This window comes from Cupriavidus sp. WKF15 (assembly GCF_029278605.1).
GTDB lineage: Bacteria > Pseudomonadota > Gammaproteobacteria > Burkholderiales > Burkholderiaceae > Cupriavidus.
This window is the reverse complement of sequence record NZ_CP119572.1, coordinates 1,174,043-1,230,240: the sequence shown is the minus strand read 5'-3', so window position 1 is coordinate 1,230,240 and position 56,198 is coordinate 1,174,043. Positions and strand designations below refer to the sequence as shown.

The window sequence follows — 56,198 nt, the reverse complement described above, 5'->3', positions numbered from 1 at the left end:
AGCACGTACTGCCGGCGGATCTCGTCCAGGAATGCGTTCTTGGTCAGCATGGTCACCACGGCAAAGCTGCCCACCACCGATGCGGTGATCGGCAGGACCAGGTGCCACAGATAGTCCGTGACCTTGCCCATCAGCGAAAGCTGGTCCCAATTGTCGGAGGTCAGTCCGCGCAGCGGGAACCACTGCACGAACGTGCCGCCGCCGAACAGCACCAGCAGCAGCACGCCAAGCACGAAGCCCGGAATGGCGTAGCCCACCAGCACGATCATGCTGGTGACCACATCGAACCGGCTGCCGGCGCGGATGGCCTTGGAAATGCCCAGCGGCACCGATATCAGATAGGTCAGGAAAAAGGTCCACAGCCCGATGCTCACCGAAACCGGCAGCTTGGATTTCACCAGCTCCCACACGCTGCGGTGCTGGAAGTAGCTCTGGCCGAGGTCAAACCGCGCAAAGCGCTTGAGCATCAGGAAGTAACGCTCGATGGGCGGCTTGTCGAAGCCATACAGGGCCTGGATTTCCTTGATCTTCTCAGGATCCACGCCGCGCCGGCCGCGGTACTCGGCACCGCCGCCGCTGGCTTCGGCGCTGCCGCCGCCGCGCCCCTTGAGTTCCAGCATCATCTGCTCGACGGGCCCGCCCGGCACGAACTGGATGACAACGAAGGTCAACGTGATGACCCCGATCAGCGTCGGGATCATCAGCAGGATGCGCTTGAACAGGTAGGCAAGCATCGGCTGTCCCCTTTCCTCACCGAGCCGCGGAACGCGCGACAGTATCCGTGCGCCACCAGTTGCTCAGAATCCAGCCTTCGGCCGTGTAGTAGTAAGGCAGCCGATCCTTGGGGAAACTCAGTTCCTTGCGGTAAGCCACCCGATGCGACGCACTGTACCAGTTTGGCACGATGTAATAGCCATGCATCAGCACCCGGTCCAGGGCACGGCCGGCTGTGACGAGTTCTTCACGCGTATTGGCGTGCAGGACATTGTCCACGAGCTGGTCGACCTGCGGCGACTTCAGCCCGAACAGGTTGTCCGATCCCGGCGTGTCCGCCGCCTCGCTCGAGAACCGGTCGCGCAGTTCGTTGCCGGGGCTCTGCGAGTCGGGGAATCGGATCGACACCATGTCGAAGTCGAAGTCCTCTAGCCGCTTCTGGTACAGGGCGTAGTCGGTGGTGCGCTGGTTCACCTGGATGCCAAGCTTCTCGAGGTTGCGGACATAGGTCGTGATCACCCGGCTCATGGCGCCGCCATCATCGAGGAACTCGAACACCATCGGCTCGCCCTTGGCGTTGCGCAGGGCGTCATCCGTGTATGTCCAGCCGGCCTGCGCCAGCAGGCGGCGCGCTTCGCGCAGATTGTCCCGGAGCGAGCGCGGCGGATTGGTGGTTGGCTGCACGACATCGGGACCAAAGACCTCCGACGGCAGTTTTGCCTGCATCGGCTCCAGCAGCTTCAGTTCGCCCGGCCCGGGCCTGCCGTCAAAGGTGGCGCTGGCCGCCAGTTCGCTGTTGGAGAACCAGCTGTCCAGCCGCTTGTAGGCGCCGTAGAAGAGCTGGCGGTTGAGCCATTCGAAATCCAGCGCGAGGATCAGCGCCTGCCTGACCCGCACGTCCTTGAAGATCGGCTTGCGCATGTTCATGACGAAGCCCTGCATGCCCGCGCCGTTGCGGTGCGGGAACTCCGTCTTGATCAGTTCGCCCTTGCTGAAGCGGGTGCCCTGGTAGCTCTTGGCCCAGTTCTTGGCCCGGTACTCGACGATCGCGTCGAACTCGCCGGCCTTGAAGGCTTCGAGCTTGGCGGTTTCGTCCTTGTAAAGCCGGTACACCACGCGCTCGAAGTTGAAGGTGCCGCGCCGCACCGCCAGCTTCTTGCCCCAGTAGTTGGGGTCACGCTTGAAGATGATGCCGCGGCCAGCGTCATAACGATCGATGATGTACGGGCCGCTGGTGACTGGCTCCTCGAAGGTCAGCTTCTCGAACGGGACGGTCTGGGTCCACTTCTTCGAGAACACCGGCAGCGATCCGACGATCAGCGGCAATTCGCGGTTGCGCTGCTTGAAATCGAAGCGCACGCTGCGCTCGCCCGTGACCACCACGGACTTCACGTCCGTGCACATGCTGCGGTAGCCCGGGCTGGACGCCTTGCTCATCAGCATGTCGTAGGAATACTTCACGTCCGAGGCCAGCACCGGGTCCCCGTTGGAGAAGCGCGCCTCGGGACGGATATGGAAGACGACCGACAGCTCATCCGGCGCCACCGTGACATCGTCTGCCAGCAGGCCGTATGAACTGGCGGTCTCGTCGGCGCTGCTGATCAGCAGCGACTCGAACATCAGGGCATTCAGTCCCGGGGCGGCGGTGCCCTTCAGCGTAAACGGATTGAATTTGTCGAAACTCGTGCGGCGGTCGGGGTTGGCAAGCGTCAGCGTGCCGCCGACCGGAGCGTCCGGATTGACATAATCGAAATGCTTGAAATCGGCCGGGTACTTGAGGTCCCCGTGCAGGGCAAAGCCATGCTCCGCGTTCGCCGTTGCGGGAATTCCCGCGGCGAGCGCCAGCGCCAGCCCAACCCGCAGTACCGTGTCTCGACGGAAGCACTGCCATGCCGCCTGAAGCGGCCAACGTGCTTGAATAGGCATCCCGCTGGATTCCTCCAATATGACTCTGGGGTCCGGCGTTCTGCGGCCGGGCCAAGTTGTGAGACAATTTTACATGCGTCCGGGTAGGCTCCAGCCATCCGGACATTCCCTCTACACGGCGCAATAAAGCGGCCGTCGGACACCAGGGGCATGCCCGCGGCTGCGGGGCCGACCCAGGCAGCGTGCCCGATATAACACCTTGGAGAATTTATGGGATTTCTGGCAGGTAAGCGGATCCTCATCACCGGCTTGCTATCGAACCGTTCGATCGCCTATGGCATCGCATCGGCCTGCAAACGCGAAGGCGCCGAACTCGCCTTCACCTACGTCGGTGAACGGTTCAAGGACCGGATCAGCGACTTTGCCAAGGAATTCGGCACCGACCTGGTCTTCGAATGCGACGTCGGCAGCGATGAGCAGATCGCCGCCACCTTCGCCGGCCTGGGCCAGCGCTGGGAAAAGCTCGACGGCCTGGTGCACTCGATCGGCTTCGCCCCGCGTGAAGCCATTGCCGGCGACTTCCTGGAAGGCCTGTCGCGCGAAGGCTTCCGCATCGCCCATGACATCTCCGCCTATAGCTTCCCGGCACTGGCCAAGGCCGCGCTGCCGATGCTGTCGGACAAGGCCTCGCTGCTGACGCTGACCTATCTCGGCGCCGAGCGCGTGGTTCCCAACTACAACACCATGGGCCTGGCCAAGGCCGCGCTGGAAGCCAGCGTGCGCTACCTGGCGGCCTCGGTCGGTCCGCGCGGCATCCGTGCCAACGGCATTTCGGCGGGCCCGATCAAGACGCTGGCCGCGTCCGGCATCAAGGACTTCGGCAAGCTGCTCAACGCCTTCGAGGCTTCGGCCCCGCTGCGGCGCAACGTGACCATCGAGGAAGTCGGCAATGTCGCGGCGTTCCTGCTGTCGGACCTTGCCAGTGGCGTGACTGGCGAAATCACTTATGTCGATGCCGGCTTCAATATTGTCGGCGCCATGCCGCCCGACGCCTCGTAAGCAGCTGCCCGCGTATCAGCCCTGAAGGGGTGCCAGCGCTTGCTGGCACCCCTTTTTCGTGGTTTTTCGCTGGATTGCGGGGGAATGGGTAATGACGGGGGGGGTCGCGCTTGGCAAGCATGAAAACCCCAACCCCCATTCCCGCAACCCGGCGAAAGAACCTTTTTCGTTGGCGCAGCTCAGCAACACATACGCGTGCTTCACCGCCCCATGCGCTGGTCATAGCGGCTCGAGATACGTCCGAGCAGGCCCGGATCCCGCGAATCGCTGGAATCGAACTGCACCCGGACCGAACCGTCGGCCTGCCGTATCACGCTGGCGCGGATCATCGTATTGCCGTAATTGCCGGCAATGGATCCACTCGCGCGATCCTGCACGCTGACCGCCACGCCTTCATCCCGCATGGCGCCAGCCGCGGCATCGAAAGAACGATCGAAATTCGCCGGCACCATCGCCGGCGCGCCATAGTAGGTGCATCCGCCCTGCAGGGCCATCAGCATGGCGGCGAGCACCGCCAGGAGGATGCGCTTCATGGCGTCACCTTGGTCCAGCCCGATCCCGGATCGAACGAGGTCGTCGCCGCGGCCTTGGCCGCGGTATCGGTGCCCAGGTCACGCTCGAAGACTTCGCCCGCATGGCTGACCATGAAGGTCTTCACACCGGTCTGGCCATAGCGGACCGGCCAGGCGATCACGGCGAATCCGCCGAACAGCTTGCCGCGCACCTGATAATCGAAGGCCCCACCCGGGGCATTCGCCCCCTGCTTCGTGAGCAGCTTGTAGTGGTAGCCGTAGTAGCCTTCGGCCCCGGAGCTGCGCTTGCCGGCGGTCAGGAAAGCCTCGCCCAGCGGGCTCGGCCGTTCGCCCGGCTTGGTTGGCCAGTACAAGCCGTCCTGCTTGCCAGGTGAACTGGCCAGCTTCGCAGCGTATGCCAGCACACCGCTGCCGTCGTGATCGACCTGCGCATACTCGGCCTGCGCATCGTGGATGGCCAGCAAGGTCTGCATGACGGCCAGTTCGTTGCGCCCGATCTGGCGCGCGCGCATTTCCTCCAGGCCGGCGGCCGTGTCGAAGCGCCAGCCCTGCGCGGTCTTGACCAGCGGGACAGGCAGCGTCCATCCGTCCGTACCGACGGCAATGCGAGCGTGCTGGTCATCCACGGCCTGCACCGTGTGCGACGCGCCCCAGGCAGTCAGGAACCGGGTGCGGATGTCAGCACCGACAGGCGGGATCAGTTTTTTGAACCCTTCACCGAAGATCTTCTTCATGGCGGCGTCGTCGCTGCTCTCGACCGCGGACCCAAACGCGGCCATCGCTTCGTCGGCCGTAGGAAAGGTCTTCTGCGCGTGCGCGAACCCTGCGCCGCCAGCGACGAGGGCCAGCGCGACGGCAATCTGCCGGCACCGAGCCGCAAACGCCTTACCGGAAAAGACAAGTGGCTTGATCATGGCTGTTCCCCCCTTCAGCGCCTGCCACCACCGCCACGGGCGCCGCCCCCGCGGCCGCCACCACCGCTAAAGCCGCCGCCCCCACGCCCACCGCCGCCACTGAATCCCCCGCCTCCACGGTTGGCTGGCGATGACTGCAGGCTGCTGCGGCCCCGATCGAAGTCGCGCTGCGACGCACCGCCGCTACCGACGCCCTGGAACGCGCTATCGCGGCCTCCGCCTCCGCCCCGGTTCGCAGTCGTTGCGCGGTTTCCGGCACCGGCCGCGGAGCCACGTTCGCCTCCGCCCGAGAACCCGCCGCGATCTCCCGTGCCCGCCCGGTCCGAAACGCCGGCGCGATCACCACCACGATCGCCACCACGATTGCCGGCACCGCCGCGATCGCCCGCGCCTCCACGGTCACCGATGCCACCCCGGTCACCCGCACCACCGCGGTCGCCAACGCCGCCGCGATCGGCGACACTCTGCCGGCCTCCGGCACCCTCCCGCCCGCGGAAGTCATTGCGCCGATCGGCGCCAGGCACATTGCGGCCGAATTTCTCACGCGTGGCATTGTCCCGGTAGGCCACGCCCTTGCGGTGGCCGGCGTCGTGCTGCCACTTGCCGTTCTGTACCTTGGTGCGGTCGAAGTTGCGGTCGATATTGGTGGCTCGGTTGACGTTGATATTGACGTCTCCACCACCCCAGTTGCAGCCGCCGAAGATGGCCCCCGCCGCTGCCAGGCCAACCCCCCAGGCAAAGCCGGTGGCCAGCGCGGCGCCCGGATAGTACGCCGGATACGGCGGCCAGTACGTCGGCGGATAGGCCGGATACCCCCATGACCCGTACACCACGGTCGGGTTGTAGGACGGCACGTAGATGACTTCCGGATTGGCCGGCTCGATCTTGACGATGGTCTGCCCTGGCTGCCCCGATACCGTGCCCTGCTCGACGGTCACTTGCTGCTGTTCGTTCGATTTCAGGTTGCCATTCTGCTGCGCCTTGGCGCGCAAGCGCTGCACCGCGGCCAGCACGTCCGATTCCTGCGCCAGGAAGGCATCGCCGAGCTTCTGGGTCCAGTCGAGCTTGTCGTTCATCGGCTCCAGCGCCTGTGGGAATGCGACCAGCGACTTGACGCTGACATCCCACGGCTGGTCGGCCACCGCCTTGACGGCAGCATCGCCCTTGACCTTGGGGTTGGCCTTTACCCAGCGGGCCGCCTGCACGATTTCCAGCGGATAGGTGGACGCCATCAGCACCTGCGACAGCACGGAATCCGGGTACAGCGCAATGGGCGCAACCAGCGCCTCCAGCTCCTCGGGCTTGAACGTGGGCGCCTGTGGCTGCGCGGATGCCTGCGGCGGTGCAGGCGCGGGCGCCTGTTGTTGCGCGATGGCCGTGCCTGCGCCTGACATCAGGCTGGTCACGAGCACGCCGCAAACCGCTTGGACCAGGCTCCTTCCCCAAACATTCATGGCGACTCTCCCCGGCTGAAGTCAGCGGAATCAAGCAGGCATGTAACCGTGCCCGCGCAAACCGTCCGGGCAGCACGAGTGACGGTCACGATACGACGATAGTGCGTCATGGCCACATTTGCAATTTCCGCCTCGTCCAATCCAGCCAATTTGAGTTCCAGTCGCACGCCGCGTTTGCGTGCCGGCGCGCCACGGAGGGTAATGAAGCGCATCGAGGGACGAACAGATTCATCAGCACAATCGCAACGCCGCTCCGGCATCCGGCCAAGCCTCGGACGCCTGCCTAATATGGGGTGAACAGCGGCTCTTCTCTGCTTCGGCGGTCCTGCCGGAATGCATCTTCGAGCACGCTGGAGACGCCCCCCGGCCGCGCCCTACGCGCGCCCTACGCGTTTTCCCCGACTGTCCCGAGATGCAAACAAGTTGTCCCGGATAGTCAAACCGCGACTTGCCAATACACGATACTTCGCCAGTCGCGACCGGAGCCATTCGAGCCCCCGGGCAACCAGCGGCGACGCTCTGCGGCCACTGGCGCAAGTGATCGAGTCTTACAGAAGAGAGACATTCATGCTTGGACAACATTCCACCCACCCCACCATGCTGACCGGCAAGCAGGCCGCAACCGCCTCGCGCCTATATCCGTGGCTGGTGTTCGCGCTGAGCTTCGGCCTGCTGCTGTCGGACTACATGTCGCGCCAGGTGCTCAACGCAGTCTTTCCGTTGCTGAAGGCCGAATGGGCGCTCACCGACACCGAGCTGGGGGCACTGGGCGGCATCGTCGCACTGATGGTCGGCCTGCTCACTTTTCCGCTGTCGATCCTTGCCGACCGCTGGGGCCGCGTCAGGAGCCTGACGCTGATGGCCGCGCTCTGGAGCCTGGCCACGCTGGGCTGTGCGCTGGCCAACAATTTCGGCGAAATGTTCATCGCCCGGCTGTGCGTCGGCATCGGCGAAGCAGCCTACGGCAGCGTCGGCATCGCCGTGGTGCTGTCGGTATTTCCGCGCCACCTGCGCGCCAGCCTCAGCTCCGCCTTCATCGCCGGCGGCGCGTTCGGCTCGGTGCTGGGCATGGCTGCCGGCGGCGCGCTGTCGGCTCAGTTCGGCTGGCGCTGGGCCTTTGCCGGCATGGCAATCTTCGGCCTGGTGCTGGTGGTCATCTATCGTGCCCTCATTACCGAACCGCGCCTGAAGGCTCAACGCCTTGCGCTCGGTGAGGACGCGCCCACCGAGACCCGCCGCGAGGGCCTGGCCCTGCGCCCGCTGCTGTCCGCCCTGTTCTCGGCACGATCGATCCTCTGCGCTTACGTTGGCAGCGCACTGCAACTGCTCGTCATGGGCGCACTGCTGGCGTGGATGCCCAGCTACCTGTCGCGCTATTACGGCATGGCGACCGATCGTGCCGGCGTGACCGCTGCTGCCTTTGTCCTGGCAGCCGGCGTCGGCATGGTAGCGTGCGGCGCGCTGACCGACTGGGTTGCCCGCCGTTGCCCCGCCCGCAAATGGCTGATGGCGATTGCCTATAGCCTTGCCTGTTGCGCCCTGCTGGCCGTGGCGTTCCGGCTGCCGGCCGGCGCCGCCCAGCTTGCGCTGATTGGCGCCGGCATGCTGCTGGTCGGCGGCACGGCTGGCCCCGCCAGCGCCGTGGTGGCAAACCTGACCCATCCGGCCATCCACGCCACGGCGTTCGCCACGCTCACGCTGGCCAACAACCTGCTGGGCCTGGCGCCGGGCCCCTTCGTCACCGGCGTGCTCGCCGACCGCATCGGCCTGCTCGGCGCGCTCCAGTGGATTCCGCTGACCGGCCTGCTCGCCGCAGCGTGCTTCATCGCCGGCCGCCGCTACTACGCCGCTGACCTGCAGCGCCTGGAACACCAGCGCGACGCCGGGTAAGCCAACGACTGACCTACTGGATTTTCTGGAGATCCGATGAGCCTTACCCCCGACACCACTGTCCTGCTGGTTCCCGGTCTGCGCGACCACGTGGCGGAGCACTGGCAGACACTGCTCGAGGCGCAACTGCCGAACGCCCGCTCCGTGGCGCCGCTGGAACACGACAAGCTGAGCCGCGACGCCCGCGTGGCCGCCCTGGACGCCGCACTTGCGGCGATCCACGGCCCCGTGGTGCTGGTTGCACACAGCGCCGGCGTGATGATCACCGTGCATTGGGCCGCAAAGCACCACCGCAAGATCCGCGGCGCGCTGCTGGTGACGCCGGCCGATCTCGAAACGCCGATGCCGGCCGGCTATCCGCAAAAGGAAGCGCTGGCCGAGCACGGCTGGCTGCCCGTGCCGCGCAAGCCCTTGCCCTTCCCCAGCATCCTGGCCGCGAGCCGCAATGACCCGCTGGCGACGTACGAACGCGCCGCGCAGCTGGCGAGCAACTGGGGCAGCGAGCTTGTCGATCTCGGCGAGGTCGGCCACCTCAACCCGGCAGCCGGCTACGGACCGTGGCCGCGTGCCACGGAGCTGATCGACCAGCTGCTCCGCATGGGCTGACGTCTACGACAAGAAGCCGGTAGCGGACCGCACGGTCCCGCACCGGCCAGCCCCCGCAGTACCTCGCAGTACCCCCGAGCACCCACCCCTGCAGCACCCCCGTAGCACCCCCGTAGCACCCCCGTAGCACCCCCGCAGCACCCATTTCGACGGGAATACCCGCATTACAACCAAAGGAAGAAACGGAGATTTGCCCCATGAAATTCAGGAGCACGGCCCTGGCCGCATTGCTTGCCTGTTCGGGAAGCGCATTCGCGCAATCCAACGTCACGCTGTACGGCGTGGCTGACATCAACCTCGAATACGTCAATCACGTCGGCGCCATTCCGCAGGCTGCCAACCAGTTCAACCCGGGGCCGGCCCACAGCGTCTACCGCATGGATTCGGGCGGCATCTCCGGATCCCGCTGGGGTCTGCGCGGCACTGAGGATCTCGGCAACGGGCTGAAGGCACTGTTCGTGCTCGAAAACGGCTTCAGCCTGGATTCCGGCACGCTGCAGCAGAGCAGCCGCCTGTTCGGCCGCCAGGCGTACATCGGCGCGCAGAGCGCCACCTTCGGCCAGATCACGCTGGGTCGCCAGTACACCTCGATCTTTGAAGCCCTCGCCAACTTCGTGCCGGGTGCCTATGCCACGCAGTACGAGCCGGCTGCCCTTCTGACCGGCGCGAACTTCCGTGAAGACAACACGGTCAAGTACACCGGCCAGTTTGGCCCGGTAACGGCACTGGCCCACTGGTCGTTCGGCACCGGCCTGGCCCTGCCTGCCTTCATTGGCGTGGCCACGCCGATCGGCGGCAATGGCGAAGTCCCGGGCCAGTTCCGGCGCGACACCGCCTACGGCGCAGCCCTGGCCTACTCGGCAGGCCCGTTCGGCGTGACCGCCGGTTACGATCAATGGAATCCGACCATTGGCACCGGCAACGGTACGGCCAAAAAGGCTGTGATCGCCGCCAGCTATACCTACGGTCCGGCCAAGGTCATGGGCGGTTATCGCTGGGGCCAGAACAAGAATGCGGCGGACGTGCTGGTCCAGCGCGACGACTTCTACTGGATTGGCGCCGCCTACCAGGTGACGCCGGCCGTCGCACTGTCCCTTGAGTACGACTACGACAACCTCAAGAACCAGTTCGGCAACACCGGCCTCGCCAATCCCTGGCAGGTCGCGTTTATCGCCAACTACGCATTCTCCAAGCGTACCGATGTGTACCTGAGCACGGCTTACTCCAAGCATGCCGGCCTGGCAATGGATTCGGTATCCAACTTCTACGCCACCAGCCTGGCCACGGGCAATAGCTACGCCCTGGCCAATGGGCAGACCTCGATGGTCGGTGTGGCACTGGGTGTCCGCCACAAGTTCTGAGCGAACTTCTGTACGTATGCTCGTTGCGGCTGTGTCGGGAGACGATCCTGGCACAGCCGTTTTTTTTTGGCTCCGCCGGATTGCGGGAATGGGGAAGGGTTGGGCTTTTCGTGCTTGGCGGGCGCCGCTGCTTCGCCGGCACCGCACCCCTCACGCGAAGAAATGCTCAAACGCCCATCTATAATGTGCGCCACCATACCGGCCAGTCGACCTGCGACGCCCCCGGGGCCAGCCGAGATCCATGCCTCTTTACCCTCTCGTCCTCTGCCTGACCATTGCCGTGGTAGGTGCCGTAGGCATGATCCTCACCGCCCTGCCGCGGCGCGATGATCCCACGGTCCGGGCATTCCTGACGCTGGCGGCCGGCGTGGCCATCTGGAGTGGCGGGCGCTTGCTCGAAGTCAGTTCGCCCGAGCTCGACTGGCGCATCCTCTGGGCCAAGATCCAGTACTTCGGCATCGTTGCCGTGCCCATCGGCTGGCTGGTGGCCATGGTGCACCTGAGCCGTCCGCGCTACGTGGTGCCATGGTCGATCCTTTCCCTGCCATGGCTGGCGGCAGTCCTGACGCTCGCACTGGTCTTTACCAACGAATACCACCACTGGATCTGGACGCGCATCACGCTGTCGCCGCCTGGCGTGGCGCCGGGCGCGGTGTTCGAGCATGGTATTGGCTACGGCCTGGCCGCCGCATGGACCTACGGGCTGCTGGCACTCAGCCTGTACTTCCTGCTGACGGCCGAAGTGCCGAACGACGCGCTGTCGCGACGCGGCCGCAACATCCTCGCCGGGGCCCTGCTGCTGCCGCTGTCGGCGCACGTGGCCTACCTTCTGCGTTGGACCGGCCCGCTGGGCGGCGACCTGACGCCCGCCACGTTCTCGCTCATGGCCGTGCTGGTGTGGTTCTGCGCGCTGCGCACGCATCTTGGCGATATCGGCCATTACGCGCGGCTGCGCGTGTTCGACGCCCTCGGCGAAGGCTGCGTGATCCTGAGCCCCGAAGGCATCGTGGTCGATTTCAATCCGGCGTCCGCGCGGCTCCTGCCGGAGATCGCCCGGAACCGGCCAGCGCCCGCGGCGCTGGCGGGCGTGCTGCACGAAACGGTTGGCGGCGCGGGGCCGGTCGTGCCGCCCGGCATGCCGTTCGAACTGCGCGCGGAAGCGGTCCGGCGCATGGACGGCAAGCGCATCGGCACCCTCGTCTTCCTGCGTGATATCAGCCGCTACCGCGAGCGCGAACTCGCACTGACCCAGCGTCTCGGGCAGACCCAGGCCCAGCTTTCGCGCATCCAGGCGGACCTGGACGTCGACGCGCTGACGGGCATTCCGAACCGCCGCTACTTCCAGCGCGAGGCCCACGCCGCCGCGGTGCGCGCGCTGTCGCGGGGCAGCCCGTTGGGCCTGATGATTCTCGATATCGACCGCTTCAAGCAATTCAACGATCTTTACGGCCACCCGATGGGCGACCAATGCCTGCGCCAGGTCGCGGGCGCCCTGGTGGCCGAACTGGGCCCGGGCCAGTTCTGCGCGCGCCTCGGCGGCGAAGAATTTGCGGTGGTGTTGCCCGATTCGAGCCTGCGCGAGACGCGTGCCGTAGCGCAACGGCTGGTGGCGGCAGTGCGCCGCCTTGGCATCCCGCACACCGGCACGCCAACCCAGCCGATCGTCACGATCAGCCTGGGCTCGGTCTGCGCGGTTCCCGAGATGCCAGGCATCGACAATCTCCTGAACCGCGCCGACAGCGCCATGTACCAGGCCAAGCGCTCCGGCCGCGACCGCTTCGTGCAGGAGGAGCAGGCCCCCGGCATACCGAGTTCCTGAGACGCCTGCGAGCGGCCGTGTCAGTTCCCGCCGCCGTGCAGGAACTCCCGCACCACGCGCGCGCTTTCACGCGGCGCCGTCAACAGGAAGAGATGGCCGTCGTTATCGAACACATGCAGCGTGGCGTTCGGAATGCACTTTGCCAGGATCCTCGCATTCACCAGCGGCACGATCGGATCATCGCTGCCATGCAGCACCAGCGTGCGCTGTTTCAGCGCCCCGAGCCACGGCAGGCTGCTCCAGCCCCATGCGGCCATCAGCTGATAGAGGTAGCCGCGCCCGCGCGGCGGATGCATGTGGCGGCCATGCTCATCGATCAGCGACGGGTCGTCGCGAAAGGCGCCGCCGTACAGATCGGCTCCCACACGCTTCAGGTACTGCGGATCGGAATAGCGCCGCACGCCGATCATCTTCGACAGCACGGAAGGCCTGCCCGGCACCATCAGGACGCCGGGCGACGTGGCGGCGAGCACCAGCCGGCGGCAGCGCCGCGGATACAGCCGCGCGAACTCCTGCGCGAGCGCCCCGCCCCACGACACCCCGAGCGTATCGACGGGGCCCGAATAGCCGAGGCGCGACAGCAGCTTGTCGGTCATCACGCACAGGTTGGAGAAGCGATAGGGAAGCAGCGGCGCGGGCGAGCCGCCTGCGCCGGGAATGTCGAAGATGATGACTTCCACGTCCTCCAGTGCGTCGACAAACGGTTCGACGAGTTCGAGGTTGGCACCAATGCCATTGAAGATGAGCAGCGGCGGATGCGTGCCGCTGCCGGGCCGGATGCCGACCCTGAGTGACTGCCCGTCCAGGTCTACCGTTCGGGTCTGCATGATCTTTCCAGCTTCGATGCTGGCGTTGTTGGTTGTCATCGAGTGTCCCGGAGAGATTGGCGGCGAAGCATGGCCGGGGGCGGCCATGCTTCCTGGCGCTTACTGCCTGGGGCGCAGGATGCCTTTCACCTCTTCCACGTTTTCCGCCAGGCGCTTGCCCACCGTGGCGATGCTGTCGGCCTGGGCCTTGTACACAGTATCGGTCAGGCCGCGCAGGCCGGACACGGCCTTCTGCAGCGAGCGCGGCAGCACTTCCGAGACCTTGGTCACGGCCTCGCCGTCTGCGGCCTGGCCGCGGCGCGCGAGCGATTGCAGATCGGCTGCGGTGTCCGTCAGGAACTCGGCCTGCTGGCGCACCAGCGATTGCAGGCCAGCCAGCAGGGTGGCGTTGACGCTGGCGATCGCCTCGATGTCCTTGCGGCGCGATTCGAGGATCGCCGCCGGGTCCAGGCGGTTCTGCTTGACGAAGTCGAACAGCTTCTTGTGCACGGCGGTTGCGCCGGCGGCAGTGGTGGTTTCCATCTTTACTACTCCTTACAGGTTGCGTTGCAAAAATCGACAGGCCGGGATCAGGCCTCGGTCACATAGCGTCCGGGGGCATCGCCAAGCGGTGCGTGGCGCTCGCTGCCCAGGCCGGACGGCGCGGCACGCATCGCGCCGGAGCGCGTCTTGAGCCACTCGCCCCAGTGCTCCCACCAGGACGCCTGCTTGGCCGTGGCGCCTTCGAGCCACGCCTCGGGATCCGTCGCTTGCGCGTCGTTCAGGAAGTACTTCGCCTTGGCATTTCCCGGCGGGTTGATCAGGCTCTGTACATGGCCGCTGGAGCTGAGCACGAACTCGGTCTGCCCGCCAAAGGCGCGCACGGAGCGGAACACGCCCTTCCACGGCGTGATGTGGTCGGTCATGCCGGCCACCACGTACTTGTCGCAGTCCACCGCCGCCAGGTCGATCGGCTCGCCCAGGACGCGCAGCGCGCCCGGCGTCGCCAGCTGGTTCAGCGTCAGCATGTCCAGCAGCTGGCCATGCAGGCCGGCCGGCAGGCGCGTGGTGTCGTTGTTCCAGAAGAGGATGTCGAACGCCGGCGGCGCCTTGCCGAGCAGGTAGTTGTTGACCCAGTAGTTCCACACCAGGTCGTTCGGCCGCAACCAGGCAAATACACGCCCCAGTTCCTCGCCATCGAGCACGCCGCGCGCCTGGCTGCCCTGCCGCGCGGCATCGATGGCCTCCGGCGTGGCGAACAGGCCCAGCTGCGATTGCGAATCGAGGCCGAACACGGACACCATCAGCGTGGCTGCATGCACCAGCTTTTCGCCGCGCGCCGCGCAGTAGCCCATCAGCGCCGACATCGTCATCGCGCCGGAGCACGCGCCATGCAGGTTCACATCGGCGCTGCCGGTAATCTCGCGGATTGCGCGGATGGCTTCGACCAGCGACCCCACATAGGTGTCGAGGTTCCAGTCGCGGTGCGCCGCGGTCGGGTTGCGCCAGCTCACCATGAAGACCTGCAGCTCGTTGCGCAGCAAGTGTTCGACCAGGCTCTTGCCCGGCGCAAGGTCGAACACATAGAACTTGTTGACCTGCGGCGGCACGATGAGCTGGGGCCGGGCATGCACCTTCGCGGTGGTCGGCGTGTACTGGATCAGCTCCAGCACATCGTTGCGGAACACCACCGCGCCAGACGTCGCGGCAAGGTCCTTGCCGACGCGGAACGCGCTCTTGTCCACCTGCGTCGGCATGCCCTGGTTGGTCAGCGCATCGGTCAGCAGGTTGACCAGGCCACTGACCAGGTTCAGGCCGCCGGTTTCGAACGTCTTGCGCAGCGCGGCGGGATTGCCCAGCAGCGTGTTGGTCGGCGCCACCGCATCCATCAGCAGGTCGGTGAAATACTGCGCGCGCTCCTTGCTGCGCCCGTCCATCACCGAGCGGGTGACGAAGCCGGTCAGCGCGTCGCGCCAGGCCTGGTATCCCTGCAGGGCCATGCGGTAGACCGGGTTGTCCTGCCAGGCGGGATCGCCGAAGCGGCGGTCGCGCGTGGCGGGTGCGGGTGCCGATCCGTCCACGACGGCCATCAGGTCTTGCGCGAGCCGGGTCTGCTGCTCCAGCAGCAGCGTCGGTTCCTGCACGCACTGCGCGCCGATCTGCTGCGCGGTGCTGACGAGGTCTTCGGGGCGCATGCCCACGAAGGGGTTCGGCCCCGTCACGGCCGGCGCAAGATCCATGTTCGCCGCCGCACCGGCCGCCCTTGCTGCTGTCTTCCTTGCCTTCTTTGCCGGCGCTTTTGTACTCACGGCTGTTGTCATGCTGCCACTCCTCGTCCTGCCTTGTTCGTGCTTGTTACGTGTCTTGCTTATGCCTCAGGCGACCAGCAGCGCGAGCGCCTCGGCCACCAGCGCGGGCTTGCCCTCGCCTTCGATTTCCACCGTGTTCTCCGTCCTGAGCAGCACGCGGCCATCGCCCTTGCGGTCCGCCGCGAGCAGGTTCACGCGGTTGCGCACGCGCGCCCCGGCCTTCACCGGCGTCAGGAAACGCGTCTTCTCCAGCCCGTAGTTCACCGCCGCGCTCGCGTCGTGCGGCACCACGCCCATCTCGGTCAGCTGGCTCGCCACCAGCGAGAGCGTCAGGTAGCCGTGGGCGATGGTGCCGCCGAACGGGCTTTCCCGCTTCGCGCGATCCACGTCCACGTGAATCCACTGGTGGTCGCCCGTGCATTGCGCGAACGCGTCGATGCGCGCCTGGTCCACGTCCACCCACTCGGACACGCCGAGCTCCTTGCCGACGAACGCGTCGAGCGTGGCCATGCTGTAGCCTTCGATTGCCATCTTCTTCCCTTCCTTGACTTGTATTCCGGCCTGCCGCCTCAGAAGCAGGCTTCGTCCAGCGCCAGGAAGCCGTCCTGGCCCGTCGTGCTGGTGACGGCTGCTTCCAGCGCGGAAGCACGCGGCAGGATGTGGTTGGCGAAGTACTCCGCGGTCGCGATCTTGGCGCCGTAGAACGCCTCGTCCTCGGCACGCTTCTGCGTTGCCACGATCAGCGCGCGCGCCATCTGCCAGCCCGTCAGCACGATGCCGGTCAGCTTCAGGTACGCCACGCTCGTGCCGAACACGGCATTCGGGTCCTTGCGGGTGTTCTCCAGCACGTGATCCACCGCATTGCCCAGGGCCAGGCGCGCAACGCCAAGGCGCATCAGCATGGCGCTGCATGCCGCGTTCCGGCAGCCGTCGGCATATTCCTTCAGTGCCTCCAGCGTCTTGTCGATCTCGGCGAGAATGCCTCGCGCCGCCGCCCCGCCATCGCGCACGGTCTTGCGGCCGATGAGGTCATTGGCCTGGATCGCCGTGGTGCCTTCGTAGATCGGCAGGATGCGCGCGTCGCGGTAGTGCTGCGCCGCGCCGGTCTCTTCGATGAAGCCCATGCCGCCATGCACCTGCACGCCGAGGCTGGTCACCTCCAGCGACATCTCGGTGCTCCAGCCCTTGATGACGGGCACCAGGTATTCGTAGGCCGCGCCAAAGCGGGCACGCGTCTCGGCGTCCGGCGACTGGTGCGCGAGGTCGGAGTAGCCCGCGGCCACCAGGGCCAGCGCGCGTGCGCCTTCGGTGAGCGCGCGCATCTCGGTCAGCATGCGGCGCACGTCGGGATGCCGGATGATCGCCACGGCGTCCTTGGCGGAGCCATCGACCGGGCGGCTCTGCACGCGCTCCTTCGCATAGGCCACGGCCTGCTGGTACGCGCGGTCGGAGATGGCGATGCCTTGCACGCCGACGCCGAAGCGCGCGGCGTTCATCATCACGAACATGTACTCCAGGCCGCGGTTCTCTTCACCGATCAGGTAGCCGGTGGCGCCGCCGTGGTCGCCGAACTGCAGCACCGCGGTCGGGCTCGCCTTGATGCCGAGCTTGTGCTCGATCGACACGCACTCCACGTCGTTGCGCGCGCCCAGCGAACCATCGTCATTGACCAGGAACTTCGGCACCAGGAACAGCGAGATGCCCTTCACGCCTTCGGGCGCGTCCGGCGTGCGCGCCAGCACCAGGTGCACGATGTTCTCGGCCATGTCGTGCTCACCGTAGGTGATGAAGATCTTGGTGCCGGACACCTTGTAGGTACCGTCCGCCTGCCGCTCGGCGCGGGTGCGCACCAGGGCCAGGTCGGAGCCGGCCTGCGGCTCGGTCAGGTTCATGGTGCCGGTCCACTCGCCGGCGATCAGGCGCGGCAGGTAGCGCTGCTTGAGTTCGTCCGAGCCGGCCGTGAGCAGCGCCTCGATAGCGCCGTCGGTCAGCAGCGGGCACAGCGCAAACGACATGTTGGCCGCGTTCATCATCTCGATGCACGGCGCGGCCACCAGCTTGGGCAGACCCTGGCCGCCGAACTCGGCCGGATGCACAATGCCCTGCCAGCCGCCCTCGCCGAACTGGCGGAACGCCTCGCGAAAGCCTTCGGTGGTCGTGACCTGGCCGCCGTTCCAGCTGCTCGGCTGGCGGTCGCCGGCAACGTTCAGCGGTGCCAGCACTTCGCCGTGGAACTTCGCGGCTTCCTCGAGCACGGCCTCGACCGTCTCCGGCGTGGCATCTTCGTAGCCCGGCAGCGTGGCAATCTTTGTCAGTCCGGCCAGTTCGCGCATGGCGAACAGCATGTCCTTGGTGGGCGCGGTATAGCTCATCTCGTTCCTCTCGCGGCGATGCAGCGTCGGCTCCGGCTCCATGCCCGCGGCGCTGCGACATCATTGATGACCCTGATCGTAAGGGGCATCCAAGCGAAAGCGATTACCCAAACCCGCCCTTTGAATGACAAATCCTGCCGCATTGCACAATGCCGCGGCCGGCGCACAGTGAGTGCGGCGTCAGAAGCGCCCGAGGTGGCAGGATTTGTCAGTCGGCGGCCAGCCTTGCCAGCCGCCGCGCGCGCTCACAAGGCGCGCCGGTAGGCGTTTGGCGTGCTGCCTGTCCAGTGGCGGAAGGCGCGATGAAAGGCGGTGGGATTGTCGAAGCCAACGTCGAAGGCAATGGCCGCGATCGGGTCTTCGGAGCGCGTGAGACGCCGGATCGCGATGTCGCGCCTCACCTCGTCCTTGATGGCCTGGAAGGTGGTGCCTTCGGCCGACAGCCGCCGGCACAGCGTGCGCACCGACTGGTGCAGCGCCTGCGCCACCGCATCGATGGTTGGCGACGCCGGCAGGCAGTCGGCCACGTGCTGGCGCACGCGGTGGCAGGTCATTTCCTCGGCGAACGAGACGAAGATCCAGTCCTCCGGCGCGCGCGCGAGGAATTTCTCCAGATCGGGCTTGCGTTGCCGGATGGGCAGGTCGAGATAGGCGGCATCGAAGACCAGCCGCGTGTGCTGGCGGTCGAAATGCACGGGTCCCGGGAACAGGTAGAGATGGTCACTGGCGAGCGCCGGCCGCGTGTCCGGCAACTCGACCGCCTGCAACGGTATGCGCTGGCGGATCAGCCACGACGCCACGCCATGCACGAGCTTGAGCATCAGTTCGCGCCCCAGCATGCTCGCGGCCGGGCCGGCCGGGTTGTCCACCAGCTCGACGATGCCGCTCGCATCCTCGCGCCGGGAGGCCATGCGGAAGTCGTCCAGGATCAGGTGGAAGAACTGCCCGAAGCGGCGCAGCGCGACTTCCAGCCTTGGCGCATCGAGCAGGCTCAGGCAGAGGTACTTGAGCGTGCCGTTGCGCAATGGCCGGCTGAAGATGCCGGGCATTTCGTCGTCCAGTTCCTTGGCAAGCAGGCGGTACAGCGTCGAGAACTGCTCCTGCGTGACCCGTGCGGCCGGCTCGGCCAGCAACTCGGAGGCAATGCCCGAGCACTCGGCCATCCGCGCCATCGCCGCGGGATCGGCGCCGGACAGGAATCCGTTGACGACGGAAATGGGGACGGTGGCGGAGAAGTCGTTCACGTCGTTCACGTCATTCACGCGGGGGCGCTGGCAATGCGTGCGATGAAAAGGTGGCGGCTGGTGCATTCTGTCACAGCCGCCACGTGGTGAGAACCGGTCTGCTACATGTTGTTCCGCGCTTCCTCCTGCCGCGCGCGCCATTTCGACACGCTGCAGCCGAACTGGCTTCCAAACCAGCGCGAGAACGCGCTCAGCGACGAGAAGCCCAGCAAGGTGGCGACTTCGGACAGCGGACGCTCGCGGTTGTCGATATAGCGCACCACCAGGGTCGCACGGACACCATTGACGATATCCGAATAGCTGGTGTTTTCCTGCATCAGCCGCCGGTGCACCGTGCGGCGGTCCACGCCAATGTGCTGCGCCACGCGGTCGACCGAGCACATGCCGGACGGCAGCAGCACATGGACCAGCTCACGCACCTTGTCAGGCAAGGTGGTGTTTGCCTGGGCCAGCAGCGTGCCGAGGTAGCGCTTTACCTGATGCGCCATGACCGGGTCATACGAAGGCAGTGGCCCTTCAAGATCGGCAGCAACGCAGACGATGCCGTCGAAGTCCTGGTTGAACAGGCTCGGCATGCCGAAAACCCGCAGGAAGGTGGCCTGGCTCGCTGGCGCCGCATGCGTGAAGCAGATGCTGCGCGGCCGCCACGATGCGCCGAGGAACACGCTCAGCATGCGGTAGATCACGCCGACCGCAAGATCGGTGGCCTGGCGCAGCGTCCCCGGCTCGTCGTTGAGGATATGCAGGCGGATCATCAGCAGGCCCTCGGACTCTTCGATGCGCATCGCAAGCGCCTCGTTCTGCAAGCCCATGTAGCGCACCATCGACTCCAGCGCCCGCCGCAGCGTCGGCTGTTCACGGACGACGAAAGCCAGCGGGCCGAGGTTGGAGAACTGGCGCAACTCCGCCATGCGCAGCCCGAAATCGTCGACCTGCGCCGCGCGCGCCGAGTCGTCCAGCAGGCGGCCCACCTTCTTCGCCGGAATGCGAATATCAGGATCCAGCAGCACGTCGCGGCTGATCTTGGCCGCGCGCATCTGCTGATGCGGATCGAGGCCCACGGCGCGGGCCACTTCCACATAGTTGGTAAGGCTGGCACTGCGAAGGTAGTAGGACATCGCGTTTTCCCTGACTGTCCCGAAATGTAAATCGTGCGTCCCGAATCGTCAAATTCCTCCACACCATTCGCCGATACTTCGGTCACCGGAACGACAGTTCCCAGGACAAGGCAAGACGGCAGCACAGAGCGTCCGCAGCCACGCACATTCAGGAGCAACGCAATGCAATTCCTCGACGATTCCCTGCACCCCGAGAACCAGGACAAAGTGGTCATCACCGTGGCCCCGTACGGCCCCGAGTGGATGCCCGCCGACTTCCCGGAAGACATTCCGGTGACCATGGAAGAGCAGGTGCAGAAGGCCGTGGATTGCTACAACGCCGGCGCCACCGTGCTGCACCTGCACGTACGCGAACTCGACGGCAAGGGCTCCAAGCGACTGTCCAAGTTCAACGAGCTGATCGCCGGCGTGCGCGCCGCGGTGCCGGACATGATCATCCAGGTCGGCGGCTCGATCTCGTTCGCGCCGGAAGACGACGGCCAGGCAGCCAAGTGGCTGTCGGACGATACGCGCCACATGCTGGCCGATCTCGACCCGAAGCCGGACCAGGTCACCGTGGCGATCAACACCACGCAGATGAACATCATGGAGCTGCTGTACCCCGAATACCTCGCGGGTACATCGCTGTCGCACCCCGCCTACGTCGAGGCCTACCGCGAAATGACGGTGCCGGCCGGCCCGGGCTGGGTCGAAGAGCACCTGCGCCGCCTGAGCAACGCCGGCATCCAGCCGCACTTCCAGCTGACCGGCATCCACGCGCTGGAAACGCTGGAGCGCATGGTGCGCGCCGGCCTGTACAAGGGTCCGCTGAACCTGACGTGGATCGGCATCGGCGGCGGCTTCGACGGCCCCAACCCGTTCAACTTCTTCAACTTCGTGCATCGCGCGCCAGACGGCTGCACGCTGACCGCCGAGTCGCTGCTGAAGAACGTGCTGCCGTTCAACATGATGGCGATGTCCATGGGCCTGCACCCGCGCTGCGGCATCGAGGACACCATCATCGACCAGCACGGCAACCGCATGACCTCGGTGCAGCAGATCGAGCAGTGCGTGCGCGTGGCCAAGGAACTGGGCCGCGAGATCGCTTCGGGCAAGGAAGCGCGCGAGATCTACCGCATCGGCACCTGGTACGACAGCGCCGACGAGACGCTCGAAGCCAACGGCATGGCGCCCAACCGCAAGGCCGGCCAGAAGAACCTGCCGCTGCGCAAGGCCGCCTGATGGACTGCCGGCCGGCCAGGGCGCGTGCCCTGTGCCGGCCGGCATCCCTCGCCATCGCACCTCGCGCTCGCCATCGCCAGTGACCCAAGCCATGAACCCGTCCATTTCCGTCGCGAACCCCTGCATCAACATCTGCCGCATGGACCAGGCGGGCAAGTATTGCCAGGGCTGCGGCAGGACCCTCGTAGAGATCGGCCGCTGGGAACAGATGACCGATGGCCAGCGCGCCGAGGTGATGGCGTCGCTGCCCGCGCGCCGCCCGAACCGCAGCGCGCCGGCGCCGCGCGCCTGACCGCGCCGCGCCCCTCGCGCCCCTTTCTCCGGCGGATTCCCGCTGTCGCCATGACTCCAACCAACATCCTGTCGGTCGAAGCCTACTTCGACCTGATCTGCCCGTGGTGCCTGATCGGCAAACGGCATCTTGAATCCGCCATCGACCTGCTCGCGCGCGAGCGCCCTGACGTTACCGTGCAGGTGGAATGGCGCTCTTATCCGCTCATTCCCGCCACGCCGCCCGATGGCATTCCCTATCGCGACTTCTACGTGGCGCGGCTAGGCAGCCCGCAGGCGGTCGCCGTGCGCCAGGCGCAGGTCTGCCATGCGGCACGCGAAGCCGGCCTGACGCTGGCACTGGACCGCATCGAGACCTTTCCCAATACGCTGCTGGCACATCGGCTGGTGCGTTTCGTCCGCCAGCAAGACGGTGCGGACGCGGCCACGGCTCTGGTCGACAATCTGTTCACGCGCTACTTCATCCGTGCCCAGAACATTGGCGACGGGCAAGTGCTGAGCGACGCGCTGATCGAGTGCGGCATCAACACGCCCGGCAACGCCGGCACGCCGGTGCGGCACGACCTGGACTGGCTGCCTGCGCTGCACGGCCCCGAGGATGCGCCGCCGCGCAACGGACTTGGCGTGCCGCACTTTGTCTTCAACGGCACGCACAGCGTGTCGGGATCGCGTCCGCCGGCCGCGCTGCTGGAAGCCATGCTGCGCGCGCTGGCGCGCGCAAAGCAGATCGCCACACGCGCCGCCGCCTGAATCGCCGCTTGCTGAACGGGACGAAGTCAGTCCCGCATCGACATCATCCGCAGCACCCCGCGCCCGCGCCCGCAGTTGCGGGACGCGGGCGCCTTCACATGTCGCATACCAATAACGGAGACAACACAACATGAAGAAACGCCCAGCCCTGCTTCGCATGCGCCGTGCCACGCTCGCCACCGTCATGGCCCTGGCCATGCCCGCGGCCATGGCCTGGACCAACAAGCCGGTGCGCATGCTGGTGCCGGCCCCTGCCGGCGGCACCATGGACGTCATGGCCCGGCTGCTGGCCGACCAGCTATCCGCGGACCTCGGGCAGCCGGTCATCGTCGACAACAAGCCGGGTGCGGGCGGCGGCATCGCCATCAACACGCTGCTGGCCGCGCCGGCGGACGGCCAGACCATCATGGTGACCGCCACCAACGTGCTGACGGAAGTCCCGCACGTAATGAAGGCGTCATACGACACCATGAAGGACATCCGTCCCGTAGCCGCCGTGGCGCGCTCGCGCATGGTACTGGTCGGTGCGCCGACGCTGCCTGCCAAAGACCTGCCCTCCCTCGTCAGCTATGTCAAAGCCAATCCTGGCAAGCTGAGTTTCGCGTCCTACAGCGCGGGCACGGCGTCGCACTATGCAGGCATGATCATGAACCAGAAGGCCGGGATGGACCTGCAGCACGTGCCGTTCGCCGGCTCGGGGCCGGCCTTGGCCCAGGTCATGGGCGGCCAGATCGCGGTCATGTACGACGGCATGGTGACGTCGTTGCCGATGATCAAGGCGGGCAAGGTGCAGGCTTATGCGGTGGCTTCCAGGAATCGCTCGCCGCTGCTGCCGCAGGTGCCGACCTTTGCCGAACTTGGGTATGCGGATATGGACTTCAGCAACTGGATCGGGGTCATCACGTCCGCGCAGGTTCCGGTTGAACTGGCGCAGAAGATCCAGTCGGCGGCCTATAAGGCGGCTGCGACCCCCAAGGTGCACGACCGGATGGAAGCGCTCGGCTATGAGCCGATGGCGGCACAGACACTGCCTCAGCTTAGTCAGTCGCTGCGGGCGGAGTATGAGAGGAATGGGCAGATAGTCAAGGCGTTCGATATCAAGCCTTGATGGGATGGGTTGACTGGTATCTGGTGGTTGGGAGGCGCTCTCCGCTGTGGAGGGCGCTTTTTTTTATCTATCCTGATCGCCAGGGCTCGCCGGCAGCGCACTGAACTCGCGGGCTGCGCGCTGCTGTTTCGCCGGCGGGGCCGGCGGGGCCCTTCAATGAAGGATCGGATTATCGTGCTTGGCAGGCGCCGCTGTTTCGCCGGCGTAGCCGGCGACCTACTTCTTGTCCGAGCGACAAGAAGTAGGCAAGAAGCGCGTCGCCTGGCGGCTGGCCATCAACGATGCGCTTCTTGTTTTCAAGCGGCTTTGGTCTCGCGAGGCTTGGTTGCCCGTTCAGTGCCTCCGATAACCGGCTCTTGTACGATCTCCATGTAGGGCTCGGGTACAGCGTTCCAAGAGCGTCAGTGGTGGGACGCCTACGGCTGCGCTGCGCGCGCGTCCTAGTCGGTAGACCACGGGCATCAACGTCGCAAGCGCTTCGAGCTGTGTCTCGGCACGATCGTTGGCGCCATTCGGCTGCGGCCTGGGTGCTCAGACCAGGGCTCTGCGCGTAGCGCAGCCGAAGGCGATTACATGATGGCGGTAGCAGCAGGGTCCACGGACAGTTTCGGGGCTCGTTCAATCATTGCCTGAAAGCCTACCGGCGGACGCGCACCACGCGGCAGGCAGCCAGGCACTCTCTGAAGCCCATCCCCGTACAACACCCGCAGCACACTACGATCAATATTCGCCCGCTAGGGCAAGTAAACGCGCTTTTTGGTTACTTTTTGTCGCTCGCGGTGTGGAGGTGACCCGCTTTTTCGGACAGTGCCTATCTTGAGTAAGCAGGAGGTGCACCATGCCGAAAACGCGCCCACCGTACAGTGCGGTCTTCCGTCAGCAAATGGTTGACTTGGTCCATGCAGGTCGCCGTCCGGAGGATCTGGCCAAGGAGTTCGAACCCACGGCCCAGACGATCTACAACTGGGTTGCCCAAGCGGATCGCGATGCCGGCGTTCGTCAGGACGGCCTGACCACGGCGGAGCGCCAGGAACTCACGCGGCTGCGCCGTGAGAACCGGCAACTCAAAATGGAGAGGGAGATACTTGCAAAAGCCGCGGCCTGGTTTGCCCGGGAGACCGACACGCTGCCCGACAAGGGTTCGAGTTCATGAAGGCAAATCAGGACCGCTTTCCGCTGTCCACCATGGCGCGGCTGCTTAAGGTCTCGCGCAGCGGCTTCCATGCATGGATGGAACGACGTCCGAGCGCTCATGCCGTGAGTGACAAGCTGTTGCTCGCGCAAATCCGTGAGATTCACGCCCGCTCGCGCGGTACCTATGGGATGCCACGTGTGCATGCCATGCTGCTGCGCCAAGGTATCCACGTCGGGCGCAAGCGCGTGGCGCGTCTGATGCGTGAGGCCGGCCTGCGCGGGGCTTGCCGGCCGCGCTTCATTTGCACCACCCACCGTGCGCCAGCGGGCAGACCCGCGCCCGATCTGGTGCAGCGACACTTCTCTGCCGATGCGCCAAATCAGCTGTGGGTCGCCGATGCGACATACATTCCGACCGTTGCCGGCTTTTACTATCTGGCTGTCGTGTTGGACGTGTACAGCCGGCGCATCGTAGGTTGGGCCATGGGTAGTCATCTGCGCACCGCACTGATGCTGCAAGCGCTGGACATGGCGCTGGCGCAGCGACATCCCAGCGCAGTGATTCACCATTCGGACCAGGGCTGCCAATACACGTCTGTTGCCTTCGGGCGACGTTGCCGCGAGGCCGGCGTTCAGCCTTCGATGGGCTCGGTGGGCGATGCCTACGACAACGCCATGTGCGAGTCCTTCTTCGCAACGCTCGAATGCGAGCTGCTGATGCGTTCGCGCTTCGCCACGCACGACGACGCCCGTCAGGCATTGTTCACCTGGATCGAGGGTTGGTACAACTCGCATCGCCTGCACAGCGCACTGGGATATCGGTCTCCGCAGGAGTTTGAAAAGCTTCCCGTCAATGGCATGAATCCGGCGCTACACCGGGCATACACTGCCCCATCACAAGGAGAAAACCCATCGACATAAAATTCCAATGCGAATCTGTCCGATGAAACGGGGCAACCCCAGTGTGTGTCAAGGTAGTTGTCGCGTCCGCCGCTATGCTGCCTTTTTGTACTCCGTAGGTTCCTGCTCGGCCCGTTCCGGGTTTAGATAGACCACGGGATCCAACTCCCAATTCCGGATCCCTCGCGACCAGCGCTGCGGATGCCGGGCACGGGCGGCCTGATACACCATCATGCGTCGTGCCAGCAGGGGCTTCGCTTCTCCACTGTGCCGCTGGTTCGGCGTGACGTATTTCAGCCCGCTGTGGCGGTGTTCCTCGTTGTACCAACGCACGAACCGATATACCCAGTCGCGCGCCTGCTCCAACGTGTCGAACGGCCGCTCAGGCCATAGCGGACAGTACTTGGCCGTGCGGAACAACGCTTCGGCGTAAGCGTTGTCGTTGCTCACGCGCGGACGACTGTATGAGGGCACCACGCCCAATTCGTGCATCGCAGCGCGCATACTCAGCCCCTTCATGACGCTGCCATTGTCCGAGTGCAGCACCAGCGGCCGGCCAGCCGTTTGCTCGCGCAGACAGCCCAGTTCGAGCAGCCGCTTGGCATGTTCCTCCGACTCGCTTTCATGCACTTCATTGACCACCAGCTTGCGGCTGTAGATGTCCTGCATCATGTACCAGTAGAAGAAGCGGCCCTTCACCGTGGTGGGCATCCACGTGATATCCCAGCACCACACCTGGTTGCGGTCATCGGCACGGTGCGTGGTCGGCGCACGGGACTTGGCGTTGTGGGTGCGCCCGCGCCGGTGCGCTTGGCCTTCGGCCTTAAGCACGCGGTAAAACGTCGATTCCGAGGCCAGGTAGCGCCCCTCGTCGGCCAGCTTTGGCACGATCTGGTGCGGCGTCAGACTCTCGTAGCCGGGACTGTTAGCGGCGGCCAGCACGGCCTGCCGCTCGCCCTCGCTGAGCTTGTTGGCCGGCACCGGGCGCTGCGCGCCCGGGCGGCCATCCTCCGGCGTATGGCGCCAGCGCTGCAAGGTGCGCTCGTTCAAGCCCAGTTCCTTGCAGGCGTTGGACTGGCGCGCACCGCCGCCCACCGCTTCATCGATCAACGCAATGGCTTCGCGGCGATCCGAGACGTTGATCAGTCCTCCTCGTCCCTTCCCCAGATCGCCTCGGCTTTTTTTCTGAGAACCAGCAGCGCCGCGGTCTCAGCCAGTGCCGCATCCTTGCGCTTGAGTTCGCGCTCCAGGTCCCGAATCTGCTTCTTGGCGGCTTGTTCCTCGCGGCGCTGCGCCAGGCTCAACCTGACCCGCTCAGGCGCATTGGCCTGCTCGCAGGCAGCACGCCACTGCCGGATCTGCTCGGGTTGAATGCCCTTCCTGCGGCAGTATTCGGACAACTCCGCTTCACTCAGAGGCGCTGTTTCGAGCACCACCCGGAACTTGTCCGCGCTGGACCATTTGTCACTCTGCTTGCCGTTGCCTGGCACAACTTTTCCTTGTTCTCGAGCCTCGTGGCGCCAAGTGCGCAGGCTCACTGTCGTGACACCCGTTTCCTTGGCTAGCTCCGCCACTGATCGGTTCAAGGGCGGCATCATCTGCTCGACCACCAACTCCTTGAACTCGTCCGAATAGCGCTTCATTACCCAAAACCGCTTCCGCCCTCCATTGTCCTTCATCGAAAGGCGGCGAGGCGACAACTATCCTGACATGGAGGGCTCGGACAAAAAGTGACTCGCCGGCTGCGCCGGCGAAACAGCGGCGCCTGCCAAGAACGACACCCCCACCATCACCCATTCCCCGCAATCCGATAAAAAAAAGACGCTGGTCCCCCTTCAAGAACCAGCGCCCAAACTCTCCCTTCCCTACCTTCAGACTGCCTGTTCCCGCAGCTGCTTCTTATTAATCTTCCCTACACTAGTCTTCGGAATCTCCGCCACGAACGCGATCCGTTCCACTTCAGGCACCGCGTACTTGCTGATGCGTTGCGTATCCACGTGCCCAAGCAATTTCTCGCGAATGGATTCCGCTCCAACCTCCGCGCCGGCCTTGCGCACTACAAACGCCATCGGCCGCTCGCCCCACTTGGCATCGGGCACGCCGATCACCGCGCATTCCTGCACGCCGGGCACTTCGCTGATGAGGTTCTCGACCTCGATCGACGACACCCATTCGCCACCGGTCTTGATGACGTCCTTGATGCGGTCGACGATCTGCACGAAGCCGTCCTGGCCCATGACCGCGACGTCCTGCGTATGCAGGTAGCCGCCCGCCCACAGATCCTCGGAAGCCGCCGGCTTCTTGAAGTACGACTGCGTCAGGTAAGGCGCGCGCAGCACGATCTCGCCGCGGCTCGCACCGTCGCGCGGCAAGTCCTGCATGTCTTCGCTGACGACGCGGAAGTCGACCATCACCACCGGGCGCCCCGTGGAGCAGCGCATGCGCACTTCGTCGGCGCGGTCCTTGGGCGTTACGCGCGGCGGCAACTGCGCCAGCGAGACGATCGGCCCGGTTTCCGACATGCCATATCCTGCAAAGATGTCGATGCCGCGTGCCAGCGCCGCTTCGCACAGCGCGGGCGGCAGCGCCGAGCCACCGATGATGATCTTCCAGCCCGACAGGTCCTGCCCGCTGCCCTGCGAGGACTGCAGCAGCATCTGCAGGATGGTCGGCACGCAGTGCGAGAACGTGACCTGCTCCTGCTCGCGCAGCTTGAGCAGCATGTCCGGCGCGTAGCGGCCAGGCAGCACGGTGCGCAGGCCGAGCATGACCGCGACGTACGGAATGCCCCACGCCAGTACGTGGAACATCGGCGTGATCGGCATGTACACGTCTTCGCGGTGCATGCGCTGCCCTTCGCGCGGCGAGCACAGGCTGGCGGACGTCGTCAGCGTATGCAGCACGATGTCGCGATGGCTGTAGCACACGCCCTTGGGGTCGCCGGTGGTGCCGGTGGTGTAGAACGTGGCAGCCTTGGTGTTCTCGTCGAACTCGGGGAATTCGAAGTCCGGCGATGCATCGGCCAGCAATGCCTCGTATTCGCCCGACAGCGGCAGCGCGGTCTGCGGCGCGGCCTGGCCATCGGCCAGCAGCACGAAGCGCGGATTGCACGTGAGCTCGCCGCGAATCTGGTCCAGCACCGGCACGAAGTCGGGATGGACCAGCACGATGTCCGCGGCGGCATCGTTGAGCGTGTACAGGATCTGCTGCGGCGACAGGCGCACGTTCACCGTGAACAGCGTCGCGCCCATCATCGGCACGCCGAAATAGCACTCCAGGTAGCGATGGCTGTCCCAGTCCATCACGGCCACGGTGGAGCCATGCCTGGCGCCAAGCGCAGCCAGCGTCGAAGCGAGCTGGCCCACGCGGCGGCGGAAGTCGCGGTAGGTGTAGCGCATCTCGCCGCGGTAGCTGATCTCCTGGTCGCCGTAGAGGCTGAGCGAGTGAGTCAGCAGTTGCTTGACCAGCAGCGGATAGGAGTACGCCGACGGCGTGGATACGATCAAATTGTTCTGCATGTAGTCTTCCTCCGGCCGGAGCTTCAGTACGGCTTGGTGCCGATGATGCCGGCGCGTTCCATCTTGCGGTGGCAAGGCGGGTAATCCATCACGGCGTAATGCTGCGTGGCGGTGTTGTCCCAGATCGCGACGCTGTTGGGTTCCCAGCGCCAGCGCACCTGGTATTCGGGGATATAGGCCTGGCTGATCAGGTAGCGCAGCAGGTCGGGCGCGCCCGGATTCGCATCCTGGCCGAAACGCACGCGGTCCGGCGTATGGAAATTGGTGAAATGGGTCGTGAACGCGTTCACGTACAGGATCTTCTCACCGGTCTCCGGATGCGTGCGCACCACCGGGTGCTCGGCATCGGGATACTGGGCCTTGAGCGCCAGGCGCTTTTCGATCGGCATGGCCGCACCGAAACTTGCCTCGATGCTGTGGCGCGCGCGCAGGTCGGCGATCTGCGTCTTGATGTGTTCCGGCAGGCGTTCATAAGCCAGCGCCATGTTCGCCCACATGGTGTCGCCGCCGACCGGCGGGCACTCCACGCAGCGCAGCACCGCACCGAACTGCGGCGCCTCGCGCCACGTGGTGTCCGAATGCCACGCGTTTTCGTAGCGGTCGTTGGGCTGGTCCGGCGTCTTGTAGATGCGGACCAGGCCCGGATGCTCCGGATCGCTGCCGGCAACCGGATGGTCTTCCAGTTCGCCGAAGCGGCGCGCGAACGCGACGTGCTCGGCGCGGCTGATGTTCTGGTCACGCAGGAACAGCACGCGGTGCTTCAGCAGCAATGCCCGGATCTCCGCAAACAGGCCATCATTGCGGACGGCATCGCCGAGGTTCACGCCAACCAGTTCCGCGCCCAGCGAGCAGGTGAGTTGCTTGACTTGCATGGCTCAACTCCCTCAGATGACGAAAATCGACGAACCGGTGGTCTTGCGCGACTCCAGGTCCCGATGGGCCTGCACCGCGTCTTCCAGTGCATAGCGCTGGTTGATCTCGATCTTGATCCGGCCCGCGCCGACATGGCCGAAGATTTCGCCGGCCAGTTCCGCCTTCTCGGCAGGATCGGCGATGTAGTCGGCCAGGGCCGGACGCGTCACGAACAACGAACCCTTCATCGCCAGCAGCACCGGATCGAACGGCGGGATCGGGCCCGACGCGGTGCCGACGCACACCATCAGGCCGCGGCGCTTGAGCGAATCCAGCGAAGCCATGAAAGTGTTCTTGCCGACGCTGTCGAAGACCACCGACACGCCGACGCCGTCAGTCAGTTCGCGCACGCGCTTGGCCACGTCTTCGTGGCTGTAGTTGACGATGTGGTCGCAGCCGTGCGCGCGCGCCACTTCGGCCTTGGCCTCGCTCGATACCGTGCCGATCACCGTCAGGCCCAGCAGCTTCGCCCATTGCGACACGATCAGGCCGACACCACCCGCCGCCGCGTGCAGCAGGATGGTGTCGCCTTCCTTGAAGTTATAGATGCGGCGCATCAGGTACGCCGAGGTCAGCCCGCGCATGGTCATGGCCGCAGCGGTCTCGAAGCCGATGGTCTCGGGCAGCTTGATCAGCGGCGCGGCCGGCACGAGGCGCTCGGTGCTGTAGGCGCCCAGCGTGTTGATGAAGCCGGTATAGGTCACGCGGTCGCCCACGGCAACGTTGGCGACGCCGGGACCGACCGCCAGTACCACACCGGCGGCTTCCACGCCCATGCCGGCCGGCAGCGGCACCGGGTAGGTGCCATTGCGGAAGTACGTGTCGGCGTAGTTCAGGCCCACCGCCACGTGGCGGATGCGTACCTGCCCCGGACCGGGCTCGCCAACGTCCATCTCTTCAACGCGAAGCACTTCCGGTCCACCGGTCTCGTACATGCGCACGACTTTTGCCATTTGCTCGTCTCCTGGATCTGCGTCGGCGCAAGGGGGCGCCGCTCATGCCCTGAAATGTAGGATGTGCCGGCGCGCACCGCTTTGCATTGGTCCCCACCGACTTTGCATTTCATGCCACGCACGCCTATCATCCTGCTGCGAAGACAAAACACAAGACAGTGCGCGCCGCGGCATCGGCGCGTGCCGCACACAGAACAAGATTGGGAGACAGCCTTGGACACGCTGGTACGCGCGGGCGCAGTGACCAATTTCTTTGAGGTTGCCCAGGGACTCGGCCTCAACCCGCAACCGCTGCTGCGCGAAGCCCGGCTGAGCCGCGCCCTGCTGGGCGACCCGGACCAGCGGGTCTCGGTCAATGCCTGCGCCAGGCTACTGGAACAGGCGGCGCAGGCGGCGCACTGCGAGACCTTCGGCCTGCGCATGGCCGAATCGCGCCAGCTGTCCGACTTCGGCGTGATGAGCCTGCTGATCAGCCAGCAGCCCACGCTGCGCGATGCGCTGGCCACGATCATCCGCTACCGGCACCTGGTCAACGAGTCGCTTGCAATCCTGCTCGAGGAAGCGGGAAAGGTGGTCATCATCCGGCAGGAGGTGGTTCTCGATACACCGTCGCGGCAGGCCAGCGAGCTGGCGGTCGGCGTAACGTTCCGCCTGTGCCGGGCGCTCCTCGGGCCGCACTGGCATCCGCTCAATGTCAGTTTCACGCATGCCGCCCCGGCCGACCTGCAGGTCCACCGGCGCCTGTTCGGCTGCCCGCTGGAGTTCGACTGCGAGTTCAACGGGATCACCTGCCTGGCGGCCGACCTCGATGCGCCCATCCCGACCGCCGACCCGGGCATGGCGCGCTATGCGCAGCGCTTCGTCGACACGCTGCCGCGCGTGAACGCGCCGTCGATCGGGCGCGACGTGCGCAGTGCCGTGTACCTGATGCTGCCGATGGGCCGCGCGACATGCGAAGGTGTGGCGCAGGGGCTTGGCATGAGCCTGCGCACCATGCAGCGCCAGCTCGACGAGGCCGGCGAAACCTTCACGGACATCCTGAACGAGGTGCGCCGCGAACTCGCGCAGCGCTATGTGGAGAATCCGCAGTACTCGCTGCTGCGCGTGGCCGAACTGCTTGGGTATGGCTCGGCGAGTTCCTTCACGCGGTGGTTCTCGTCGCAGTTCGGCGAGGCGCCGGTGGTGTGGCGGCGCAGGCGCGAGGCGCGCGCGCCGCAGGCTGCGGAGGGCAATCTTTAAGATTGCTCGCTCCGGCGGCGGGGGTTCCGGATTGGCGTTTTGTTCGACAAACCCCAACTCTTCCTCAATCTTTAGTGCGCCGCGAGCACTACCAGCGCGCGCCGAGGCGCGGATCCCACGTCGCGCCTGGCGCGCTCCCGTCGAGCGCGCTCAGTGAGCGCCCTTGGGCGTCACAGAGACCGCCAATGCCTCCGTATATACCGCCTGAACCTGGTCCCCCTTGCGAATGCCCTTCAGTTGCTCCGGATCATCGACATGGAGGTCCACCGTCCGGCCCTTCGGGCCCTTCAGTGTCACCTTGCCGGTCTTGGCGTTCACGGCAACCACATCGGCGGTCACGGTCACTTCGCGCCCGACCACGCCGCCCGGCTTGGCACCAGGCGCGGCGCGGTCTTCGATCGCGCGCTCGGTACTGGAACGCATGCCGGACTGCTTCGTCAGGGCGACCGACAGCGCTTCCTTGTATTCCGCCGTGACCACGTCACCGACCCGGAGCTGGTCGAAGTTGCGCACCTCGTCGCCGACATGGATGTCGGTGACCTTGCCCTGCTTGTTCTTCAGCGAGACGGTCCGCGTGGCGGCATCGATCGCCGTGATCGTCGCCGTGGACTTGACCGTGCCGGTCACCATGGCAGCTCCCACGCCGGAGGCCGCTTCCACGCGGGTCTCCGGCTGGGCCATGGCCAGGTGGGATGCCGCGGCCAGGGCGGCTGCTACCAGTACCTTGCTGGGGTTCATGCTTGGCTCCTTGCGCCAGTGTTGAAAGTCGGACGGCGAATTCCGCCCGCGGGCTACAACATGCGTGCTGCCTCGTCCAGCAGCGTGGCCTGCGACAGCATGTCGGCCCGCGCATACCGCACGATCGAAAACCACCGCACGAGCGGCGGATCGCCGGGCACGTGGGCGCAAAGCAGTTCCAGGTCGACACCGGGCACGGTGCTGCCCGGGGACAACATCACGTTCACCTGGCTCAGGCGGATCTGGCGCCTTTCGACATGCATGCGGCTGGCGGCATCGCCCAGGATTTCGCCCAGGCACTCGAGCTGACGCGCGAGGACGTCGCCGCCGTGGCCCAGCGCGGCCAGCGCGTTGTCGTTCTGCGCGATCTCGTCCCTGACGGCCTGGACCGATGTTGCATCGGCCGTCTCCCCGCCGACCATCGAGCGCAGGCCCATGCCCTGCCGCTCATAGAGCTTGAGCTGCGCCTTGAGCAGGGCCTGCTCGCGCTCCAGCACGTCGCGCCGGCCCTTGCCCGCCGCATACTGCGCCATCGCCTCGATCGCGAGCTGGTCCAGCATGCGCAGCAGGATTTCCGCACGCAACGCCGCGTCGGATTCGGCGCAGATCCTCACCTGGTGGTCGCTGAAGGACACCAGCGTCTGCGGCACGTCCGTGCGCATGACATCGCCTTCCAGCGCCACACCAAGCGTGCGGCGTTCGTTCATGGCCATGCCGAGCACGGCATAGGCGTGTTCGGCAGACGGCGTACGCTCGAAGAACTCGCGCAGGTCGGGCGAACGGCTGAAGGCGTGGACGACGTCGGCCCCCGTACCGAAGTACGCGTGGATATGCGGATCGCTGTCCCAGGCCGCCTCGCTTGCCTCGCGCGGCGCGGGCAGGCCTGCCACGGTGGCGCGGATCGCCGCCAGCGCCGTGGCGAGCCGGGGCGCCAGCCGCTTCTCGTAGTGCGGGACGAGCCGCAGGCGCGGGTTCAGGGCCGTGACGCGCGCGGTCAGCGCGACGAGTTCCTTGTCGTCGCGCTGCCGCGGCTGGCTGCCCTGCCGCTGGATCCACCGCAGAAAGCCCATGGCGGCGCCTGCCGGTGAGTGCCCGGCCTTACCTGTAACGCTCGGCCATCACCATCGCACTGATCTTGTGTCCCTTCCAGAACATGCCGTGGATGCGCGGCTGCAGCTTGCGCAACGCCTCCGGATCCAGCTCGTTGAAGACCAGCGTCACGCCCGGATGGGTGCCGTCGCCTTGCACATGCTCGATCTCGTCATAGGCCGGCAAGCCATACTTGATCAGGAAATCCCGAACTTCCTCGTCGGTAGTCGCGGCGTCGATGTTCCCCAGAAACAACACTGCCATGGTCAGTCCCCCGTTCCTGGCCGCGTGCGCGGCCATCCTTGTATGTTCTAGATCATCTTTGGTGAAGTACAAGGCGGTTGATGTGCACAAGCCGGCTCAGTTCTTTGAATTCTGCCGCTTCCAGTCACCATCGGGGGTCTCGCAGAACCATCCTGCCCAGCGTTCCTTGCGGCCAGCCTGCGTCAGGTCCGAGCGCACGCGGCGGCACTTTCCGCCCGGGTCGTTCCGGCTGCGCTCCAGCGTCAGGGTGCCGTCAATGGCCGGACGCCGGTCGAGGGCGGGGAACCGGACGGGCACGGTGCCACCGTCGGGCGTATTGGCGAGGGCGTCCTTGTAGAGGCGGACATACTGCGGGACCTCATCCTTACGGAGGGTCCCGACGATGGTGCCGCTCAGGAAGTAGTCGAAATACGCGTGAACCGGCAATGTCGCCGCGGCGAGCGCCAGCACGGCAGCAGCCCGCGCATGGCGGGAACGGATCAGACGCATGGAGGCCCCCCTCTCGAATCCGGTCCGGGCGTACCGCTTTGACATACCGAGCCCGGCATCGCTACCCTTAGTCTAGTCCGCCGGGCAGGCCGGCGGCATTCCCGTCCTCCGGAGAGTCTATGCGCAAACCCCTTCCGTTGTTGCTGACCGGCCTGATGCTGACGGGCCTCGCCTCCATGACCCTGGCGCAGACCGCGCCAGGCCCGGGCCAGGGCGCGGCGAACGCCATCTCCGAGGCCGTCCAGGAAGGCGGCAACCCGTATCGCCCGCCTTCGGGCGGCAGCACCGATCCCGAGGAAGCCAGGCGCGCCAGGTGCGAAGCGCTCAAGGACGAGTTCAACGCGACCTCGAAACAGCGGACCTACCAGTCATCGGGTACCGCCACGCACAACGCACAGGGCCGCCCGATCCCCAAGATCGAACGGGACAAGAGCCGCAAGGCATTGCAGGAGACGTACCGCGCCAACTGTACGTGACCAGACCGGGCGTGCAGGAGGGACCAGGAGCCTGAGCGTTGCGCCCGGCGGGAAGGGCCTCGGACGGTCGATGTGCAAATGGCAAGACTGGCGGCATGGCCCTGGCGGCCGTGCCGCTGTGCATTGGCTGCGCGCGCCTGCTGCCCCGCGCTGCAGCCACGGATAGCGCTCGGTGTCGCTGTCGCCATGTCCGGATCCAGGTACACATAGCAGCGCTGGATACGGAAATCCCGGCGCGCGTCCGCGCGCGATTCCCATTTCGGAAAGTAGAACGCCGCATGCTCGTCGAACAGGTCCGCAACGCAACTGGCCGTACGCAGCGCACCGCCTGCCCTGGCCGACGAACAGTTCCGCACGCTTGCCGCGCGCAAGACCGATCCGTACACGGATGGCGCCCTGCGTAGCTTCGACCCATACGTGGACAGCGCCGCCAAGCCGGTCGACGCATTCACCGATGGCGCCTGACGGCGTCTTGCCGCGGTCTGCGACTGCCGGCGCTTCGGAGATTTGCCTGGGCGCGCCGGCGACAAGCGCACCCGAAATCCCCCTGATTTCGATCCGCTTTGCTGACAGCGAGGCGTGCGCGCTCTGTCTCCCATTGACTCCCCCGTCTGCACGGACCGCCGAGTCTATTCGATCGCGCAACTACGCCACTACGCTGTGCACCACCAGCAGCGTGCCGGTCATCCGCGTGCCGTCCGGCGATAGCGTGGGGCCGCCCAGGCGCGCCACCACCGCATGTTCGCCCGGCGCGCGCAGGTAGGCGCGGTGCGCCGGCCGCACGCGCTCCCGTGTAGTGGCCATGTCCGGCTTGTCGGTGGCGAACACCGCAAAATAGCGGCCCGTCATGCGCCCTCCGCCAGCACGAAGTCGTACCTGCCCTCGTGGAACGGCCCCTCGATCCCGAAGCGGCTGCCCAGTGGCCCGCCCTGCCCGGCTGGCCGCCGACGACGAGGTTCGACCGCTGGCGAGTTCGCGAAACGCGAGCCTCGTACCCCACCGCCGGAAGACATGAACGGCACCACCATGTGGCGGCGCCGCAAAGGCCCTACTGCTCGGCCGCAGGGTTGAGAATACCGCGCGGGATCAACGCGATCAGCACGCAGCTCACCAGCAGGCAGGCACCCAGCGCATAGGTGCCGTTGTTGATGTTGCCGGTCATTTCCTTGGCGATGCCGGTAATCATCGAGCCCGTGAAGCCGGACAGGTTACCCACCGAGTTGATCAGTGCAATGCCCGCGGCCGCGGCCGTGCCGGACAGGATCTGCCCCGGGAATGTCCAGTAGATCGGCATCAGCGCCAGGATGCCGCAGGTGGCGATGGTCAGGAACAGCATCGACAGCGCCACGTTCTGCGCGCACGCCGCGCTCAGGATCAGGCCGACGCCGCCGATCAGCGCGGGAATGGCCGCGTGCAGGCGGCGCTCGCCGGTCTTGCGCGAGTGCGATGCGTTCCACACCATCGCGAAGATCGCTGTCAGGTACGGAATGGCGGTGAGCAGGCCGATATGCAGCGGGCTCTGCACGCCCGACGCGCGGATGATCGACGGCAGCCAGAAGGCCAGGCCGTAGAAGCCGGTGTTGAACGTGAGCAGGATGAAGGTCAGCAGCCAGACGCGCGGGCTGCGCAGCGCGGCGCCGACCAAGACGCTGCCCGAGGCCATCGGCGAAGTCGCGCGCGCCGGCCAGATCTTCAAGTTCTTTGCCGGCGAGGCCCTGCGCCTGGGCGGCGAGATCCTGCCGTCCGTGCGCCCCGGGCTGACCGTCGAGGTCACGCGCGAGCCGCTCGGCGTGATCGGCCTCATCACACCATGGAACTTTCCGATCGCGATTCCCGCGTGGAAGATCGCGCCCGCGCTGGCGTACGGCAACTGCGTGGTGTTCAAGCCCGCCGAACTGGTCCCTGGCAGCGCGTGGGAACTTGTCAATATCCTGGTCGAATCCGGCCTCCCTCAGGGCGTGCTCAACCTGGTGATGGGACGCGGCGCGGTGGTCGGCGAAGCCATGGTCGCGTCGCCCGACGTGGATGCCATCAGCTTCACGGGCTCCGTCGCCACCGGCAGCGCGATCGCCGCGCGCTGTGTGGCGTCGGGCAAGAAATTCCAGCTTGAGATGGGCGGCAAGAACCCGATGGTCGTGCTCGACGATGCCGACCTCGACGTAGCCGTCGAAGCCTGCATCAACGGCGCGTTCTATTCGACCGGCCAGCGCTGCACGGCATCGAGCCGCCTGATCGTCACCGACGGCATCCATGACCGCTTTGTCGAGGCCATGGGCAACCGGCTGGTCGCGCTGCGCATCGGCGACGCGCTGTCGGCGGATACGCAGATCGGTCCCGTGGTCGATGCGCGCCAGCTCGAACAGGATGAGCGCTACATCGCCGTCGCGCGCGAAGAAGGCGGTACCGTCATCGGTGGCGAACGCCTGGAACGCGCCACGCCGGGCTTCTTCCTGGCGCCGGCACTGGTGACGGGCACGACGGCGGGCATGCGCATCAACCGCGAGGAAGTGTTCGGTCCCGTGGCCTCCGTGATCCGCGTGAAGGACTACGACGAAGCGCTGGCCGTGGCCAATGACACGCCGTTCGGGCTGTCAGCGGGCATCTGCACGACATCGCTGAAGTACGCCACGCACTTCCGCCGCCACGTGCAGGCGGGGATGGTGATGGTCAACACTGCCACCGCGGGCGTCGATTACCATGTGCCGTTCGGCGGCCGCAAGGGTTCCAGCTATGGGCCGCGCGAACAGGGCAGCTACGCGCGCGAGTTCTACACCACGGTGAAGACCGCCTACATCCACGCCGGGCAGGTGTAAGCCAGGCCTCCGTGTCCACTTGGCTGGCCCAGTGGACAACGACCCGCACGAGCTATGCCCGGAGTACGAGCGCCACATCCTGGTTTCCAGCGTGCCGGTCGCTCGAGTCGTGTTGCTTCGCAACTAGCGCGTGGCCTATTTCTTGGCTACGCGCCCGAAGACGGCGGCCAGCTCGGCATCCTCCAGCACCGGCATGATCTCCAGCTCCATCAGATCGCTCCACTGATAGGCGAACTCGGTGAGCTTGGCCGCATCATCGGTTTCGAGCAGATCGAAGCCCGACCCGAGATCGGCGCGGGTCCATCTGCCAAGCAACTGGACGCCCTCCGGCGGTACCCCGCCGGTTCGCAGAAAGCGCTCGATCGCTTCGGCGCGCTGCTCCGTATCCGGAGCCCAATGGAAGGTCATCATGAATTTCATGGCGGCATCTCCTGATAGTGGTGTGTATCACCTCCTCCTACTTCTATATACGTTCCGGCGCGCCATGCGGATGCGATCGAGCGCGCGCGTCGCCGCGCGTGTGTGTCGCATGTGACGCCGTCGATGCTGGTGTTGACGTTTCACAGCGGCAGATCTGACATGTGCAGCGCTTGCCGCGCCGGTGCTGGTTCCCATGGGCTACCGTGCGCTGTTGCTTGCCGAAGCTGGGCCGCAGGGTCGACTGCGTGCCCATGCGCGTTTAGGGCTTGATTCCATGCACGACAGCACTATCCTTTGGCGATAGTGGAACCAAGATCTGCTGACCCACCAGGGTGCAAACTCAGGCTTCAGGCCCAGATGAAGGTCCAGCCTTGAAGGCGCTCGCAGCGCTGCTGACGACCTGGGTCATCCAGTGGGACCGATTGAATGAGCTGGGCAATGGATTCCTTCCGTGTTTCCTTCGACGCGTACTTGAACATGATTGCCAAGGCTACCTCCGAGGGGAGTCCGGTGGTGCTGGAGACAGAGCGCACGCTTTCGCTCCGTTTCAAAGGGCTTGCGACCCAGAGCCTCATGTCTCGGCGCGACCCCGATAAGCTGATGCTCGGCTATACCCGGTCGATGATGAGCTTTCTGCTGCTGCACCCGACGCCTGCCCGGGTCTCCATGATTGGCCTGGGTGGGGGCTCCCTCGCCAAGTACTGTTACCACCATCTTCCGAATACCAAGGTTGTCGCCATTGAAGTTGATCCGGCAGTGATCGCCTTGCGCGATATGTTTCGGATCCCACCCGATGACGACCGCCTGGAAGTGCTCTGCGCAGATGGCGCCGAATACGTCAAAGGCCACGATGCGCGGCCGGAGGTGATTCTGGTGGATGCCTTTCTGGCGCACGGCATGCCCGCGACATTTGGGAGGGCGGCATTCTATGCCGCCTGCCACGCGCGGCTCGCCGACGATGGCGTACTAGTCGCCAACTTCGTGGGGAATGACGAGGACGTCCCCATATATCTGGAGGAAGTTCGCTCGGTGTTCGGTGAGTCGTTCTCCATTTCGCTGGCGGAGGACAGCTGCAATTTCATACTGTTCGCCTGGAAGGGCGCATGGGATCTCCCTTCGCTGGACACGCTGCTCGCGCGTGCGCGCATTCTGGAAACCACCCATCCTCTCAAATTGCGCTTGGCGGCCGGTCGCCTGAACCAGGGCAAGCGGCTCGCATCGCGTCTCAAATTCTGACCAAAGCCGGCGAGCTGACTGCGTGCGGACGAATGCTGGGCGAAGTGCAGTTCCGGCGCAGTGAGACCGGCAAACCGGCTCTCGCGGGGAGCCGTGTTCTCTTTCTGCGTCACGTTGATTTGCGGGAATGGTCGATGGTCCGACGGCAGAGTTCGACCATCTACGGACGCTCGATTTTGTGACGATGCTGCCGCATGGGACGGATGCCGCCCCATCCGGTGGCTTGGTGTGCTTTCCTGAGGCCAGGATGGGACTGCGTGAGGGGGCCGCAATCTCGGCAGAGGTGCCAGTGAAACTGCAGAGCCGCCAGACCGACCGGCTATGTGTATCATTCGGATTTTGCCGCGCGTCCGTGCGCGCCAGCATTACTGAATGGACAAGATCATTGTCTACGCCTTGCCGTTGTTTTTCGTGCTGATGGCGTGCGAATTCGCCTACGGCCTTGCAAGGCGCAAGAACACCTACCGGCTCAGCGACTCGCTGAGCAGCCTGAGCCAGGGCTTGCTTAGCCAACTGGCGGCCGGCATTACCCAGTTGTTCCAGATTGGCCTTTACACGCTGGTCTTCCGGCGCGTGGCACTGTTCGCCGGCTCACCGATCTGGCACGCCTGGTACGGCTGGTTGATCGCCATCGTGCTGTTTGACTTTTGCGACTATTGGCTGCACCGCATGGGGCACGAAAGCGCGGTGATGTGGGCCGCCCACGCGGTGCACCACCAGAGCCAGCACTTCAACCTGTCCACAGCGCTGCGCCAGGAGAGTACCGTCGCCTTGCTCGGCTGGCCGTTCTACCTGCCGATGGCGGTACTGGGCGTGGCACCGGAGCAGTTCGCGCTCGCCGGCCTCATCGTGCTGCTCTATCAGTTCTGGATCCACACCGAGCACATCGGCAAGCTCGGCTGGTTCGACCGCGTATTTTCTTCACCGTCCAACCACCGCGTGCACCACGCGGTGAACGACCAGTATCTCGACAAGAACTATGGCGGCATGCTGGTGATCTGGGACCGACTGTTCGGCACATTCGCCGAGGAACGCGAGCCCTGTGTCTACGGGACCCGCACCCAGTTGCGCAACTGGAACCCGCTGTGGGCGGTGGCGGTAGGCTACAGCGACATCGCCAAACTGGCGCGCCGCACCAGGCGCTGGTCGGACAAGCTGCGCCTGTGGTTCAAGCCGCCGGGCTGGCTGCCCGAAGACCTGAAGGCCGCGGCCAGCACCGTGCCCTATGATCTGCAGGCTGCCGCCCAGCGCTACGACCCACAGTTATCGCGCGGCCGCCGCTGGTTCGCCGCAGCGCAGTTCCTGCAACTGATGGCGGCCACCGGCAGCTACCTGTGGTTTGCCGACGACTTGTCCTTCGGCCAGACCGTGCTAGTGGTTGCGCCGATGGTGGCGGGGCTGTGGTCGCTTGGCATGCTGCTGGAAGGCCGCCTGAAGATCGCCCAGATATGTCGGGTGAACTTGGCGAGTGCCGGCGCCGCGCTGGCGATCTGGCTGAGCCTGTACCCGCGCTGACCTCGGCCGTTTCCGTCTTCGGAGCGGCGTTTTCGTCCAGATAGCGAACCCGCACGCGTCTACCGCGATGCCTGATGATCCAGGCGCGCCGACGCTTCAGGGCTTTGCTGTAGTTTGACAGGGCAGCCTTGGCGGCGGCATAGGCAATCGTCGCCTCCGGCAACGGTAATTGCCGCTGGATCGACGTGACGTGGATAATGACGCCCGAATGCTGCTCGACCATAGAGGGCAACAGCGCGCGATCGATGCGCACTGCCGGGAATAGGTTCAGGCTCAATGCCTTGTTCCATTCATCGTCATCTAGCACGCTGAAGCCACCGGCCGGTGCAGATGAGCCGCCCACGACGTGCACGACTATATCGACGCCACCGAACCGCTCTAGCACGGCGTCGACAATAGCTTTACAGCCCTCGGCCGTCGTGATGTCCGCCCCGATGAACCGTTCTTCGGCAAGTTCATCGGGACGGGAACGCGCCGTCGTCAGAACGTTCGCACCTGCCTCGCGAAGGCGTGCGACGACGGCTTTGCCGACGCCTTTGGTTCCGCCTGTAACGAGCGCCCGAAGCCCCAGAAGTTCAGGTGCGGAGCTCATTAGCGAATCTCCAGCGACGCAATCCTGCCGCCGGCCAGGACGAACGTGTAGGTCAGCTCGACTGGGCTACCGGGGAATGTGCCGTTGAGTCGTGCGTGCATCGTCACAGTGGCGCCGTCCTGGGATACGTCCAACGGCTCAATGCTGTACTGGTACCTGGTTTTGCTGTCTTTCTTCCAGGCCTGGATTGCTTCCAGCCCCTTGATCGTGCGGCCTTCGTCCCGCACAACGGCATCGGCGGTAAAGCAGTTCAAGAGAGGGGCGGTGTCCGTGACGGTTTCCGCGAGCAGATAGGCATCCAGTGGCGGAGGCAGCATCATGTTCATCGGGGTTCACCTCAACGTGAAGGTTTGCATGCCCCAATCATGGCGCTACAGTTACCGTATCGCAAGAACGCACAAAAAAGTAAGTAACCCCTTGGCTAACCGAAAAAACTACACCCCCGCGGCTGCCGCAATCGATGTCGAAGCCGCATTCAAGCTGCTGGAAGGCCGCTGGAAGCTGGTGATCCTGTTTCACCTCTTCGGCGGTCAGGTACAGCGCTTTTCGGACCTCGAGAGACTGATCCCCGGCATCACACAGAAGATGCTTGCCCAGCAGCTACGCTGCCTCGAAGCGGACGGCATCGTGACGCGTACGGTCTATCATCAGGTGCCACCGAAGGTGGACTACCGCCTGACTGATTGGGGCCAGGCGTTGTGCCCGGCACTGGATGCGATCCTGACATGGGCGGAGCGCCGTGAAGACTTTCCGTAGGCTGCGCCGAGCTTGTGCGGCTAGCAGCCCGTCATCCAGAATCCAATTTCGCAAGTCGGCGACGTGGTCTCATCCGCGACCGTCTCATGTCGCGCCGGAACCTGACGGTCGTAAATCTCATTTGAGGGGCAGCACTGGGGCGTCTTCTGCCCTACGCGGACCAGTCCAGGAGGAACGCTCGGCTGTGCTGAGCGTCGGGCCGTTCCCGGCCAGGAAGGGACCTTCGTCCGACGCGTCGCCGAGACACTCACATGGCAGCTCCCCTCGGCAAGCGGTCGTTCGATCGCCGAGAGATGGTATCGCGACATCGACTGCATTCAGTGCACACCTCCATTCCACGGTCTCAAAGCAGAATCCCCCTCCGCGGGTGCCCCTGAAACGACAGGCTGCAAATTTGGAACGCGGCCCGATCAGTCGGCGGTCACACCAGCCGTCTTGGATACCCGCCCCCAACGCTCGGTCTCCAGGCGGATGAACTCGGCAAGCTTCGCTGGCGTCATGTCGCCAGCCGTCACACCCTGCTCTTCGAAGCGCTTCAACACGTCCGGCTGTTGCAGCGCCTTGGCCAGTTCCGTGCCAAGCCGCCGCGTGACCGCGTCGGGCGTGCCCCGAGGCGCCATCAGCGCATACCACGTGGTCACCTCGTAGCCTTTGATGCCGCTTTCGTCCAGCGTGGGCACGCCGGGATACGCCGAGGAACGCTTCGCCGTGGTCACCGCCAGCGCGCGGAGCTTGCCCGAGCGCACGTGCGGGGCTGCCGAGGGACTCGTCTCCACCGCCATCTGGATCTGCCCGGCGATCAGGTCGGTCATCATCGGCGCACCGCCCTTGTATGGGACGTGAACAATGTCGGTGCCAGTCATCGACCGGAACAGTTCGCCAGAAAGATGCTCGGTGCTGCCGGGGCCGGCCGATCCGTAGTTCACCTTACCCGGATGCGACTTGATATACGCGATCAGCTCCGCCACCGACTTGACGGGCAGCGATGGGCTGACTAGCAGCACGTTCGGGGTCAACGCCACCAGGCCGACCGGCACCAGGTCGCGCGTGAAATCGTACGGCAGTTTCTTGTAAATGCCGGGCGCCATCGTGTGCGCGACGGTGGCAAGCAGCAGCGTGTAGCCGTCGGGCGTAGCGCGCGCCACGTTGCTCGCGCCGAGCGTGCCTCCTGCGCCCGGGCGGTTGTCCACCACCACCGGCTGGTGCAACGACTCGCCCATCTTGTGGCCAATGGTGCGGGCAATGATGTCGGTGGTGCCACCGGAAGCGAAGGGCACCACGACAGTGACGGGCTTCTCCGGCCAACTTTGTGCGGCAGCCGGGACCATGCTGCCGAGTGCGAGGGCGCCTACCAGAAAGGCGATGGCGGTGCGGCGGGTCATGTCGGACATGTGACGGTCTCCTTGAGGTTCGATGATTTTCTTGTCGGCGTTGCGGTTCTTCAGTGCTGCACTGCCTCAGTCGGAGCCGAGCTGCAACGTATTGGGCTGGCGCTTCTCGATGGCCGACTTCAATAGCGCCGCGCAACGGTAGATGCCGTGGGCGAACTTGCCGAACGGCAACGTGGCGAACAGCGCCATCACCACGCCAAGGTGGATAGCCAGCAGCATCGCCATGGCTCCGGTCTCGCGCCCGGCCAACAGGCCAAGCCCGGTAGCCGCTGTGAGTAGCAGGAGCGCGATGAAGCCGCGATCCATGGGCCGCTGGGCGGCATCACCCCGGTTGGGGTCGCGCCGCAGGTTCAGCCACAGCAGGCCGGCCGGCCCAATCAATAGCCCGACGCCGCCGGCCGTGCCGAGGATCACCGGCAAGCTCGTCACCGGATACGGCGCGTGGAGATCCAGCAGGTAGTGGTACAGCGTGGCCACGCCAGTGGAGGCGAAACAGGCCATGAAGCCGTAGAACGTCAGGTGGTGGAAGCGGCGCCGCGCCAGCGTGAATCGGTCGTCCTGCTCGTTGCACCCCTGGCCGTGTCCGCCGTCGAGGTAGGTGAGCGTGAGCGCGTCACGCGCGGCCTCCCCCAGCGCGGGCGGGGTGGCACGGCCCGGCGATACATCGCGCCAGAACGTCTGTATGCCAATGCCCAGCGAGAGCACCGCGAAGCCGAACACTGCCCCGAACATCGCAGCCATCATGTTGTGCGGAAAGATCGCGTAGAAATTGCCGGCCAGCGGCGCGTGCCACAAGACGCCGTGGCGCGAAATGGCCAGCAGCAGGAACAAGGCCAGGCCGAAGGCAAGCGCGAGCGCAACGGTGAGGCCGTTGCGCCGGTACAGTGCGCCCAGCGGCGCCGGCCATGCATATTCGGCGTAGGTCTCCCCACGTACGCGAGCCATGGCCTGCGGCACGTTCACCGCGAATTCGTGCGGCGGCGCGTACTGGCAGGCGTGGTAGCAGGCCCCACAGTTGTGGCAGAGGTTGGCCAGGTAGTTCACGTCCGCCTTGCCGAATGACAAGCGCCGCGTCATGGCCGGGAACACCGCGCAAAAGCCTTCGCAGTAACGACAGGCATTGCAAATCTGCATCTGACGGGCAACTTCGGCTTCATTGCCGGTCAGCGGCAGCACCTGGATGGGAATGATCTTCCGAGCGCCGGTTTGACGGATGTCGCCCGCCGTCTCCACGGCCGCCGCCGCCCCCACCGCCGTTTCGCCGGCCTCGCGCACCAGCGCCTCAAGCTGCTTCATGTTGTACTCCTTTCGCTTGTGCGGCCGCGCGCGCGGCCCGGGTGCCTGCAATCCGGCCGAACGCGGTGCCGATAGACATGCCAACGCCCGCCGTGTAGCCCTTGCCCAGCACGTTGCCGGCCATCATCTCGCCGGCAACGAACAGGTTGTCGCTCGGCTCACCGCCAAAATGGACGGCGGCGTGCTCGTCGACCTTGAGGCCGAGATAGGTGAAGGTGATGCCGGGACGCAGCGCATAACCGTAGAAAGGCGCGGTGTCGATGGGACGCGCCCAGTGCGTCTTGGGCGGGATCAGCCCTTCGGTGCGGCAGTCGTCCAGCGCCGTATGGTCGAAGGTGCCAATGCGGCACGCGGCGTTGTAGTCGGTCACGCTTTTCACGAACGACTGCTCCGGGAGGCCGAGCTTGCGCGCCAGTTCGGGCAGTGTGTCGGCCACCGTGCCGGGGAAGACCGGCGGCATGAAGCGGCCGATGGCCTTGGCATCGATGATGGAGTAAGCAATCTGGCCCGGTTGCTGGGCGACCAGACGACCCCAGATCGCGTAGCGCTTCGGCCAGAAGTCCTCGCCCTCGTCATAGAAGCGCTCTGCTTCCCGGTTCACCACCACGCCGAGTGACACGCAATCGATGCGCGTGCAGATGCCGCCGTCATACAGCGGCGCGCGCGCGTCGATAGCCACACAGTGCGATTGCGACGGGTCGCCGATGGCGTCCGCCCCCGCCTCGATCATGTGCTTGAGCAGTACGCCCGTATTGAACCGGGTGCCGCGGATCAGGAAGTTGTCGGCCGGCCATTCGCCGCGCTCGTTGCGGCCCCAGGCTTCGCGCAGCCATTCCCGGTTCGATTCGAAGCCGCCCGCCGCCAGCACGCAAGTGTGTGCCTCGAAGCGGTGTGCGCCGCTGCGCGCAGCCACAAACCGGCTGCCATCGAGTTCGATGGCATCGACCGGCGTCTCGTAGCAGATCTCCACCCCGAGGTTTTCGGCGCTGCGATAGTAGGCATTCACCAGAGCCTTGCCGCCGCCCATGAAAAACGCATTGGTACGGGCTACATGCAGCGCGCCCGACAGGGGCGGCTGGAAATGCACACCGTGGCGGCGCATCCAGGGTCGGCAGGTCGATGACGCGCGGATCACCAGCCGCGCCAGCGCCTCATTGGTGATGCCGCCGGTGACCTTGAGCAAGTCTTGCCAGTACTCCTCCTCGGGGTAGCTGTCGACCAGCACATCCTGGGGCGCATCGTGCATGCATCGCAGATTGCGGGTGTGCTGGGAATTGCCGCCTCGCCATGCCTTGGGGGCCGCTTCCAGCAGCAGCACACTGGCGCCAGCTTCGCGCGCCATGAGGGCGGCGCACAGTGCCGCGTTGCCCCCGCCGATTACGAGTACGTCCCACATGAGTACAGTCTCCGATTGTTGGCTGCGACTGTACTGAGCGGGGCGGGCGCCCGCCAGAAGGGAACGGAAAAGAGGTGTTTACAAATCGTGAAGGGTCGCCCCTTGCCAACTTCCGCTCAGCACCAGTTCCCGCGCGACGGAAGCCAGCGTGCCGCGCGCAGCGAGCCCGGCCGGCGACAGTTCTTCGTCCGACAAGCTGGCCAGCACGTTGGGGCGACGGGCCGCGGCGTCCGCAATGGGGATCATGGCCAGCGGCTCGCCGCCGAGTCGCGCGACTGCCGCGCCGGGCTGCACCGTCGCCCCGAAGCCGGCCCGTACGGCATCCATTAGCATCGCCAGTCCGTCTATCTCGGCCACCAGGTTTGGCTGGAACTTGCCCTTGGCAAACGCCACGTCGAGCACTGACCGCAATCCGTGCGGACTGCTTGGCAGAATCAGCGGCAAGTCGCGCAACTGCGCCAGCTTCGCGGTTTTTCCCGCGGGCATGCCGGGCATGTCGCGCCGGGAGATGAGAAAAAGGCGTTCGGTGAGCAGTGGCGCCACGCTCCAGCGGTGGTGTCCGTCCGCCTGGAACAGGATGGCCAGGTCGAGTTGGCGAGTATCGATCATGGTGGCCAGGTTGCCCGACAGACTTTCCACCAGATGGAGCCGGATGTCAGGGTAGCGATCCCTCATGGCCTGCATGAAGGGCAAGCCGAGTACGGAGATCGTACTCGGCGCCATACCGACGCTGACATGGCCCGACAGTCTCGCAAGCTGCGCGGCACGGACGGCATCGTCGGCATGGCGCACGGCCAGTTGCGCCTGCCGCCAGAAAGCCAGGCCAGCGTCCGTTGGCACCACGCCGGCGGATGTGCGCTGCAACAACCGTGTCGCCAATTCCCCTTCGAGCCTGCTAATCTGCTGACTAAGGGCCGACGTGCCCACGTCCAGCTTCTGCGCGGCCTTTCCCATGCTGCCGAGTTCGACCACCTGCAGGAAATACCGCAACTGCCGGAGCTCCATTCGCTTCCTCCTTCTGGCTCTATCCTTAAGACGCGCGCGACTGTCCGGCACGCTCGCACCACATCGCAATGCGGTCGACAGCCTTTTCGCGGCGCACTCCCCCGCCCGTCCGACGCATCTGTCGCGTCCACGGCATGCGCTGACGACCTTGTTCACTGCGGACTCCGCAATGCTACTGCCGTGCAGTGTAGAGGGAACGGTCGCCTTCCGCGTCGGCGAGGATAGCGCTTACTAGTTGCCAGACAGAGCCAGGATGCGCTTCGCCTGCTCGATGACGGGCTTGTCGACCATCTTGCCATCGACCTGCACGGCATGGCTGCCGGACGAGGTGGCCTCGATCACGCGGCGGGCCCAATCGGTCTGCTGCGCGGACGGCCGAAAGCCCGCTCGCACGCCGGCCACCTGCGACGGGTGGATACACAGCTTCCCGGCGAAGCCGAGTTCCCGGGCATAGGCAACGTCGTCGGCCAGAACGGTCTCATCCTTCAGCGCGGTGGTCACGCCGTCAACGGGCGGCGGCAGGCGGGCGACGCGCGAGGCCAGCACGAGGCGGCTGCGTGCGTAGGCCAGTGCGTCACGGGTGTGCTCGCAGCCGAGGTCGACGGCGTAGTCGATGGAGCCGAACGCCAGCCGCGCCACGCCAGGCGCCGTGGCGATGGCGTCGGCCTGATGCACCCCAATGGCGCTTTCGATGAGCGCCACCAGTACGCCGTGCGGATTGAGCCTGCGCAGCGCCTCGGCGATGCCGCCCAACGCCGCAGGTTGTTCGGCCTTGGGAACCATTAGCCCGGCCAGCGGCGTGCCGGCGGGCAGGTCGGCGAGCCACTCCAGGTCGGCACTGAAATAAGGCGAGGCGGCGTCATTGATCCGGACAAGGACATTCGCCGCCTGCCCTGAAAGCTGCCTTGCCGCGAGCCACGAGGCGATTGCCACGCGGGCGGCGTCCTTGCCGTCGGGGTGGACTGCATCCTCCAGGTCGAAGATTGTGACGTCTGCGCCGGCGGCAACGGCCTTGTCGAAGCGCTCGTGCCGGTTGCCCGGCACGAAGAGATAGGTGGTGGCAATGTTCATGGCGGTGCCTTTCAGCGGGCGGCAAGGTGGAACACGGAGTCTTCGTGCACGTCGTCCCTCAACCACGTGCGACGAGGCGCCGTTGATCAGCGCCGCAGTACGGCGAACTGCGGCGGCAGTCGACCTGATGCAAGAAATGAAGACAATGGCTTGCCACGGAAGCGGCGGCGTACCGTTCCGAGCTCGCCATCGTCGAGAAGGGCTAGTTGTATCCCAAGAACGCGATATCGGTCACGTCTTGCCGGTCATTCAAATTCTCCATCAGCACCTCGGTCGGTGTCCGTATCCAAGAAATGGCCATTGGATCGGGGTCCTTAACCGCAACCGGTGCGACTGCGTAGCAAGGCCGGGATACCAGCTCCGGCCTCTTTTCGCTGCCCAAGTGAGCTTCGACTATGGTCATGATTTCTCCTATTGCTGAATCCGTAGAAGGCTTAAAGCGGATTTCAATTTGCCGCCGACATTGGCTTAAACGTCGGATTCGCCGCCATGCCCATGTTGCGACGACCGAGTCACCCGGCTGATATGCAGTTGCAAGACTGTAGGTAGTCCTTGGCCGGCTCCTCACAGCGCAGTTAACACGAGTCGGCTAATTGAGGATGTGGAGCGGGAAGTGCTGGCGCCAGCCTTGACTCCGTAACGACGCGCCGCCATCGCGTCAGCTCGGACTCTACTTTTGCCGTCAGCGCCTCGGGACTGCTCGGCTCCGCCGTCGCGCCATAACTTTCAAAACCTGCAATGACGTCCGGGTCTCGCAAAACTTCGTTCAAGACCTGATTTAGCTCATCCACCTTAGCGGCGGGAGTGCCAGCAGGCGCGAACAGCGCGTACCACTGTGTCAATTGCACGCCGGAAATCCCCGCTTCAGCAAGGGTAGGAACATCCGGCAAACAAGAGAGGCGTTGCGGACCGGCAACCGAAAGCGCATGAAGGCGCCCGGCCCGTAGCGGCCGATACGCAGTGAGCAGGCTAGAAAACATCACCTGTGTGCGCCCTTCGATGGTGGACGCAATTGCCGGCGCAGCGCCGTCAAAGGTGAGAGAGCGCATCGATGTGCCAGTGGCAAGCTGGAAGAGTTCCGCACCGAAATGAGGCGGTGTGCCGTCGCCTGCGGACGCGTAGCGCAGACCATGTGGCTCTTGTTTCAAGCGGGCAATCAGAGCCTCCACGTCAGCCGGCACGTTCGACGGATTTGCCACCAGCAATATCGGAGAAGACCCAATGAGACCTATCGGCGCAAAGCTGCGGAGGGGATCGTACCCAACCTTCTGAAGTGCGGGATTCATCGCATGTGTTCCCACGTAGCCAAGGAGCAACGTATGTCCATCGGGGACCGCCCGCGCAACATACTCGCAGGCTATGCCGCCGTTCGCACCGGCCCGGTTATCGATGACCACCTCTTGCCCCAGCAGCCGCCCGATGCGGGGACCGATGAGGTGAGCCACAGCGTCATTGCCGCCGCCTGAGCGTGTAGGAAGGATGATTTGCAAAGGCTTCGCTCGCGATCCCACCGAAGGCTTTGCCATTGGCTCGGGCCGGGAGAAAACGTAGTCGGGCAGATGGAGTTCACCAGCCATGATTTTTCGGGCCGTTCGAACAAGCGCTGCACGAGTGACTTTTGTGGCATCACCCTCGCCCTCCAGTTCTACTTCGACTTCGATCCGCCCAGCAGGATGAAGCACCACGAGGGCATGTCGGCCAGAGTGCCTTTCGTTCTGGCTCGCGACGGTACCCGACAATGCGAAGGCGCTGGCCACGCCGATGGCTCCCGTAACGGCATGAGAGGCATGGCACTTGCGCGGAGTGAAGTAGCGCGATGTGATGCTATCCGGAGAGTCGCCCGGGCTAACCAACACTGGCTTCGGAATGACGCTGTCAGACACATCGCCGAGACCCATCAGCAGGCCGGCTTGCAATCGCAGCGTCTCCAGTCGCGACAGCAATGCTGCATCACTGTCAAGCGTGGCCGGTGCTTCACGGCCGCTGACACCCAGGTCGCAGGCCCGGACAATCATCAGCGGCATGGCCGCGTCGATGCAAGTCACCTCGACGCCGTCGATCACATCGATGCGGTTTCCCGTCGGGAATACCTGACCTGTCACGGCACCCCAGGCATCCAGAAAATCAAGCAAGATCGGAGCGCCGGTTCCAGCGACGCCGTCGATGCGGGTGTCACCGTCATAGGTTATCCGGCCATCCGGCGTACGTACGGTCACGTCAATTCGAGCGCCAGTATTGACGTTATGCACGCGTACGCGAGTCGTGTCCCGCTCGACCTTGACGAGACCCTGCTCGATGGCAAAAGGCGCGACGCCTGACAGCATGTTGCCGCAGTTGGGGCGTGTATCCACCGAGCAATTCCCGACTCCCACCTGTACAAAAAGGTAGTCCAAGTCGCAATCGGGCTGCGTGGACCGTGACACAATGGCTACCTTGCTGTTAAGCGTGCTGCCGCCCCCAACGCCGTCAAGTTGCAAGGGGTCCGATGCTCCGATAGCGCCAATCAACGCCTGGTCACGCTCCTCATCGCTTTCCGGTAGCCATTCGCGCAGGAAAAACGGTCCGCGAGAGGTGCCGGCGCGCATCAGGACACAGGGAATAGTTTTACTCATCTCAGTCCGCCTTCAACTTCGCCGCCTGCACGACCGCCTTCCATTTCACTTGCTCCTGTTGCATAAAAATTTGCATTTGACCCGGCGTCATCGTCGCGACCCCCGCGCCCTGGCCTTCCAGACGTTCGAAACGTCGACATCATCACTTGTGTCTGACCTGCTATAGGGCCTCTCCGCCCGCAAACGTATCGTCATACTTTTCTGATACCTATGGAATTGCATAATTGCGAAGGGTTGATGCACACTATGGATCAGTGACGACGACGCAAGGCACACCGATGACCATCAATTTCAACCTCAACGACTTACAGGCATTCCGTGCAGTTGCCGAGTTGAACAACTTCCGGAAGGCGGCCGACGCACTGCATATTTCGCAGCCGGCCTTCAGTCGCCGAATCGAAAAGCTGGAAGAAGCACTGGGTGTCCGCTTGCTGGATCGCACCACGCGACGCGTTAGCCTCACATCGGTGGGGCGGGAGTTCGACCGCAAGCTACAACAGATTCTGGATGACCTGGACCAGACACTGCTTGGCATACGAGGGGTAACGACCACGCGCATGGGGGAAGTGACTATCGCCTGCGTGCCTTCAACGGTCTATTACTTTTTGTCGCAGGTCATCTCGCGCTATCACGAGCGCTATCCGAAGATTCGCGTCAAGCTACTTGACGCCAGCGCAAACGAGGTCTTGTCCGCGGTATCGGGCGGTGAAGCGGACTTCGGACTCAATTTCGTGGGCAACCAGGAGCCGGAAATCGAGTTTCGCCCCCTTCTCGAAGAGAGATTCGTGGCGGCATGCCGCCGCGACCACCCACTCGCAAAGCATCGGCGCGTCAAATGGGCAGACCTGGCCGAGTATGACTATATTTCCGTGAGCAAGGCATCCGGCAACCGACTGCTGTTAGACCAGGCGCTATCCAACGTATCCGGCCTCCCATACAGCATCTATGAGACTCAGCACGTCACAACAACGCTGGGGCTAGTCGAAGCCGGGCTCGGCGTTGCGGCTGTGCCTTCGATTGCCATGCCTGGTCCGGATCATCCGCTACTTGTAAGCGTTCCGCTGACCGACCCCGTCATTACGCGCAATATTGGACTCATTCGCCGCAAGGGGCGTTCGTTGCCGCCCGCGGCACAACAACTCTATGATTTCCTCAGCGAAATGAAGTCAACCCGGGGCAAGCGCGGGAGCCGCCGCGCATAGTTGCGAGCGGCCGCAATCATTCAGCGCGGCGACGGACCGGCCATGACCACGGACGGCGTATCGCCCGCCTCAAGTTTTTCCTCCGTGAATGGGTAGTTCGATGTCAACTCGCGCTTCAGTACTTCACGATCGCAAGCCTTTTCCCACATCGAAACCACGATACAGGCGACGACGTTACTAATCGTACTCGTCAGGGCGCGAGCCTCGGACATGAAGCGGTCAATGCCGACGATAAGAGCGACGCCGGCAACGGGAAGGTCCGGCATGACGGTCAGCGTAGCTACCAGTGCCACGAATCCGCTCCCGGTTACCCCCGCTGCGCCCTTTGAGGTCAACAACATGATGCCGAGCATGGCGGCAATCTGATGCCAGGTCAGGTGGATGTCGCACGCCTGGGCAATAAACATCGACGCAAGCGTCAGATAGATAGCAGTGCCATCCAGGTTGAAGGAGTACCCTGTCGGAAGTACCAACCCGACGACGCCCTTCTTGCAGCCCAAGCGCTCGAGTTTCAACAACAACCGAGGCAGCACCGGCTCGCTTGACGATGTACCCAGGACGACAAGTAGCTCTTCCTTGATATAACGCAGCAACTGCCAAAGTCGGAACCCATGCAGGCGACACAGGAGACCGAGTACCACTACGACGAAGAAGGAACAGGCTACATAGAAAGTCCCGATGAGGAGCCCCAAAGAACCAATCGACTTGATTCCATAGCGTCCGACCGTGAAAGCCATCGCCCCGAAAGCCCCGATGGGTGCCACCCGCATGATGACGCCAAAGACGGCGAAAAGCATGTGGGAGAAGCCATCGATAGTGTCCAGTACGGGACGAGCCGCGGACCCAATGCGCGAGAGGCCGAAACCGCACAACACCGCGAGCAACAGGACGGGAAGGACCTCACCTTGCGCGAACGCCCCGACGAACGCATTAGGGATGATGTGCAATGCAAAGTCGGCAAAGCCGTGGATCTGGATGTCGTTGGCAAAGCGCGCCGCAACACTCGCATCGAGCTGCTTCGGGTCGATGTGCATACCTGCGCCGGGCTGCATCAGAAATACCGTGACGAGACCGGTTAGCAAGGCAATGATGGTCAGTACATAAAATAACCCCATCGACTTCAGCAGAGTCTTTCCAATCTCCTTGGTATCGCTAAGCGACGTAATGCCGGTCACTATCGTACAGAACACGACCGGCGCGATCATCATCTTGACCAGCTTGACGAACCCATCGCCGAGCGGTTTGAGGGATGCACCGATATCTGGCCAGTAGTGCCCGACAGTGATGCCGAGCATCAGTCCGATGAGCACCTGGACGTATAAGTGCTTGAATGGGCTCCGTAGTTTCACAATGGTGTCTCCTTATATTCTTGCGACCGGCATGAGAATTGCCGGAATTTTTTCGCCAAGCGTGTCGATCTTTCAACGCCGGCTTGCAAGCACGCGGTCGACCATCACGCCAGCCTGTCCCAAGTTATTGGCGGGGTCGCACATCGCCTCGAGTTGAGATCGTGTGACATGTCCGCTGATTTCCGGGTGAGCCGCGAGTATGTCGATCAATGGCCGGTCTTCGTCGATGGCCTTGCGGCATAGGTCATAGACCAAGTCATGCGCATATTCCCGTCCGATGTACGGGCCCAACCCCATCATCACCGCTTCGGACATCACAAGCCCGTTGGTCATATCGATGTTGGCGCGCATGCGGTTGGCGTCTACTTCAAGCCCTTGCAGGACAAATTTGGCCTGTTTCAATGCGCCGGAGATCAGGCAGAAGATCTCGGGCAACGACACCCATTCAATCTCCCATGGCCCGGTGGAGCGCTCATGGTCGGCGACCATCGCATCCATCAGGGCCGCTGCGTGCTGTCGCGCCACTGAAATGTTCGCGTGGATGTATAGGCACGAAATGGGGTTGCGCTTCTGCGGCATGGTAGACGACGAGCCGCGCCCGGGCGCGAATGGCTCGAACACCTCCGCCACCTCCGTCTGCATCATCAGCTTTACATCCATGGCAATCTTGCCAAGCGATCCACCGACGAGACCCAGGAAGGCGCCAACCTCGGCTACGGTGTCGCGTACCGTGTGCCAGGAGATGAGCGGCTGCGCCAAACCCAGCTCTTTCATCAGCGCGGCTTGCGTCTCCATAGCGCCCGTCTGCAGGGAAGAAAGCGTACCGGAGGCGCCGCCGAACTCTCCCATCAGTACACGCGGCTTAAGCTGCTGCAACCGCTCGCGGTGACGGTCAATGCCAGCCAGGATGCTGGCCATCTTGTAGCCGAACGTAATCGGCGTGGCTTGCTGCAAGTTAGAACGGCCGATGACTGGGGTGTCCCGATATGTCTTCGCCAGCTTAGCGAGCGCCCCCGCAATGTCGTCCAGATCCGCCTCGATCAGTGCGAGACCCTCACGCATTTGCAGCACAGCCGCAGTGTCAGTGATGTCCTGGGTCGTGGCTCCCCAGTGACAGAACTCGCCGAGGCCGTCCCGGCAGTTCTGGTTAATCTGGTTGACCACGGCGATGATTGGATAGCCGATTTGCTCGGTTTTGGCTTTGAGCTTTACCCAGTCAATCTGCGAAAGTTCGCAGTTGCGCACGATTTCGTCGGCGGCCTCTTTCGGGATGATACCGAGTTCGCCCTGCACCTTTGCCAAGGCGCGCTCGATGTCAAGGTACTTGGCGGTCCGGTTCTCGTCCGACCACACCTCGCGCATGCGCGCATCACTGAACATGTCGCCAAAGATGCGCGAGTCAATAATTGTGGAAGCCATAATGTTCTACCTCTGCTTAATCTTGTCGAATGAGTCGACGGATGGAGTCGGATTCACACCGCATTGTCCGAACGCAGTGCCGTAATCTCGTGGGAGGCGTATCCGAGTTCCGCAAGAATGGAGTCGGTGTGTTGACCAAGGGCGGGGATCGGGTCCATACGCGGCCCTTCGTTCCAGGTGCCGGGCGGCAACAGGGCCGGCAGCGTGCCCTGGGGCGACCCAACCTCGGTCCAGCGGCCCCGCGCTTTGAGTTGCGGATGTTCCCAGACCCCGTTCATATCGTTGACACGGGCATTGGCAATCTGCGCGATTTCCAGCCGCTCCACCACCTGCGCGCCGGTCAGGGAAGCGAAGGCGTCCACGATAATCTGCCGCAAGGCTGTACGCGCAGCCACCCGCTTCGAGTTAGAGGTAAACCGCGGATCCTCGACAAGTTCGGGCTGCTGCAACACTTTCAGGCAGAAGCTCGCCCACTCCCGTTCGTTCTGCAGACCCAGCATCACCGTGACGCCATCGCCTGCAGGGAAAGGACCATACGGATAGATGGTGGCGTGACTTGCGCCAGTGCGCGGCGGCGGCTCTGCGCCGTCGAACGCATAGTAAAGCGGGTAGCTTGTCCACTCCGCCAGCGATTCAAGCATCGAGATATCGATACGCTGACCGCGCCCGGTCTGACCGCGCTGGAGCAGCGCGGCCAGAATATTGGTGTAGGCATACATGCCCGCGGCAATATCGGCGATGGAAGGTCCAGCCTTGCAGGGTTCCTCCGGGGTCCCTGTCACCGACACGAAGCCGGCCTCGCTTTGAATCAGGAGATCATAGGCCTTCTTGTCCCGATAGGGGCCCGGATTGACCGGGTCATCGCCGTAGCCGGAAATGTCGCAAACAATCAATTCCGGCTTGACTGCGGAGAGCCTCTCATAGCCCAGTCCCAAGCGGGCGGCCGCCCCGGGCGCGAGATTCTGCACCACGACGTCC

Annotated in this window: 49 protein-coding genes and 3 pseudogenes (2 of these 52 running past the window's edge); 17 read left to right on the top strand and 35 right to left on the bottom strand. The window is 64.7% G+C overall.

What is annotated here, in order from left to right; genetic code table 11:
* Together yejB and CupriaWKF_RS05880 are read right to left on the bottom strand one after the other, a co-directional pair.
* Positions 1-734, bottom strand: the 5' portion of a protein-coding gene (gene yejB / locus CupriaWKF_RS05885; RefSeq protein ID WP_276100062.1) for a microcin C ABC transporter permease YejB. 319 nt of this gene lie to the left of the window's left edge; 734 of the gene's 1,053 nt are visible here — the first part of the coding sequence; the start codon lies at positions 732-734; its stop codon lies beyond the left edge, outside the window.
* Positions 735-750: 16 nt separating this feature from the next.
* Complete coding sequence (locus tag CupriaWKF_RS05880; protein WP_276100061.1) at positions 751-2,640, bottom strand: extracellular solute-binding protein; 1,890 nt, start codon at positions 2,638-2,640, stop codon at positions 751-753.
* Positions 2,641-2,850: 210 nt separating this feature from the next.
* Between CupriaWKF_RS05880 and fabI the strand changes: the two genes are divergently transcribed.
* The gene (gene fabI, locus CupriaWKF_RS05875) at positions 2,851-3,639 is read left to right on the top strand and encodes an enoyl-ACP reductase FabI (RefSeq protein ID WP_276100060.1); all 789 of its coding nucleotides are present in this window, start codon (positions 2,851-2,853) and stop codon (positions 3,637-3,639) included.
* Positions 3,640-3,839: 200 nt separating this feature from the next.
* Here fabI and CupriaWKF_RS05870 read toward each other — a convergent pair whose 3' ends face one another.
* Genes CupriaWKF_RS05870 through CupriaWKF_RS05860 form a run of 3 tightly spaced genes read right to left on the bottom strand, consistent with a single transcriptional unit; the run spans position 3,840 to position 6,540 of the window.
* Positions 3,840-4,172 carry a hypothetical protein gene (locus tag CupriaWKF_RS05870; RefSeq protein ID WP_276100059.1) on the bottom strand — a complete coding sequence of 111 codons (333 nt, stop codon included), beginning with the start codon at positions 4,170-4,172 and terminating at the stop codon, positions 3,840-3,842.
* On the bottom strand, positions 4,169-5,086 hold the full coding sequence (locus tag CupriaWKF_RS05865) for a DUF2950 domain-containing protein (protein WP_276100058.1): 918 nt from the start codon (positions 5,084-5,086) through the stop codon (positions 4,169-4,171). The genes CupriaWKF_RS05870 and CupriaWKF_RS05865 overlap by 4 nt, the downstream gene beginning before the upstream one ends.
* A 14-nt stretch (positions 5,087-5,100) precedes the next feature.
* Positions 5,101-6,540 carry a DUF3300 domain-containing protein gene (locus CupriaWKF_RS05860; RefSeq protein ID WP_276100057.1) on the bottom strand — a complete coding sequence of 480 codons (1,440 nt, stop codon included), beginning with the start codon at positions 6,538-6,540 and terminating at the stop codon, positions 5,101-5,103.
* Positions 6,541-7,107: 567 nt separating this feature from the next.
* On the opposite strand from CupriaWKF_RS05860, the gene CupriaWKF_RS05855 reads away from it, so the two are divergent.
* The 4 genes from CupriaWKF_RS05855 to CupriaWKF_RS05840 all read left to right on the top strand — a co-directional run bounded on the left by CupriaWKF_RS05855 (position 7,108) and on the right by CupriaWKF_RS05840 (position 12,216).
* Positions 7,108-8,430 carry an MFS transporter gene (locus CupriaWKF_RS05855; protein WP_276100056.1) on the top strand — a complete coding sequence of 441 codons (1,323 nt, stop codon included), beginning with the start codon at positions 7,108-7,110 and terminating at the stop codon, positions 8,428-8,430.
* Between the two features lie 36 nt (positions 8,431-8,466).
* Complete coding sequence (locus tag CupriaWKF_RS05850; RefSeq protein WP_276100055.1) at positions 8,467-9,036, top strand: alpha/beta fold hydrolase; 570 nt, start codon at positions 8,467-8,469, stop codon at positions 9,034-9,036.
* Between the two features lie 197 nt (positions 9,037-9,233).
* Entirely contained in the window at positions 9,234-10,397 is a 1,164-nt protein-coding gene (locus tag CupriaWKF_RS05845; protein WP_276100054.1) for a porin, read from the top strand.
* Between the two features lie 241 nt (positions 10,398-10,638).
* On the top strand, positions 10,639-12,216 hold the full coding sequence (locus CupriaWKF_RS05840) for a diguanylate cyclase (protein ID WP_276100053.1): 1,578 nt from the start codon (positions 10,639-10,641) through the stop codon (positions 12,214-12,216).
* 20 nt (positions 12,217-12,236) lie between these two features.
* Here CupriaWKF_RS05840 and phaZ read toward each other — a convergent pair whose 3' ends face one another.
* From phaZ to CupriaWKF_RS05805, 7 genes are all read right to left on the bottom strand, one after another.
* Positions 12,237-13,082: a poly(3-hydroxyalkanoate) depolymerase gene (phaZ, locus tag CupriaWKF_RS05835; RefSeq protein WP_276100052.1), complete on the bottom strand. Its 846-nt coding sequence runs from the start codon at positions 13,080-13,082 to the stop codon at positions 12,237-12,239.
* Positions 13,083-13,142: 60 nt separating this feature from the next.
* Positions 13,143-13,565, bottom strand: a complete 423-nt coding sequence (gene phaP, locus CupriaWKF_RS05830; protein WP_276100051.1) for a TIGR01841 family phasin — start codon at positions 13,563-13,565, stop codon at positions 13,143-13,145.
* A gap of 47 nt (positions 13,566-13,612) precedes the next feature.
* The gene (locus CupriaWKF_RS05825; protein WP_276100050.1) at positions 13,613-15,262 is read right to left on the bottom strand and encodes an alpha/beta fold hydrolase; all 1,650 of its coding nucleotides are present in this window, start codon (positions 15,260-15,262) and stop codon (positions 13,613-13,615) included.
* A gap of 135 nt (positions 15,263-15,397) precedes the next feature.
* Positions 15,398-15,862, bottom strand: coding sequence for a MaoC family dehydratase (locus tag CupriaWKF_RS05820; protein WP_276100049.1), 465 nt, complete (start codon positions 15,860-15,862; stop codon positions 15,398-15,400).
* A gap of 38 nt (positions 15,863-15,900) precedes the next feature.
* Complete coding sequence (locus CupriaWKF_RS05815) at positions 15,901-17,703, bottom strand: acyl-CoA dehydrogenase (RefSeq protein ID WP_276100685.1); 1,803 nt, start codon at positions 17,701-17,703, stop codon at positions 15,901-15,903.
* A gap of 245 nt (positions 17,704-17,948) precedes the next feature.
* Positions 17,949-18,875 carry an AraC family transcriptional regulator gene (locus tag CupriaWKF_RS05810; RefSeq protein WP_276100684.1) on the bottom strand — a complete coding sequence of 309 codons (927 nt, stop codon included), beginning with the start codon at positions 18,873-18,875 and terminating at the stop codon, positions 17,949-17,951.
* A 173-nt stretch (positions 18,876-19,048) separates the two neighbouring features.
* The gene (locus tag CupriaWKF_RS05805; RefSeq protein WP_276100048.1) at positions 19,049-20,065 is read right to left on the bottom strand and encodes an AraC family transcriptional regulator; all 1,017 of its coding nucleotides are present in this window, start codon (positions 20,063-20,065) and stop codon (positions 19,049-19,051) included.
* A gap of 162 nt (positions 20,066-20,227) precedes the next feature.
* Between CupriaWKF_RS05805 and CupriaWKF_RS05800 the strand changes: the two genes are divergently transcribed.
* The 5 genes and pseudogenes from CupriaWKF_RS05800 to CupriaWKF_RS05780 form a co-directional block, all read left to right on the top strand.
* Positions 20,228-21,286: a 3-keto-5-aminohexanoate cleavage protein gene (locus CupriaWKF_RS05800; RefSeq protein ID WP_276100047.1), complete on the top strand. Its 1,059-nt coding sequence runs from the start codon at positions 20,228-20,230 to the stop codon at positions 21,284-21,286.
* Positions 21,287-21,377: 91 nt separating this feature from the next.
* Entirely contained in the window at positions 21,378-21,578 is a 201-nt protein-coding gene (locus CupriaWKF_RS05795; protein WP_276100046.1) for a DUF1289 domain-containing protein, read from the top strand.
* Positions 21,579-21,628: 50 nt separating this feature from the next.
* On the top strand, positions 21,629-22,327 hold the full coding sequence (locus tag CupriaWKF_RS05790) for a DsbA family oxidoreductase (protein ID WP_276100045.1): 699 nt from the start codon (positions 21,629-21,631) through the stop codon (positions 22,325-22,327).
* A gap of 130 nt (positions 22,328-22,457) precedes the next feature.
* Complete coding sequence (locus tag CupriaWKF_RS05785) at positions 22,458-23,435, top strand: tripartite tricarboxylate transporter substrate binding protein (RefSeq protein ID WP_276100044.1); 978 nt, start codon at positions 22,458-22,460, stop codon at positions 23,433-23,435.
* A gap of 838 nt (positions 23,436-24,273) precedes the next feature.
* Positions 24,274-25,412, top strand: a pseudogene (locus tag CupriaWKF_RS05780) (IS3 family transposase); the annotation flags it as partial.
* A 150-nt stretch (positions 25,413-25,562) separates the two neighbouring features.
* Here CupriaWKF_RS05780 and CupriaWKF_RS05775 read toward each other — a convergent pair.
* From CupriaWKF_RS05775 to CupriaWKF_RS05760, 4 genes are all read right to left on the bottom strand, one after another.
* Positions 25,563-27,112, bottom strand: a protein-coding gene (locus CupriaWKF_RS05775) for an IS3 family transposase (protein ID WP_276100043.1) whose coding sequence is annotated in 2 segments (ribosomal slippage) — positions 25,563-26,644 and positions 26,644-27,112 — 1,551 coding nt in all. Because the reading frame shifts where the segments join, the coding sequence is not laid out codon by codon here.
* Between the two features lie 228 nt (positions 27,113-27,340).
* A complete protein-coding gene (locus CupriaWKF_RS05770; protein ID WP_276100042.1) occupies positions 27,341-28,987 on the bottom strand; it encodes a fatty acid--CoA ligase in 1,647 nt (548 codons plus the stop codon).
* Between the two features lie 23 nt (positions 28,988-29,010).
* A complete protein-coding gene (locus CupriaWKF_RS05765) occupies positions 29,011-29,859 on the bottom strand; it encodes a TauD/TfdA family dioxygenase (RefSeq protein WP_276100041.1) in 849 nt (282 codons plus the stop codon).
* A gap of 12 nt (positions 29,860-29,871) precedes the next feature.
* Positions 29,872-30,852, bottom strand: coding sequence for a quinone oxidoreductase (locus tag CupriaWKF_RS05760; protein ID WP_276100040.1), 981 nt, complete (start codon positions 30,850-30,852; stop codon positions 29,872-29,874).
* A gap of 213 nt (positions 30,853-31,065) precedes the next feature.
* Here CupriaWKF_RS05760 and CupriaWKF_RS05755 point away from each other — a divergent pair, with 213 nt between their 5' ends.
* Entirely contained in the window at positions 31,066-32,091 is a 1,026-nt protein-coding gene (locus CupriaWKF_RS05755; protein ID WP_276100039.1) for an AraC family transcriptional regulator, read from the top strand.
* Positions 32,092-32,241: 150 nt separating this feature from the next.
* On the opposite strand, the gene CupriaWKF_RS05750 is transcribed toward CupriaWKF_RS05755, so the two are convergent.
* The 4 genes from CupriaWKF_RS05750 to CupriaWKF_RS05735 all read right to left on the bottom strand — a co-directional run bounded on the left by CupriaWKF_RS05750 (position 32,242) and on the right by CupriaWKF_RS05735 (position 34,671).
* On the bottom strand, positions 32,242-32,829 hold the full coding sequence (locus tag CupriaWKF_RS05750; RefSeq protein WP_276100038.1) for a hypothetical protein: 588 nt from the start codon (positions 32,827-32,829) through the stop codon (positions 32,242-32,244).
* A 53-nt stretch (positions 32,830-32,882) separates the two neighbouring features.
* Entirely contained in the window at positions 32,883-33,899 is a 1,017-nt protein-coding gene (locus CupriaWKF_RS05745; RefSeq protein ID WP_276100037.1) for a hypothetical protein, read from the bottom strand.
* Between the two features lie 28 nt (positions 33,900-33,927).
* Entirely contained in the window at positions 33,928-34,182 is a 255-nt protein-coding gene (locus tag CupriaWKF_RS05740) for an RNA-binding protein (RefSeq protein ID WP_276100036.1), read from the bottom strand.
* A gap of 96 nt (positions 34,183-34,278) precedes the next feature.
* Positions 34,279-34,671 carry a hypothetical protein gene (locus CupriaWKF_RS05735; RefSeq protein ID WP_276100035.1) on the bottom strand — a complete coding sequence of 131 codons (393 nt, stop codon included), beginning with the start codon at positions 34,669-34,671 and terminating at the stop codon, positions 34,279-34,281.
* A gap of 119 nt (positions 34,672-34,790) precedes the next feature.
* Between CupriaWKF_RS05735 and CupriaWKF_RS05730 the strand changes: the two genes are divergently transcribed.
* A complete protein-coding gene (locus CupriaWKF_RS05730; protein WP_276100034.1) occupies positions 34,791-35,147 on the top strand; it encodes a hypothetical protein in 357 nt (118 codons plus the stop codon).
* A gap of 645 nt (positions 35,148-35,792) precedes the next feature.
* Here CupriaWKF_RS05730 and CupriaWKF_RS05725 read toward each other — a convergent pair.
* Complete coding sequence (locus CupriaWKF_RS05725; protein WP_276100033.1) at positions 35,793-35,996, bottom strand: hypothetical protein; 204 nt, start codon at positions 35,994-35,996, stop codon at positions 35,793-35,795.
* 199 nt (positions 35,997-36,195) lie between these two features.
* Positions 36,196-36,789, bottom strand: a pseudogene (locus CupriaWKF_RS05720) (MFS transporter); the annotation flags it as partial.
* Between CupriaWKF_RS05720 and CupriaWKF_RS05715 the strand changes: the two are divergent.
* Positions 36,743-37,960: an aldehyde dehydrogenase family protein gene (locus CupriaWKF_RS05715; RefSeq protein ID WP_276100031.1), complete on the top strand. Its 1,218-nt coding sequence runs from the start codon at positions 36,743-36,745 to the stop codon at positions 37,958-37,960. The pseudogene CupriaWKF_RS05720 and the gene CupriaWKF_RS05715 overlap by 47 nt on opposite strands.
* Positions 37,961-38,095: 135 nt before the next feature.
* On the opposite strand, the gene CupriaWKF_RS05710 is transcribed toward CupriaWKF_RS05715, so the two are convergent.
* On the bottom strand, positions 38,096-38,380 hold the full coding sequence (locus CupriaWKF_RS05710) for a DUF3303 family protein (RefSeq protein ID WP_276100030.1): 285 nt from the start codon (positions 38,378-38,380) through the stop codon (positions 38,096-38,098).
* A 438-nt stretch (positions 38,381-38,818) separates the two neighbouring features.
* Here CupriaWKF_RS05710 and CupriaWKF_RS05705 point away from each other — a divergent pair, with 438 nt between their 5' ends.
* Both CupriaWKF_RS05705 and CupriaWKF_RS05700 read left to right on the top strand, forming a co-directional pair.
* Positions 38,819-39,616 carry a fused MFS/spermidine synthase gene (locus tag CupriaWKF_RS05705; protein ID WP_276100029.1) on the top strand — a complete coding sequence of 266 codons (798 nt, stop codon included), beginning with the start codon at positions 38,819-38,821 and terminating at the stop codon, positions 39,614-39,616.
* Between the two features lie 372 nt (positions 39,617-39,988).
* A complete protein-coding gene (locus tag CupriaWKF_RS05700) occupies positions 39,989-41,131 on the top strand; it encodes a sterol desaturase family protein (RefSeq protein ID WP_276100028.1) in 1,143 nt (380 codons plus the stop codon).
* Between the two features lie 91 nt (positions 41,132-41,222).
* Here the strand turns inward: CupriaWKF_RS05700 and CupriaWKF_RS05695 are convergent.
* Positions 41,223-41,723 (bottom strand): annotated as a pseudogene (locus tag CupriaWKF_RS05695) (oxidoreductase); the annotation flags it as partial.
* The gene (locus CupriaWKF_RS05690; RefSeq protein WP_276100027.1) at positions 41,723-42,049 is read right to left on the bottom strand and encodes a nuclear transport factor 2 family protein; all 327 of its coding nucleotides are present in this window, start codon (positions 42,047-42,049) and stop codon (positions 41,723-41,725) included. The pseudogene CupriaWKF_RS05695 and the gene CupriaWKF_RS05690, both read right to left, overlap by 1 nt.
* Before the next feature lie 91 nt (positions 42,050-42,140).
* Here CupriaWKF_RS05690 and CupriaWKF_RS05685 point away from each other — a divergent pair, with 91 nt between their 5' ends.
* On the top strand, positions 42,141-42,479 hold the full coding sequence (locus tag CupriaWKF_RS05685; protein ID WP_276100683.1) for a winged helix-turn-helix transcriptional regulator: 339 nt from the start codon (positions 42,141-42,143) through the stop codon (positions 42,477-42,479).
* A 410-nt stretch (positions 42,480-42,889) separates the two neighbouring features.
* Here the strand turns inward: CupriaWKF_RS05685 and CupriaWKF_RS05680 are convergent, their stop codons facing one another.
* The 7 genes from CupriaWKF_RS05680 to CupriaWKF_RS05650 all read right to left on the bottom strand — a co-directional run bounded on the left by CupriaWKF_RS05680 (position 42,890) and on the right by CupriaWKF_RS05650 (position 51,250).
* Positions 42,890-43,870 (bottom strand): tripartite tricarboxylate transporter substrate binding protein, encoded by a 981-nt coding sequence (locus tag CupriaWKF_RS05680; RefSeq protein ID WP_276100025.1) that lies wholly within the window; start codon positions 43,868-43,870, stop codon positions 42,890-42,892.
* A 66-nt stretch (positions 43,871-43,936) separates the two neighbouring features.
* Positions 43,937-45,166 carry a tricarballylate utilization 4Fe-4S protein TcuB gene (tcuB, locus tag CupriaWKF_RS05675; RefSeq protein ID WP_276100024.1) on the bottom strand — a complete coding sequence of 410 codons (1,230 nt, stop codon included), beginning with the start codon at positions 45,164-45,166 and terminating at the stop codon, positions 43,937-43,939.
* Positions 45,153-46,562: an FAD-dependent tricarballylate dehydrogenase TcuA gene (gene tcuA / locus CupriaWKF_RS05670; protein WP_276100023.1), complete on the bottom strand. Its 1,410-nt coding sequence runs from the start codon at positions 46,560-46,562 to the stop codon at positions 45,153-45,155. The genes tcuB and tcuA overlap by 14 nt, the downstream gene beginning before the upstream one ends.
* Before the next feature lie 78 nt (positions 46,563-46,640).
* Positions 46,641-47,567, bottom strand: coding sequence for a LysR substrate-binding domain-containing protein (locus CupriaWKF_RS05665; RefSeq protein ID WP_276100682.1), 927 nt, complete (start codon positions 47,565-47,567; stop codon positions 46,641-46,643).
* A 231-nt stretch (positions 47,568-47,798) separates the two neighbouring features.
* Positions 47,799-48,638 carry a CoA ester lyase gene (locus tag CupriaWKF_RS05660; protein ID WP_276100022.1) on the bottom strand — a complete coding sequence of 280 codons (840 nt, stop codon included), beginning with the start codon at positions 48,636-48,638 and terminating at the stop codon, positions 47,799-47,801.
* 202 nt (positions 48,639-48,840) lie between these two features.
* Entirely contained in the window at positions 48,841-49,041 is a 201-nt protein-coding gene (locus tag CupriaWKF_RS05655) for a hypothetical protein (protein ID WP_115216742.1), read from the bottom strand.
* A 172-nt stretch (positions 49,042-49,213) separates the two neighbouring features.
* Positions 49,214-51,250, bottom strand: coding sequence for a 4-oxalomesaconate tautomerase (locus tag CupriaWKF_RS05650; protein WP_276100021.1), 2,037 nt, complete (start codon positions 51,248-51,250; stop codon positions 49,214-49,216).
* Between the two features lie 278 nt (positions 51,251-51,528).
* Here CupriaWKF_RS05650 and CupriaWKF_RS05645 point away from each other — a divergent pair, with 278 nt between their 5' ends.
* Positions 51,529-52,452: a LysR family transcriptional regulator gene (locus CupriaWKF_RS05645; protein WP_209761285.1), complete on the top strand. Its 924-nt coding sequence runs from the start codon at positions 51,529-51,531 to the stop codon at positions 52,450-52,452.
* A 20-nt stretch (positions 52,453-52,472) separates the two neighbouring features.
* Here the strand turns inward: CupriaWKF_RS05645 and dctA are convergent, their stop codons facing one another.
* The 3 genes from dctA to CupriaWKF_RS05630 form a co-directional block, all read right to left on the bottom strand.
* Positions 52,473-53,801: a C4-dicarboxylate transporter DctA gene (gene dctA, locus CupriaWKF_RS05640; protein WP_276100020.1), complete on the bottom strand. Its 1,329-nt coding sequence runs from the start codon at positions 53,799-53,801 to the stop codon at positions 52,473-52,475.
* 72 nt (positions 53,802-53,873) lie between these two features.
* Positions 53,874-55,220: an adenylosuccinate lyase family protein gene (locus CupriaWKF_RS05635; RefSeq protein WP_276100019.1), complete on the bottom strand. Its 1,347-nt coding sequence runs from the start codon at positions 55,218-55,220 to the stop codon at positions 53,874-53,876.
* A gap of 53 nt (positions 55,221-55,273) precedes the next feature.
* A protein-coding gene (locus CupriaWKF_RS05630; protein WP_276100018.1) for a CaiB/BaiF CoA-transferase family protein crosses the window boundary here: on the bottom strand, positions 55,274-56,198 show its 3' portion. The gene runs 266 nt beyond the window's last position; only the last 925 of its 1,191 coding nucleotides appear in the window; the start codon falls outside the window, past its right edge; it ends in the stop codon at positions 55,274-55,276.

Bases quoted from the DNA above. Each gene is read 5' to 3' on its own strand.
- CupriaWKF_RS05745 (WP_276100037.1), bottom strand. From the start codon at position 33,899: ATGGGCTTTCTGCGGTGGATCCAGCGGCAGGGCAGCCAGCCGCGGCAG.
- CupriaWKF_RS05660 (WP_276100022.1), bottom strand. From the start codon at position 48,638: ATGAACATTGCCACCACCTATCTCTTCGTGCCGGGCAACCGGCACGAG.
- CupriaWKF_RS05645 (WP_209761285.1), top strand. From the start codon at position 51,529: ATGACCATCAATTTCAACCTCAACGACTTACAGGCATTCCGTGCAGTT.
- CupriaWKF_RS05740 (WP_276100036.1), bottom strand. From the start codon at position 34,182: ATGGCAGTGTTGTTTCTGGGGAACATCGACGCCGCGACTACCGACGAG.
- CupriaWKF_RS05865 (WP_276100058.1), bottom strand. From the start codon at position 5,086: ATGATCAAGCCACTTGTCTTTTCCGGTAAGGCGTTTGCGGCTCGGTGC.
- CupriaWKF_RS05655 (WP_115216742.1), bottom strand. From the start codon at position 49,041: ATGACCATAGTCGAAGCTCACTTGGGCAGCGAAAAGAGGCCGGAGCTG.
- CupriaWKF_RS05845 (WP_276100054.1), top strand. From the start codon at position 9,234: ATGAAATTCAGGAGCACGGCCCTGGCCGCATTGCTTGCCTGTTCGGGA.
- CupriaWKF_RS05750 (WP_276100038.1), bottom strand. From the start codon at position 32,829: ATGAACCCCAGCAAGGTACTGGTAGCAGCCGCCCTGGCCGCGGCATCC.
- phaZ (WP_276100052.1), bottom strand. From the start codon at position 13,082: ATGACAACCAACAACGCCAGCATCGAAGCTGGAAAGATCATGCAGACC.
- CupriaWKF_RS05710 (WP_276100030.1), bottom strand. From the start codon at position 38,380: ATGAAATTCATGATGACCTTCCATTGGGCTCCGGATACGGAGCAGCGC.
- CupriaWKF_RS05760 (WP_276100040.1), bottom strand. From the start codon at position 30,852: ATGGCAAAAGTCGTGCGCATGTACGAGACCGGTGGACCGGAAGTGCTT.
- CupriaWKF_RS05795 (WP_276100046.1), top strand. From the start codon at position 21,378: ATGAACCCGTCCATTTCCGTCGCGAACCCCTGCATCAACATCTGCCGC.
- CupriaWKF_RS05650 (WP_276100021.1), bottom strand. From the start codon at position 51,250: ATGAGTAAAACTATTCCCTGTGTCCTGATGCGCGCCGGCACCTCTCGC.
- CupriaWKF_RS05825 (WP_276100050.1), bottom strand. From the start codon at position 15,262: ATGGATCTTGCGCCGGCCGTGACGGGGCCGAACCCCTTCGTGGGCATG.
- CupriaWKF_RS05790 (WP_276100045.1), top strand. From the start codon at position 21,629: ATGACTCCAACCAACATCCTGTCGGTCGAAGCCTACTTCGACCTGATC.
- CupriaWKF_RS05725 (WP_276100033.1), bottom strand. From the start codon at position 35,996: ATGACGGGCCGCTATTTTGCGGTGTTCGCCACCGACAAGCCGGACATG.
- CupriaWKF_RS05870 (WP_276100059.1), bottom strand. From the start codon at position 4,172: ATGAAGCGCATCCTCCTGGCGGTGCTCGCCGCCATGCTGATGGCCCTG.
- CupriaWKF_RS05635 (WP_276100019.1), bottom strand. From the start codon at position 55,220: ATGGCTTCCACAATTATTGACTCGCGCATCTTTGGCGACATGTTCAGT.
- CupriaWKF_RS05770 (WP_276100042.1), bottom strand. From the start codon at position 28,987: ATGCAGAACAATTTGATCGTATCCACGCCGTCGGCGTACTCCTATCCG.
- CupriaWKF_RS05765 (WP_276100041.1), bottom strand. From the start codon at position 29,859: ATGCAAGTCAAGCAACTCACCTGCTCGCTGGGCGCGGAACTGGTTGGC.
- tcuA (WP_276100023.1), bottom strand. From the start codon at position 46,562: ATGTGGGACGTACTCGTAATCGGCGGGGGCAACGCGGCACTGTGCGCC.
- CupriaWKF_RS05735 (WP_276100035.1), bottom strand. From the start codon at position 34,671: ATGCGTCTGATCCGTTCCCGCCATGCGCGGGCTGCTGCCGTGCTGGCG.
- CupriaWKF_RS05715 (WP_276100031.1), top strand. From the start codon at position 36,743: ATGAAGGTCAGCAGCCAGACGCGCGGGCTGCGCAGCGCGGCGCCGACC.
- CupriaWKF_RS05690 (WP_276100027.1), bottom strand. From the start codon at position 42,049: ATGAACATGATGCTGCCTCCGCCACTGGATGCCTATCTGCTCGCGGAA.
- CupriaWKF_RS05785 (WP_276100044.1), top strand. From the start codon at position 22,458: ATGAAGAAACGCCCAGCCCTGCTTCGCATGCGCCGTGCCACGCTCGCC.
- CupriaWKF_RS05840 (WP_276100053.1), top strand. From the start codon at position 10,639: ATGCCTCTTTACCCTCTCGTCCTCTGCCTGACCATTGCCGTGGTAGGT.
- CupriaWKF_RS05800 (WP_276100047.1), top strand. From the start codon at position 20,228: ATGCAATTCCTCGACGATTCCCTGCACCCCGAGAACCAGGACAAAGTG.
- tcuB (WP_276100024.1), bottom strand. From the start codon at position 45,166: ATGAAGCAGCTTGAGGCGCTGGTGCGCGAGGCCGGCGAAACGGCGGTG.
- CupriaWKF_RS05815 (WP_276100685.1), bottom strand. From the start codon at position 17,703: ATGAGCTATACCGCGCCCACCAAGGACATGCTGTTCGCCATGCGCGAA.
- CupriaWKF_RS05665 (WP_276100682.1), bottom strand. From the start codon at position 47,567: ATGGAGCTCCGGCAGTTGCGGTATTTCCTGCAGGTGGTCGAACTCGGC.
- CupriaWKF_RS05860 (WP_276100057.1), bottom strand. From the start codon at position 6,540: ATGAATGTTTGGGGAAGGAGCCTGGTCCAAGCGGTTTGCGGCGTGCTC.
- CupriaWKF_RS05700 (WP_276100028.1), top strand. From the start codon at position 39,989: ATGGACAAGATCATTGTCTACGCCTTGCCGTTGTTTTTCGTGCTGATG.
- phaP (WP_276100051.1), bottom strand. From the start codon at position 13,565: ATGGAAACCACCACTGCCGCCGGCGCAACCGCCGTGCACAAGAAGCTG.
- CupriaWKF_RS05820 (WP_276100049.1), bottom strand. From the start codon at position 15,862: ATGGCAATCGAAGGCTACAGCATGGCCACGCTCGACGCGTTCGTCGGC.
- CupriaWKF_RS05810 (WP_276100684.1), bottom strand. From the start codon at position 18,875: ATGGCGCGGATGGCCGAGTGCTCGGGCATTGCCTCCGAGTTGCTGGCC.
- CupriaWKF_RS05730 (WP_276100034.1), top strand. From the start codon at position 34,791: ATGCGCAAACCCCTTCCGTTGTTGCTGACCGGCCTGATGCTGACGGGC.
- CupriaWKF_RS05705 (WP_276100029.1), top strand. From the start codon at position 38,819: ATGGATTCCTTCCGTGTTTCCTTCGACGCGTACTTGAACATGATTGCC.
- CupriaWKF_RS05880 (WP_276100061.1), bottom strand. From the start codon at position 2,640: ATGCCTATTCAAGCACGTTGGCCGCTTCAGGCGGCATGGCAGTGCTTC.
- fabI (WP_276100060.1), top strand. From the start codon at position 2,851: ATGGGATTTCTGGCAGGTAAGCGGATCCTCATCACCGGCTTGCTATCG.
- CupriaWKF_RS05850 (WP_276100055.1), top strand. From the start codon at position 8,467: ATGAGCCTTACCCCCGACACCACTGTCCTGCTGGTTCCCGGTCTGCGC.
- CupriaWKF_RS05680 (WP_276100025.1), bottom strand. From the start codon at position 43,870: ATGTCCGACATGACCCGCCGCACCGCCATCGCCTTTCTGGTAGGCGCC.
- CupriaWKF_RS05805 (WP_276100048.1), bottom strand. From the start codon at position 20,065: ATGTCCTACTACCTTCGCAGTGCCAGCCTTACCAACTATGTGGAAGTG.
- CupriaWKF_RS05855 (WP_276100056.1), top strand. From the start codon at position 7,108: ATGCTTGGACAACATTCCACCCACCCCACCATGCTGACCGGCAAGCAG.